Raw genomic sequence first — 57,671 nt, forward strand, 5'->3', positions numbered from 1 at the left:
CTCTACAAGCCGGAGTCACATTCGCGGCATTAGAAGGACAAAATACCACAACACATTTCGGTCTTGTAGGCACCTATGGGCAGCTGTCGTTCACACCAAAGGACATAGCAGATGCCGGTAAGAACACATTGGATAAATGGTCACTAACAGCTTATGGCAGCGTGCAGCATGACAATGGTTTCTATATGGATACACTGTTATCCTATGGAATTCTAAAAGGAGATATCGGCAATGCTATCATTGGCAAAACCGCAAAATTGCAAAATGCCAAAATGTTTAGTATCTCCACCACTGTTGGCAAAGAGTTTGCAACCGGAATGGAGAGTTTAACATTTGAGCCACAAGCACAAATTGCCTATCAACATTTGATGTTTAATACCATTGAAGATGCTGATAATTTTACCGTTGATATGAAAAATCCTTCTCAATGGTTGATCCGTGTTGGTGGACGTTTGACAAAAACTATTTCCACTGAAAGCAACCGTCCNGCTTCATGGTGATGTAAGCTATCAACAAAAGCTTCAGAAAACTGGTATAAGTGGTGCAAGCTTTTCAGGTGGTATACGCTATCAGTTTTAAATCAAGGCTGTAAATAGCCTATTCATTCTATTCAATTTAATAAAAAAGGCAGTATAGTATACTGCCTTTTTTAATCTATGTAAGCTACTATTCTTATCCCCTAAAACTTTTTTCTTTCTCCTCAATAATCTCCTTCCATCCTATTTACACGAGTCGCGCGGCATATTCATTATCGAATTTGTCTATAAAGCTAAGCAAAGTGTATTTTTAGACAATATAAAGAAGACTACATTGGAAAAGATAATGATAAAAGAAACTCTCTCTTCATACTTTTTCTATGTTTATCCTCCTGTTTCTTCAATCCATTAGCTTAACACTACCCTGTAAGGATTCATTTATATGTCCATGTACCGTTTTTAGGCAAACCATTTTGACAATGCTTATCCCTCTAATTCCATACAGTATATTGATTTATAAAGATAATTCTTTGTTTTCCATGTTGAATGAGAGTCCCTAATATCGTAGGATTCTCTCATTTCAAACTTGTTTTATGTTGAATCAATTAAAAATTTTCTTGCACGTTACAAGCAGGGCTGGCGTGTGGAGAAAAGTTATATAAGAAAAGCCTGAGAATTCCTCTCATGAACTGCCTCAAGTGCCAAGGGCTTGTCACAAACATTGGGAGCTAGCAAAATGTGTGACGGGCTTGCTCCTTCGTAAGCATAAAAATGATGGGACTCTATGGCTTTAGCGTTATAGCATTCATGAACACCATCGCGAAATGGGCTGTGCTTCCTTAGAAAAATGGACTTTGGTACCCTTAGCCTCTTTAAAGAAAGCCTGTGAATAGCCCCCTCATCTCTTCTTCTTATAGCAGAAAAAATTTGCTGATCGTTTTGGTGAGTGCATCAAATAATACATCTCAACGCTATAGAGCTTTTTATAGCGATTATCTTTAATAGACAATTTTTAAATATCATACTTCATAGTGCTTTTAGCATAAGCTTAACCAAGCTAGGTTTTATGAAATCCACTTTTCTCGACTTTTTATGATCATGAAAAAAGTTTTTCTGAAGCAAAACTTCAAATCATAGAGAACACCATCGATATAATTCGTTTTGTTATTTACAATAAAAACATAATGATATAGAAACTGTCTGGGTACTTGCGCCATCAGGGGAGTGAAGTAAGCATCAAAGCATACCAAATACTAAAGGCATATCTATGTGTAAGAAATATATTTATAAGAAAAATTTTTTGTTATGTACAATTGCTGGAACTTTGATTTTTTCTCATTTCGGTTCAACTTATGCAAATACATCAGCTCCTGAAACTCCTGGAATTTTGGGGAAGATTGAATTAAATAAGGGAGAAGAAAAGACTTTAAATAATGTTCTTGTCCGCGATAAAGGACCTGGAATATTAGCGCATGATAAAGCAGCTATCACAATTGTAAAATCAACAATACACACGGAAATGTCTGCACTTTCTGTATCAGCAGGTGGACGCATTCATGCTAAAGAAATTAAAGCAAATACAGTGTACAAAGGTTTAGAAACAAAGAATGGTATAATCAACGTTGAAGATTCAACCATAACCGTCCAACGAGGAGGTGCCGGTGGTATCGTTTTTTATGAAACAAAAGATTCTTCACTGAAAAGTGGAGAAAAAGTTGTCAATAAGGTTGTTCTTAGCAATACAAAACTTCTTGTGAAAAACGGTACCGGTATTCTTGGTCCCTACTGCTCAAGAGCCGTTGCTGAAGTTCAACTTAAAGACTCAGAAATTCGATCTGACGTATTATTGAGAAATAAAACGAAACGTAAATATTATGACAACGATACTCTTCCTGTAACTTTAGCATTAACCGCTGATAATTCAACAATAGAGGGACGAGCAAGAACTTTAAAAGTCAATACAACGGTTTTGACTCTGAATAACAAGAGCAAATGGTACTTAAAGACCTCTCAAGAGGAAGTCGATACTGACTTTAATGTGTTTAACTATGAGCTCAGTGATATGAAACAACGAGCCCTTTCTACCGTTTCCGTACTGAATCTTAATAATAGTTCTATCATATTTAAGACATCACAAGGGCGGGAAAAAGATCATTATCATACCTTGTATGTAGGGCGAACAGCTGAGGTTCGTAGACCTGAGGGAAGTACAATCCCCGATATAGAAAGCACTTATAATACAGTTTACAATGCCACAGGCGATGCAAAAATTTATTTTAATATTGAATGGAGTGATGGTCTAGTAAAAGAACAGCAAAAAACTGACCGCCTCCTTATTCATGGTGATGTATCAGGCAGCACAACAGTCCATATCAAGAACCTTGCGAAAGGTGAGATATTAAAAGCTGAAGATTCTGTGTCTTCGAATATGCGTGGTCTTTCACTCATTCAAGTTTCTGGAAATGCAAATGAAGATTCCTTCAAACTTGCACACGGCTACACCACAATGGGGAGGGTGCCCTATAAATATATACTCAAAGCCTATGGTCCAACATCCAGCCATGGGACAGCCGATAGCACACAAAGTCATTTTAGCGGAATATCACAAGAATCAAAAGAAAACACCCTCAAAGACTACACAATCTACACGATATCAGCATCAGGAAAAATGATTGAAGGCGTTTCACCAAAAGAGAAAGAAGCGCAAAATACCGGTTCATCATCCCTTGGACAAGCAAACAACGCACAAAACATTTTGGAAAAAAATCAAAATTTCTGGGATTTTCGCTTGCAAAATGCGACTCTCGATAATGAAGGAAAGATCAGAGCTCTCGTTCCTCAAGTGGCAAGCTATTTGTCCATGCCTAACGCACTATTCTCAGCTGGACTGGCTGATATAAACAATCAAAACACTTTACTCAACTCGATGCAGGAAAACACCTTTGAGACAAAAGATCATAAAAACAAAGGAGTCTTCTTCTCAACTTATGGAAATAAGATGACATTATCCTCTCACCGTACGCCATTACAATATGGCTATGGTGCCGATATTCACTATGCAGCTTTACAGGCAGGCATTACATTAGCAGCTCTAGAAGATCAAAACATGACCGCCAATTTCGGTCTTTTGGGGACATATGGGAAATTAGCTTTCACCCCTAAAGACATGGAAGGTGCTGACAAGAGTACACTCAATAAATGGTCAATTGCTGCATATAGTGGGCTGCGCCATAATAATGGGATATACATCCATGCACTCTTCTCCTATGGAATGCTCAAGGGAGATATCACCACAGCTCTCATAGGAAAGACTGCAGAATTGAAAAATGCTGATACATTCAGTGCATCAGCAACCATTGGACAAAAGTTCGAAACCAGTAGGAAAGGATTGGTCTTTGAACCACAAGCACAACTTGTTTATCAACGCCTCATGCTTGGCACACTCTCAGATGTCGATGGCTTTGATGTGGATATGGGAAATCCTTATCAATACTTAGTGCGTGTTGGTGGACGCTTAACGCAAACGAAGCTTTCTATTGAAAACGGCGGTATTCTTTCTTTCTATGGTAAATTGAATATTGTTAAAGCTTTTTCTAACAATGGTACGATACAGATTGGTGAACCATTCCACCTTGATTCTATAGGAGCTGCCCTTGAAGGTGGATTTGGTGTAAATGCACAATTATCACAAAATATCGCCCTTCATGCTGATGTTAACTATCAATATAAGCTTCAAAAAACTGGTATATCCGGAGCAAGCTTTTCAGGCGGAATACGCTATCAGTTTTAAGAAAACGCAAAAAACAATTTATATTCTATTCATTTTAATAAAAGGCAGTGCAAATGTACTGCCTTTTTACAATCTATCGGAAAGAACCGTTAACAACTATTCTTTCTACCACCTTTCTTGAGCCAATTAATCTCACTCAAACCAAATGTAATAAAATCTGTTATCTCTAAATGAATACTTATCTGTGTAAGAAAATCAATTAAAAGCTTTTTGTAAGCACACAACAACAGCTTCTCCAAAAATTTTGTAAAGTTTCCATAACAACAGCCTTAAGCAACAAACATCCTTGCAAAATATTTTGTTTCTTAACACTTTTAAACGGAATACTGATCAATCTAGCTTTTCTGCAATTCATAGTTTCTAACTGCAATCTCTATTTTAAAAGCTCTTCTAAAATCATTTTTTAAACGATAAAGAACACGACGCAATGTTTCGTTTTGTTGTTTACAATAAAAACATAATGATATAGAAACTGTCTGGGTACTTGCGCCATCAGGGGAATGAAGTAAGCATCAAAGCATACCAAATACTAAAGGCATATCTATGTGTAAGAAATATATTTATAAGAAAAATTTTTTGTTATGTACAATTGCTGGAACTTTGATTTTTTCTCATTTCGGTTCAACTTATGCAAATACATCAGCTCCTACAATGGTTATGGCTCGTGCGGATAAAGCAGGAGAAGAAAAAACCTTTAATAACGTTTTTATCCGCAGCGCATATACAACAGTGGTTGCTGATGACAAAGCCTTTATCACCATTACAAATTCAACAATGCGTTCAGACTCAAATTTATTTACCGCAACAACAGGTGGACGTATTCATGCTAAAAAAACTGTAGGAAAATCAAATTCCCGTGGTTTAGAAATTTCAAACGGCATCATCCATATTGAAGATTCAATCATAAATGTTTCCGGACATCACAAAAGTCGTGGTATCCTTTTTGATTACATCCCAAGTTCCCAAGTAAAAGAGGGCGAAAAAGTTATCAATAAAGCAATTCTTACCAACACAAAACTTCTTGTTGAAAATGGTATTGGTATTCTAGGACCAGATTATGCAAAATCTGTTGCTGCGGTAGAACTTAAAAGTTCAGAAATTCGTTCTGATATATTATTAAAAAATAAAATCCCAGAAAACTCAAAAGATATCGATCCTCGCACTTTTATATTAAGCGCTGACAATTCGATTATAGAAGGACGAGCAAAGACTTTACCTCAAAATACAACGATTTTTACTCTCAACAATAACAGCAAGTGGTCCCTAAAGATTAGTCAATTTGAAGTAGACAAAGAATTTGACAGCTCTAAAGGATACTTGCTCACTGATATTAAACAACGTGCACAGTCTATTGTCTCAGTATTGAACCTTAATAATAGCTCTATTATATTTAATGCGCCGCATAAACTAGCAGACAATCAGTATCAAACCTTGCATGTGGGAAAACAGCCAACAGCTGAAGCTGCGAAAGCAGAGCAAAACAGAAGCTCCGATGCAACAACGGTTTACAATGCATTGGGCAACGCAAGGATTTACTTTAATACCGAATGGAGTAATGGTCTTATAAAAGAACAACAAAAAACTGACCGTGTTCTCGTTCATGGTAATGTCTCAGGCACCACAACGATCTATTTCAACAATCTTTCAAAGCGTGCAGAACCATTCGATGATGATGAAGTTTCAATTCCTTTGAATGCGCGTGGTCTCTCACTTGTTCAGGTGTCTGGAAAAGCAGAGGAAGCCGCCTTCACGCTGGCAAATGGCTACACTACAATGGGTGGATTGCCCTATAAATATGTATTAAATGGCTATGGACCAACATCCAGCCGTGGGAGAGCTGACAAACAGCAAAGTCTCTTGCAAGAAAGTGAAGAGTTTTGGGATTTCCGTCTACAAAATGCGACTCTTGATGATGAAGGAAAAATCAAAGCTCTTGTTCCTCAAATGGCAAGCTATTTGGTTATGCATAATGCAATATTCTCCTCTGGCTTGGCTGATATAAACAATCAAAATACACTGTTAGATAATATGCACTCAACAGTTTTTGGATTAGAAGGTCATAAACAAAAAGGGATATTTTTATCGACTTATGGCAACAAGATGACGTTATCTTCCAGCCGTAGTCCATTGGAATATGGTTATGGTGCTAATGTTCACTATGCTGCTATACAAGCAGGCATGACATTAACAACGTTAGAAAATCAAAATATAACCGCGAATCTTGGTCTTTTAGGCACATATGGAAAGCTCGCTTTTACGCCAAAGGACATGGAAGGTTCTGACAAAAGCATACTGGATAAATGGTCCTTTACGGCATATGGAAATCTCCACCATGACAATGGTCTCTATATTAATGCACTGTTCTCTTACGGCATTTTAAACGGACATATTACAACAGCCCTTATCGGCAACACCACAGAATTAAACAATACGGATACATTAAATATATCAGCTACCGTTGGACAAAAATTAGCAACTGGTGTTGAAGGGCTGTCCTTTGAACCACAAGTACAACTTATTTATCAACATATTGCCTTTGGCACTCTTTCAGATATTGATGGCTTCCAAGTTAATATAAAGCCCCCTCATCAATGGTTGGTCCGTATTGGAGGGCGTTTAACAAAAACAATACTTCCTATTGAAAAAGATCGTTTTCTTTCTTTTTATGGTAAATTGAATGTCATCAAAGCTTTTGGTGAGGAGCGCACTATCGATGTTATGGAATCTTTCCATCTCGATTCTATGGGCTCTTCCCTTGAAGGTGGACTTGGCATTAACGCGCAGCTTTCTAAAAATATCGCACTTCATACTGACGTTAATTACCAACATAAACTTCAAAAAGCTGGGTTCTCTGGAATTAATTTTTCCGGAGGAATGCGTTATCGCTTTTAGAAATCTTAGCTCTCTATTTTGACGCATAAGCAGCGCTGAGATGAAAACAGTGCTGCTTAACTACATTACAAAAAACCGTAATGTGTCAAAAAGTAGTTCATTTTTAGCAAAACAAAGAAAATATCTTAAGGAACATCTCTATGCATAAGAATCTTTTGTTATGTACAGCCGCTTGTGCTTTATTTTTTTCTTCTTTTAATTTCACATCTACCAGCACCGCCTCTGCTCTAAGCCCCCAGGAACGCCATGCCATTGAAGGGATTATGAAATTACCTGAACAATATCTCCATGCCATTGATTTAATAAACACACCAACACAAGCAGAAAAGAATCTTGAGAAGATAGCCTCTGGCGCCATGATGGAGGATAATTCGCACTTCAATCAAGTACTTCAAGAAGCATTAGATGATTCAGGAACTCAAATTAACAGATATTTCTCAGGGATCGGTCGTTATGCAACTCCTGATCATAGAGAGGAAATGCAGAAAGGAAGAGATTCTATATACGCTCGTGCTATGTCAGAGCAATTTAATCGTGATGCGGACCGCATAATGCAAGCCAGAGCAAAACTTGAACAATTACGTCAGAATCGATTAAAAACAAGAGAAAATTTATTACGTGGCTACGACAAAGCAGTTTCCGATGCCGTAAAGGCGGCAGCAATCCTTGAAGCTGATAACCAACAGCGTGTTAATGCTGCACACCAACAATGGGTAAGCCAAGACAATCGTGATTGGCACAAACTGCAAAATACAGCAGAAATATTACATAAGGCGGCACAAGTGGATACTGCCTTACAAGGACAAAACAAGGAACTTTCCAATACTTTACGCAAAGCAGTATTAGAGACTTTGAACGCGGATGGAATAACCAACGTGGAGAGAAAAGAAAAAACATCCCCTCCTCCAACGGACACTTCATCCATAAGAACAGGTCATGGAATTACACAGCCTAAAATAAATGAAAATTCGCAATCTGATATTGATCCCCAAACAAACACCACTTCCTCGGAATCAAAAACGACTCTTAATACATCAGAAAAAGCGCATATGAAATTGCTCCCAAAGGTTGAGAATACCGCTACCGCTGCGACAGAGAGCTCCTCTAAACTTACAGATGATGATAAAGCAACCGCAGCTTCTACTTCTCTTGGTGGAACAGAAAAAAGCACAACTCTTACACCACAAGGAGAAAGTTCTTTAACCATGCCTATTGCGATGTTTGCTGTTGGGTTTAGTGATGTCAACAATCAAAATATCTTGTTAGACAATATGCAAATAACAATGTTTGAACCCAAAGATCATCCAGAGAGAGGCGTTTTCTTATCCTCTTATGGCAATAAAAGCACCTTTTCTTCTAAGGTTCAAGCAAAACAAGATGGTATCCAAGCAGATATTCGCTATGCTGCATTGCAAGCAGGAGCAACACTAATAGCGCTAAAAGATCAAAATATCAGCAGCAACTTTGGTCTTTTCGGAACATATGGGAAATTGTCTTTTACTCCTAAAAACAAGGAGAGCTTTCAAAAAAATATGTTTGATAAATGGTCACTCACCGCATATGGAAATATTCAGCATGACAGTGGCATCTATGCAAGTGCATTTCTCTCTTATGGAATTTTCAAAGAAAATCACGCTACAGCTCTCATCAAACATACCTCAAAAGTGAAGAATAGTAAAACATTAGGAGCCGCTGCAACTGTTGGTCAAAAACTGTCAACCAGTTTGGAAGGTGTAATCCTAGAACCGCAAGCACAACTTGTTTATCAACGTCTCATGCTTGGTTCTTTATCAGAGAAGAGTTCTTTATCAGATGACGATAACTCTAAATCAGATGGCGATAACTCTAAAATAGACATAAGCAAACCTCATCAATGGTTGCTCCGTATTGGTGGACGTTTGACACAAAACAAAGGCCATGCCCTTTCCTTCTACGGAAAACTGAACATGATCAAAACTTTTAGTGAAAACTTTTCGCTTGCTGCTATGGAATCTTTAATTGAAGGTGGTTTTGGTATTCAGGCGCACTTATCACAAAATATAGAGCTTCATAGTGATATCAGCTATCAACATAAATTCAAAAAAGCTGGCATCTCTGCAATAAATATTGCCGCTGGAATGCGCTATCACTTTTAAAAATACTTGTATTCCTATCTTGAAATATAACGCGCTCTCATTATGTTTCGTTTTGTCTCTTACAAAAGAGACATAATGAGGCCAAAGTTTTATTTTTTATGAGAGAGGGGAGGAATATTTTAGGAATACATCCATATGAAAAAAAGCTTCTTACTATACACAGTTTCTGGAGTTCTGTTTTGTTCTTCCACCAGTATGTCTTATGCTATTCATAGTACAAATCCATCAACAACGATAGATTCTTCTTCTCTACAACCTGCTCGTGTCAAGTCACAAATAAATCTATCCGGAGTTTTTGATCCGTATAAAGATCTATATGATGGAATCGGGCAAGTTATGCCATCATATCCATCTTCAACCCCTAATGGCCTCCTTCCCCCTACAGCACCTAGCTCCACAAGAACGAGCGCAAGCCCTATTTCTACAGGAAGTAAACTTACAACGCCTACTTCTACAAGCACTCTAACTCCCAAAACACAACTTGAAGGAAATTCAGCTGGAAATATAATTTCTTCTTCAAAACAAAACTCTGATCTTAGTCAAGGAAGTACACAAACACCAAAGACTAAAGTTACAGAAGGTGTACAATCTAACCCTACAACACAAAACACTCCTATTATACAATCTTCAACAACAGGAATGGAAGCAAAATCTAGAAGACGTTCAGGGACGCCCTCCTCTTCTGCAGACTCTTCCAGCGAAAAAACACTATCAAATTCTGCTGTGTCTTCACAGCCAGAACCTACACAACCTTCACCGAATTTACAACCAGCACTTACAAAGTCTGAACCTACAAGAACGGAACCTACAAAACCAACAACAGAGCAAATACCAACATCTAATGAACCAGAACTCGCACAGCCAATATCTTTAAGAGTAGAAACTGAAAAAACAACATTACTGGTACCACCAAAATCTGCAAAACCAGCGCCAGTGCAATCTTCATCTGCACAAAAAATATCTGAAAAATCAGAGATTGAAAAACCAATATCACCAATAAAACAACCTGAAAAGTCTACACAAATTGAGGATATAAGCGCTGGAGTTGAAGCTAAAAACGGTAAGATCATAACGCTACATAACAAAAAAATTCAAGACAATGGTTTTGCTGTACATGCAGAGGGAAATAATTCAAAAGTTAACATGATAGGGGGAACAGTTGATGCGCGTTTTGTTGCACTAAGTGTATCAGATGGTGGAGAAATTGATGCTACAGGCATTACTGTAACAGCAGAAACAGCTGGTTTGGTAAACATGGAGGGCACAATCAAACTTAAGGATTCAAGCGTCCATGTCACGGGAAATTATGAAGCAGACGGTATTATTTTCCGCAACAATCCGTATAATGCCCCTAGAAAACGATATACACGCAATGCTGAAAGGAACACCAATGCCGTTCAAGAACAAGATGTAGCCAATATTGCTGATAAAGTAACCCTAGAGAATACAAAGCTTTTCGTTGAACATGGTAGCGGTATCAACCTTTATGGAACAGGCGTAAACGGGGAAGTCAACCTTAAAAATTCAGAAGTTCATGCCGATATTTTATTAAAAAATATCAAGAACGAAAGTGCCTCCACAAACACCATTACATTAGTTGCAGACCACTCTTCTTTAGAAGGTCGGGTAAGAACTTCTAAAGATAATAGAACAGTTTTTGATCTAAAAGAGAGGACGAAATGGCTTGTAAAGGCGAATAAAAATGCCACAAATAATGATAATATTTTAAATGACTATAGACAGTTTGGTGTTGATGAAAAATCATACTCTAATCTTTCTGAATTGCATCTTACAAACAGTGCCATTATGTTTGACAAGCCCATTGAGGGACATTATCAAACTCTGTTTATAGGATCTAACCTTTCGCAAGAAGACGAAACAACTCACACAGCAGCAGTTTATAGTACAGCGGGTCTTGCAGAGATTTATGTAAACACTCAATGGGATAAACATTCTCCTATCACAGAACAACAAACTGATCGCATTGTGATTAATGGTGATGTCTCAGGAAGTACTGTTGTTCACATCAATCTCCAAACCGATAGCTCTGCTGTTTGGGCAGAGAAGATGGCTTCTCTTCCTTTAGGGACACATGGGATTTCAATCATTCAAGTTTCCGGACAAGCAAACGAAAATTCCTTCACGTTAGCAGGAAACTATATGACAATAGGGAAACAACCTTATAAATATGTACTCACAGGCTATAAGCCTGGAACATCTCATGAGAGCCAAAATCTTTTTGGCAAGAAGAATAGTGATTTCTGGGATTTCCGCTTACAGAATGCCTACATTGATAAAGACAAAAAAGTTCGAGCCCTTTTACCACAGGTAGCAAACTATTTAACCATATCTAATACTTTATTTTCTGCTGGATTTACTGATGTAAACAATCAAAACACGTTGTTAGACAATATGCAAACAACAGTATTTGGGGCAAAAGACAATAAAAAGAATGGTATCTTTTTCTCTTCCTACGGCGAGAAGGTCACCCTATCTTCCAACCGCGATCCACTGCACTATGGTTATGGTGCTGATGTAAACTATACTGCCTTACAATTAGGGGGCATATTAGCCGCCTTAGAAAGCAAAGACATAAGCGCACATTTTGGTCTTTTAGGAACGTACGGAAAGCTTGCCTTTACGCCAAAAGAGATGCAAGATTCTGAAAAGACAACGCTTGATAAATGGTCACTTACCGCTTATAGCGGCATCCAGCATAGCAACGGTATATATGTCAACGCTCTTCTTTCTTACGGAACCTTAAAAGGAAATATTACCACAGCTCTTGTTGGGAATGCCGCAAAATTGGATGGTACCGAGATGCTTAATATATCTGCAACCATTGGTCAGAAATTAGCAACCGATACAAAAGGGCTTGTCTTTGAACCACAAGCTCAATTCATTTATCAAAATCTCATGTTTGATATTTTCTCAGATACCAATGGCTTAAAAGTAGACATGGGCAATCCACATCAATGGTTGATCCGTTTTGGTGGACGTTTAACAAAAACGATAATGGCTGTTGAAGAAAACAAGGCTGTTTCCTTCTATGGTAAAATGAATGTTATCAGAACTTTTGGCGATGGTAAAACAATAAAAATTGCTGATACCTTTCATGTTGATCCTACCGGCTCTTCAGTTGAGGGAGGCATGGGGGTGAATGCATATCTTTCTCAAAATATCGTACTAAACGCCGATATCAGCTATCGGCAAAAACTGCAAAAAGCCGGTGTATCTGGCACCAATTTGTCTGGCGGAATACGTTATCGTTTCTAAAGCAGAAGTTAATTTTAACTTAAATAAAAAAGGCAGCACAAAGTGCTGCTTTTTTATTTAAATTTATATATTTTTTTTAATTCTCAAAAATCATTATCACATCAAAGAAGATTTTGACTTATAATATTTCTTTTGCATATTGAATAAAAAGCTAAATACCATAACATTCTCTCATCAAAATACCCCATGCATAAAATTTTATGTCTTATATTATCACCACACCTCAAGCGATGATGTTTTTACAGCACAACAGAATAAGCATTCATGCCGATTTAAAAAAAGTCAGCCCCTTCTTCGCTGTGGACGCTCCATTTATTTTAGATGATGTACATTTAATATACCTACTATAAAGACTAGTATCTGGTATAAATTCTTAAAGGCAAGTTTTTCCTCTAAAATCTCAATTCTACAGCAGCTCCATTATAAGACAAGATATTGATTTATAAAGACAATTAATTGTTTTCCATGTTAAATGAGAATCCAGAATATCGTCAGATTCTTTCATTTTAGACCTGTTCCATGTTGAATCAACAAAAACCATATCTCTTACAAGTGACAAGGGGGAAGAGCCATAGGGATAAAAACTATTAAGAAAGGATTAAAAATGCCTCTAATGAACTATCTCAAGTGACAAGGGCTGTAGCAACATTGGGATCAAACAAAGAATATGACAGTGTTGAAAAATATAACAATATCAACTTGCTCTTTTATTAAGCATAAAGATGGTCGCGCCCTATAGATTTTATATTATTTCCATGGGAACTTTCTTATTATACCATTCACAAGCACCGTTGTATCAAAGATGTCGTTGCGCCGCCCCACAAACACCATCACGAAATAGACTTGAGAGTTTAGATATCTCTTTAAAACAAGGCCGTGAATTAGGAATAACAAATCCATTCTATTTTGAGTATTTTGTCGTGCATGAAGGACATGCCCGCAGTAAAAAACACAATAAAAAAGCGTGAAACAATGCGGAATCTTCATTATTTAACAGATAGTGCTTTAGATACTTTTGAAAGACATAAAGCTAAATTAAAGAACGGCGGAACAGAGGGAAGCTGATTTCTACCTCTTTATTCTTTCCCAATGAGATTGCCTCCCCATTTCAAATATTACGCCAACAAAGATATACGCACTATATCCACTCAGATCTGGATGCTCTCTCCAATCTGACATACAAAAACTAAAAACAGCAGAAGGAAATAATAAACCGCTTTAATTTTTATCTCAAGCATATAGATTTAAACAACGAACCGCGTCATATCACCACACTTTAAAGGACAATATTCCATGAAGCTTATAGGCAATATTCATCACATACTCTTCATCATTCATGCTTTTTGCTGACTTGGTGGTTATGGCGGAGTGAACGCACTAGATCCCATCCCGAACTCGGCCGTGAAACACTCCAGCGCTGATAGTACTTTGCCTTAAGGCAAGGAAGAGTAAGTCGCCGCCAGATCTGCTAAATGCAAGCAAAAGACTCAATGTATAAACCTTACATTACCACACCCCAAGGAAGCTGTTTTTAAGGCATCACAGGCTGGTCTAAATATCCTCTTAATCGCCTTCCCTAAACTAAAAAATGAAGCTCCCTATTAACTCAGTCTGCAAACAATGCTCTGTAAATAATCCGCCTTCTCTTAGTCCTCTTCCAGCCAGCTTCCCACAGCATGCGGTTCACATCACGACACCTTAAAAGACATTGTTTTAAGAACAGCATTTTACAGTACATCAGGATAATAATTTAAATATCCAAATGCACTTAAAACAAGTCTACTCACTAAACGCACTATTTATCTAAATCAACTGCCCTACCTAATCATTGTCATTACTTAGAACAGCCCGTATTAATCAGATTTGAATTTATTCCTCTATTTCTTTTGCACGTCCAGATAGCTGTATAGCTCTAGAAAGATCATTAACTGCATTTAAATGTGTTTGAAGTAATTCACTATTACGCTGTAATTTTTCTTGTAAATCAGACAACAAACTTTCAACCTCATGCTCAATATCTTGATTCATATAGCGCTTCACATCACTCATGGATTTATTAAGATCACGCAAACCACGTATTTTACGCAAATTTATTTCTTCGTAATCTGGAACACCACTACTCTCTAGCATATTGCTTTCATAATCAACAACTTGAGCTAATCCTTTAACAGCAGCAACAAATTTTGTCATCGCCCAATCACGATCAATAAGGTTGTTATCAAGAACTTTTGCTTTTGCCGCAAAACTATCATCACCATATTGCACTACAGACATTTTTACTTCCCCTTCAACACTATTGTTCAATCTTACTTTCTAAATGAGGGAGATTAAACAGGTTCTCTTCAATGCTGATACACTCAACCAAGCTCGTGGTGCAAACATTGCTCAAACAACAGCACGACAATCCTTCAAAGCGTATACCACTTCAACTTTCAACGCGTTCTCTCAAATATTTTTCTTGCTTTGCTCCAAAACCATCATTGCGGCTATACTAGTCCATAAAAACGCTATAGACTTAAACCTTCCAGCAATATCGAAACTTCCATATTTGCTCTGTCTATTTCGCCTTGCCGATTTTATCACGAGCTCATCTTCAACAGAAAATAACAATGCTTTCACGAGAACTTCAGCCACAAAAATATCTGCCGACAAAAAAACGCAGCCTATCTTGCAGCATATAAAGACGTAAGCCCATTAAAAATTTCAGCATTTTACTGATAGAAGCACCTTACCCTCCATAACCTTATGGCTCTCTCTGCACTTAAACTTGTATACCTTCCAGCGCCCCATAAGATGGCGCCAGACAAGATCAGTTTGCACCCATTCAAAAGGACACCCCCTCTCCCATGCTCTTTCTGCACACATGCAGTATTTCGCATAAAACACAAAAAGAATGTTCTTTTGAACAGATCAGCCATACAGCAATATAAAAAAAGACAACTTCAAATAGCTAAACAGCCATCAATCTTCCTTTTTTAAATTATCATTCGCTTTTCTTTGCAATAAACGACTATATAAGATTTTTTGAACCTTTTCAAGAGTTTCTTAGCCAATCAGTTCGATACGTCTTCAATCGCATATTCACGCGCTTGTTTTAAAGAAATTTCTCTTAAGTGCACCCAAGCCTATTTCGCACCGCGGCCCATCAATGGTATAATGATAAATCTTCCATGACATGTATAAAATCCATTGAGCACTTTACGCTTAATAAAAGAAGCAAGCCAGCACCATCACATATTTTTCTAACCCCTTATGTTCTGATACCCTTGGCACTTGAGACGGTTCATAAAGCATGGCCTTTCTTGTACAATTTCTCTGCGCATGAGAGCTCCCTGCTTGTAACTGCAAAAGACATTGTTTTGGTTAATTCACCACGAAACAGATTTGGAATGAAAAAATTTCCAGTATTAAGGGATCTAATTCAAGTTGAATAACGATAGATTATCATCTATAAATCAAAATATTATCCAATGCATAATGCTTAACGCTCCCCCCATTGATATTTTCAGAATTTTCACAGCATCTTCTTACAGATTATTTCATTCCATAACACAGTTTGCTCTTAATATCGCGACTTTACATGCGCTACTGGTATAAAAACAGAGAAACAATCATTTTATAATCAAGGTACAATTTTTGTTTACGATCTTTCTCTCGTTTTCAACCTTTTAAATGCAGCTCTTCTCTTTCATAATCATCACATTTCAAATCTATTCCATGTTGAATAAATTAAAATCACTTGCTTGCACATCACAAACAACGCGCTGATGTGTTGATAAAATACGCTGAAAGAAAAAGACTTCTTATGAACCTTAGCAAATGCCAAGAACTATAATAAACATTGGAAGCAAGCGTACGATGATTGTGACTTGCTCTTTCATAAGTATAAAGATGATAGCATTTTATAGATTTTATATTATTCAAAGTTTATATTATTTCACGAGAGCTTTACTGTTATACTATTCACATTTACCGCTATACCATTTACGAATGTCATCGTAAAATGTCTTTCGTGTGCGTTAAGAGATATTTCTTTAAAACAAGTACATAAATATGCAATACAAATATATAACATAAGTATATTTCGTTTGGAGCGTTCTTTACTTTTGTGCAAAACATGCCCCATTAGAGCAGCATTAACCAATCTTTCTATGAGATAAACGATCAGAAAACATTTTTGTCTTCCGCCGCTCACCTTAAAGGACCAAGATCTTAACTCAATCGGCTCTGTACGCAGTTCGAATTTTTGTCAAACGATCTTCTCCTGACTTTCCCCTCATCTGATTCACTTAAACGAAAGGCTCAACAAATAAACCTACGAATATTCATCGTACACTAAAAAATACTTAAACGTTCCAAGAAAACTTATATGTCTTATATTACCGTTATAAATGACAGTGCTTTATAGCATAACAGGATAAAAAAAGTTTCCAGCAACACAAAACTTACAAAATCAATCAATAGTCCTTTTAAAGCTTTCTTTTTTAGGATTCACAATACTCCAACTCCTTAAGCTTTTATAAAAAAAGGAACGATTTTAAGCTTGCCGAATATGTTGTATCAGCATATATTACAGATTGTAACATATTGTTATTCATAAAATCACCTCAAAAAGAACAGAAAGAGGTTTTTATGGCTGATCTCGTAAAAGCCGCTATGCTTTATTCAACCTTGATTATCACCATCAATGCTTTTGTTGTTATTTTAGTTCTCGTAATAGAAATATACTAAGCATACTCTTTTGGCTTTTTATAATCTGTGCAAATGAGCATCTTAATTTCACATAAGAGCAAAGCAAAATTTTAATTCTACAGATAAACCACACACCTAATTTCAAACATCGCTTGCAACTATTTGAGTATAAACTCTGCTTTTTGTATGCATTTTTACCCATCAGTGTCCGTCTTTTCACGCTATCTTGAATCTCAACTTCACTCCCACCTTAAAAAACGAAATTTTCTATCAGATATGATCTGTAAATAATTTGTCTCTTTATTGAGTAAATTTCCCCTTCAGGGCATATCACAATTCTAAAGAATAATATTTCATGAAGCTTATGATAATCTATTGAACACCATCTTTACCCTTATGAGAGAATAAACCAGCAGCATCACACACTTTTCCAGCCCCAAATGTTGCCAACAAAACCTTTAGCACTTGAGATAATTCATAAGAGGCATTTTTACGTCTTTCTTCAACAGTTTTTATCCACACGGCTCTCCCCGCTTGTACCATGCAAGAAGATGGTTTTAATTAATTCAACCGAGAACAGATTTGGAATAAGAGAATCTTACGTTATTCGAGATCCTTATTCAGTATAAAATAATTAAATTATTTTTATAAATCAAAGTGTTATTCAGAAAAACATTCATCACACACTCGAGAACAAAAAACACCTCATACGTAAAGTTTTATATGCGCTCCACCGCTCAATATGATAATATCACGACACAATTAAGATAAAAAAATAACAAGGAAAAACCTTGCAAACTCAGAAAAGAGAGGAGAAAAATGAAAAGATGTGGAGAGCACTCAATTCCTCACACATCCGGCAAAACCGTCCTAGCAAAACGGCCTCACAACTTAACGAATGTTATAATATTCTCAAATCAAAAGAAATTTTTTAAAAATAGTTTGAGAAAAACATTTGAGTATGAAACGATAATAATTCTATTCAGAATGTTTTTCTCTTTATTAAAACAGAGAAAGTAATTTCCAAACAAATGTTTCCTCCTAATTTTTCCGAAATTAGCAGTAACACATAACAACTCATTGGGAGGCAATACTATCTACAATTGAAAGCACTTTTGGGCTGAACAAATGACAGTATAGCATCCGTTTACACAAAGAGTACTGATCGTAAACGACTAATTCTTGAAGCCATAAAAAGACTCTCTAAAAGTTAGAGAGATCCTAAAAAACGTAATAGAATCAAGAACTAAACAATTCCTTATTTATTGAACTGTATGTTTTTAATTAATGCCAAACATAAGTTCCATATATGCTTGTCTGGCATGTTGGCAATTTTTAGATTTCTCCATAGAAGATTGATCCAGCTTTTCACATTTTTTTGCCCACTCTTCGAGTAATGTTTTATCTTTCTTAAATTCCGCTACGCTGTAGTTTTTTTCGCAACCAGCAACGACAAGTCCAGTACAAAGCAGCAATGCTGTAATAATAACTTTATTCATGATTTAATTCCCTTCCTTTTTATCTTCAGTTTTTTTCTCGTCATCATGTACAAAGCTTGAACCAGGCCAATCTCGGGCATGAACTTCACGATACGCTTTATCTGCGTTTTTACAATTTTGAGAATCTAAATCCTCTGATATCATGCATTTCATTGCCCATTGCTCAAGTAATTTGGGATCCTTCTTAAATTCCGCTACGCTATAAGTTTTTTCACAACCAGAAACGACAAATCCAGTACAAACCAGCAATGCTGTAATAATGGCTTTATTCATCAATAAAATTCCCCTTTTTTCAAATTTACAAAGTTTAGGACACAATTTAGGGCCTTAAAAAAAGTTCTACATATGCTTGTCGAAGGTTTTTACAATTTTGAGAGGATTTGAGCGGTGAACCATCGTTCTCACATTTCTTTGCCCATTCCTCGTATAATTTTTCATTTGTTTTAAATTCTTTTACACTATAAGTTTTTTCACAACCAGTAACAGCAAGTCCAGTACAAAGCAGCAATGCTGTAATAATGACTTTATTCATAATTTAATTCCCTTCCTTTTTATCTTCAGTTTTTTCTTGGTCGTCCTTTCCAGAGCCAAAAATTCCCCATTTTTTACGAGTTTCTAATTCAGCTTGTTCTGCGTTTTTACAATTTTTTGAATCAAAACTTCCTGCAATAAAACATTTCTCTAACCACTGATTGAGTAATTTGGGATCTTTCTTAAATTCCGCTACGCTATAAGTTTTTTCGCAACCAGCAACGAAAAGTCCAGTACAAACCAGCAATGCTATAATAATGGCTTTATTCATCAATAAATTCCCCTTTTTCAAATTTACAAAGTTTAGGACACAATTTAGCACCCGATTAAAATTGTACATTCGGTTCATTGTGCATTTTCAAAAAGCTTTTTAATCATTTCTTTTCCTTCAAGAACCTCTTAGTAACGAGAAGCAGCACGATATCTTACCCAAAATTCGTCATGCCTATACCCATTGCAAATTCCCTGCAAACGAAAGAATACAGCTTTTAATCAACTAATTGCGCTCTTATCATTTCTAAACCACCGGAAAAGAAAGAAAGCTTTAAGTCCCCCTGTACTTTTTAAAAGCCAATAGAAATGCTAAAAAAGCGATCTTATACATTCCAATTGAAGAAAAAAGCCTATTGCCTTGCGTACCATTACAACTGGCATTAACTATTTAAGACTATAAAATCATATAAATGTAAGAAATATTTTCTATAATATACTCAATGACTTCTTTTGTTTATTAGGAAAAATTATAGCGCGTCAATATCAGTAAATTTTACTTATTTTTGTCCCCCCTTTATAAACATGAATATAATTTAATAAAACGGATTGCTGCATAACAGAAAAAAATAATCAACGCTACTCTTAATTACATTATTTACGCATGTATTAAGTAAAATAAACAAAAAAATAACCTGATGTTTTAAATCATTATCAAGATAATTTTTATGGAAGAAGAAACTTATCTATTCATCTAGCGGATAAGATCACAAGTAGTATGATGATTATCACATTTATAGGGAAAAGTTTGAAACGGAGAATTTTTCGCAAACTCATAGCTCTTTCATGAGATAATACAGAACCTTATGAAAAACAACTTGAATGAAGCAACCATCGTGAAAAAGGAAGAGCGCTTTTATTATTAACTTCGTATAAAAACAATCAATATCATCTCTAGAAAAAGCATTCAAAGCAACGAAATTATCGTATCCTTTTTTACACTTTTCCGTATTTTTGTGAAAGCAATTCGCGGACCTCATCAGCTATTTTAGTTCCACGACTTGCACAACTGACCTTAATCAACCGATGCAAACTTTCTGGTATATCAATCGTGAGGCGCTTCATACCTCCACTCATGCTCCCTTTGTGGCTTCCTACCCATGCATCCGCTGTTAAAGGGATTGATTTATTCGTTGGTTTTGTGCCGATTTTAATTTTTTTATTCATCGCGCTAACTCCTTGATTTCCGCTGCAACCGCTTCAATCTCTGCTGCTGCTGGTCCTTGCTTATCAACTTCATAAACCGCCTTTCCCTGTGCTGCTGCTTCTGCAAAAATCACACGCTGCGCAACGCTAGAAGAAAGAACATGTACGGGGTATATGCCAAGAGCTTCGTTCACATCACGCCCTATCGCTGTATTGACGATTTTACGATTAATAACAAAAGCCGATTTAAGATTTTCTTTATAAACACGTGCTTCGTCAATCAGCTTTACAATTCCATCCGCTGCCCAAATATCATAGGGACTAGGCAAAACAGGGATAAGCACCAAATCCGAAGCCATAAGAGCACTACGAGCAAGATCCGTCACACGCGGAGGACCATCGATAATAATATGATCATAACCATAACCAATCTGTGTAATCTCTTTGTGAACCGTTGCACGCGGTAAACCAATAACCGAAAACAAAGGTGCATCTTCACGCGCAGCAGCCCAATCCAATGCGCTTCCCTGTGGATCAACATCAATAAGCAATACCCTTGCACCGGTCCGAGCAAAACTGGCCGCAAGATTAACACTCAATGTCGTTTTTCCGACACCCCCCTTTTGATTCAAAAGTCCAATGATCATTTATTACGCCTTTCAGCATTATCGTTTTTACGATTATACAGAAAGTAATAAAAGAAACAAGCATCCAATACGTGCAAAATAACCATTTCTCCCATTTTCAGGATAAATAACAATAGCCCGCAATTTTTTATAATATTCTTTTAACATGAGCAAAACATTATGAAGATGATATTCTTGAAAATAACAAAATAAATTTAAAAGAGGCATGCTCTTCTTCCCCACCCTAAAACAAAGATTTTTAAATCCATGTCGATCTGTAAACAATGCGCTGTAAATGATCCAGCTTCTTATTTTGCGCCGGCCTTTTGGGCTTCTCCCTTCATGCAATCCACTTAATGCAACTCTACAAACAAGCTCCACTCTGAATATACAACAAACTATAAGGAGAATTCATTGTTTTGCACGTTGAATGAGAGAGCCGAAATCAGGAAGATTCTCTCATTTCATGCCTCTTATATTAAATTAATCAAAATCATATCTCTTGTACGTACAAGCAGGGCTGGCGTGTGGGTAAAAACTGTACAAGAAAGGATTTAAAATGCTTCTTATGCAGAATCTCAAGTACCAAGAACTATTACAATATTGGGGGTTGGCAAATATAACAATGGTACCGACTTCCTTCTTCATAAGCGTAAAAAGGGTGCTGATCCATGAATTTTATACTCTTTGACGCTCGACAAAGTAAAATGGGCTTAAGAAAAATAAGGATACCTCTAGCAAGCGTGTAAACAAGCAATACAATGAAATGTCTATGTTTAGTAAACACTATAGATTATCCATAAAGACCAAACATCCGTCTTTCATAAATCGCATAACGAACATGTTGCGGAGTGAGATATTTTGCATCTTACAGCTCATTTTTCCCAAATAGATCTTCTCGACAAAAAGAATATTTTTGTTAAGATGCCACTGAAAAACTTACCTTCATTATGTTCTTTCTATATACCAGACCAGAGGGTATCGTGAAGATCGTGCAATTGGGAATAAACAAAAATGAATTTACAACAAATTGAACCTGATATTTTTATCAGCGCCCAAATTAGCATAGAAAATATCAAAACATTGGCACAAGCTGGTTTTAAAACAATTATCTGTAACCGCCCCGATCACGAAGAGCTCCATCAACCTGACTTTTCTAGCATTAAAACGGTCGCAAATGAATATGGCATAAAAGCCTATCACATTCCCATTTCTCCTCCAACTATAGAAAAGTCAGCTGTTGAAGCCATGCAAACAATTTTAAAAACAGCCTCTCTGCCTCTTCTTGCCTATTGTCATCACGGAGCACGCTCGCTGCATCTTTATCGTTTAGCGCGTCTTTAAACAGAGGATTCGCACACTTCCTCCGCACCTTAAAAGACGAAAATTCTTAAATACACATCGATTTGTAAAAAACAATCTGTCAATAATCTTTGTCTTGCGCCTTTCCCTTGGCTTGCCACTTCATAAAACTCTACAAGCAAGCTTTGCTGCTCAATATACAACAAGCATACACACCCGAAGCCATAAAAATGCGTGAAAATTCATATGATGATCGAAGAAAATTATTTTCACCTCACCTTTTATCACTGCTCCACCTTCTTTTTCTCTTCCTTTACCAATACGAACTCATTCGTACGCCACAGACACCTAAAACGACAGTAAAACCACTAAGAAAACCCCATATTCCGAATAAAAGGCATGCAGAGTATTTTATAAAAAAGCCGTAAGCCATAATCTATGATTAACTACAATATATTGATTTATAACAATTAATTGTTTTGCACGTTGAGTGAGAAATCCTAATACCGTAAGATTCTCTCAAGTCTATTTATAGTGAAGCAATCAAAAGCGTGTTTCTTGCATGTCACAAGCAGGAAGTGTTCGTGTGAAATAAAACGAGTTAAGAAAAAATCCCTCTCATAAACGCTCTCAAATAGCCTAGACTGTACAACACTAAAAGCTTGTCAATATAACGGATGGTGTCGGATTGCTCTTTTATTAGGCATAAAGATGATAGCGCTCAACGAAACTTGCATGATACCATTCATGAGAGCCATCATGAAAATGAATATGAGAAGCGTTGAGAGATATTTCTTTAAAAGAAGTGCATAAATTAGCAAAACAAGGATATTCCAGCATTTTATTTTACCTGTGGGACCTGATATCCTATGCAAAGAACAACAAAAGCCTGAAGCTGTTATTTTCACGATTTAAGAGATATTGCTCTGGACACTTTTGAAAGTGGCAAAGCCGAATTTAAAAAAGACAGTTATCTGGACTGATTTTTCCCTTGATAACTTCATATTTTTCCCCAATAAGGCTGCAGATTGATTTCAGAGAATACGCAAATGGATAATGCAATAGGGCTCTCCTCATCTAGCATACAAAAGCTGTAACAGTAGAGAGAGCATTAAAGCGCCTTAATCTTTATCTCAAACATACTGCTCGCATTGAGGAACACTAAAGAAAAAGTTTTATAAGAAAAACAATACGATACAGTCACGAATAGACCGAACATAGATTGGAAAGATGTTCTAACTTTTATCCAATATTTCTATCAAAAACAACAAAACATTATTGGCTTTGTGTTTTCATATCCTTACAAGACTGTCTTTCCTTTTCATTATAGGCGTTACATTTGTGAAAGACAAAGGAAATATATGGATAGTTTTTAACTTGAAAATCTGAAAGATTGACGTGTTACGACAACAAAATTGTGCCTTTATCCATCAAAAGCATTAGAAATTTTGAAACAATACACCTGCTTTCTCGCAATGATTTCTTTTATCTACAATCAATCGCAGTCTCCTTAATATGCATTCCCCATCACAATATACAAGAGAAACGAAACTTAAAGCATTTTCCAGCAGCTTCATTCTCGTTTACGTGATTGGTCAGCACGAAAACTGCTGCTGACCACTAATCTTCTTCACAAGACTCGACAAACAAAACTTTTTTAAAAATATTCATTACATAATACAAAATATCACATGCGTAAGGTTACACGAACCAACTCTCATCATAAACGATGATACAGCATAAATGACATAATAAGCCAAATTAGAAAGAAGAAACAATAAACTTTTAAAATAAAAAAAAGTCATCAATTAAATTTTATCAAACTATAAGCTTAAGATCGCAAGAAATTTTAAAAACAGCCTTTCTCCCTCTTCACATTATATTATTATCATTGCCTAATACACTTTATACTTATCCATTACTGCATCTTTTGTGATAAGTTTTAACGTATCAGAAAGAAACAAGCAGTAAAGTTTTGAATGACAACAAAAACCATAACGTTAACTTTGAAAAAAATGATGCCAAAATCAGATCTTCAGATATTCGATTCTCCCTCTCAACAACGGAAAAAACATATATTCCACGATGTTTTGGAATATATCTTTGTGATTATAATCACTTTAAGTGCTATTTTTACGGCTCTTCTCTCTTTTTCAGATCAGTTTAGGACATATTTTTAAAAGTAAGCAGCCTATCCAACGTTGATAATGGTTGTACTGTCTTTAAAATTTCTTTTGCTTTTTTTTCATCACGATGCATTTGCGCAATCAAAGGTTCAAGCCCATCAAATTTTTCTTGTCCTCGCAAAAACTGGAAAAAAGAAACGGTACAGCTTTCCCCATAAAGGTCGTCGTTAAAGTCAAACAAATAGGTTTCCAAAAGGGGCGCCCCATCCTTAACAACCGTTGGACGACAACCAAAGCTTGCAACACCATCATACAAAACACCGTTCGCACGACGCAAACGTACCGCATAAACACCATGAGCCAAACGAACTTGGGGAGGCAACATTTGATTAGCGGTAGGAAATCCCAAAAGACGTCCAAGTTTTTCACCTTGAATAATATTGGAGCGTATCCGATAGTGATACCCTAACAAATGGGCTGCTTTGTCCACTTCCCCTTGTGAGAGAAGTTGCCGAATAAAACTCGAGGAAATAATCAAAGATTGTGATTCTTGAGGACGAGCAACGCAAGGAACTTGCACAACCTCAAATCCATATTTCTCTCCCCTTTGGCAAAGAAGATGTACATTTCCACTTTTCTGATGACCAAATTGAAAATTTTCGCCTGTCACCACAACTGAAACATCAAAAACTTCCTTTAAAAACAACTTAATAAATTCGTCCGCTGAAAGAGCGGCAAACTGTGCATCAAAGGGCTGTTCAATCACGCCGTCAAAACCAAGGGTTTTAAAAATTTCAGCTTTTTCAGCTGCCTCTGTCAAACGATAGACAGGAGCTGAATGTTGAAAAAAACTTCTTGGATGGGGTTCAAACGTTAAAACAACAGATGGTTTCTTTTTTATACGCGCGAAATCAAGTGCTTTTTGCAACACCACCTGATGCCCACAATGAACACCATCAAAATTTCCAAGTGCCAACACTGCTCCCCGCCAAGCCGAGGGAAACATATGAATTCCCTGAAGACGCAAAAATTTAGTCATTACTGAAGTGCCCACATGATTGCTTGTGGTTTATAACCATGATGTTCAAGAAAAGAATGCAAAGCTTGCTTATCAACCACACCCTTTTGCGTATAATCATAATGATGAATCCCCCCCATAATATAAAGGGCATCAAGACCAAAGTGAGCCGCCCCCTTAATATCCGTTAAAAGACCATCACCAATAGCTAAAACTTGACTTTTTTCTACTGTTCCCCGTATTTTTTGAAGTTTTTCAAAGGCACATTCATAAATAGGCGCGTGAGGTTTTCCAGCAATGCGCACTTCCCCCCCTAATTGTTGATAAAGACGAGCCAATGCACCAGCGCACCAAAATTCTTTATTTCCATAATGGACAATCACATCTGGGTTCGCACAAATAAAAGGTAAATTCCGTGACCGCATGCGACGAAACATCTCCTCATAAGCAGAGGGTTCTTCGTCAAAATCTTCAAGAAAACCGCTACAGACGACAACAGAAGCCTCCCATTCTTCAACAAATTCACACTCTAACCCTTCAAACAGCACCAAATCACGTTGTGAACCAATGAAAAAAACTTTACGTGGAGCAGTCTGAATGAGATCGCGCGTTACATCCCCTGAAGTGATAATGGCATCATAATAGTCGCTATGAACATTCATGCTTTGTAATTGAGCAGCAACATCTTCCCGTAGCCGAGGAGAATTAGTTAATAAAATGACAGTTTTTCCCATTTGTCGGATTTTATACAACGCCTTCAACGCTGGTTCAAATGCATGTACACCGTTATGCACAACACCCCACACATCACAAAAAACAGCATCATAATGCGCTATAATAGTCTCAATATGGGTAAGTTCATTCATGGAGCACCTATCTCTATTTGTCATTTAAAGCTGTCTTTTACTTCAAAACTACTTACCGAAAGATAATACTTGTGTCATCTGCTTTCTCAAACCATATCCCAACTTTTTATCGTCTATAGAGATCATAAGAAATGATAAAATAACTAAGTTATCATTAAGTTGTGCAAAATTCTAAAATGCTTGATAGCAAAAGCTTATCATTCCCCAATGCTCATTTTTCTCATAAAAATTTTAATTCTAACAACAACGACGTTGATAGAGTTTTTTATCTAAAATACTCAAATTCTTCACTGAGAAAATAAACGTATCCCCCTCTTAAAAACATGCATCATGAGAAAGCCCAATATATTTTCTCATTTCAAATTTGTTTATATTGAATCAATCAAAACCTTTTCGCTTACACATTATAAGCAGAGAGCGTACAGATAAAAACACGTGAAGAAAGAAAAAATAGCTCTTATGCTCCCTTTCAAGGCAAAAACTGTCGTAATATTTTGAACTGGCAGAGAGTATGTACCGTCCGAGCATCTTTTTTTCAGTAAAGATAGCAATATAGCTTTTATCCCATTCATAGAGGCTTTTACGCTACATACTTTACGAAGCACCATTGTAAAATAGGCGCTAACATTGAGAAATATCTTCTAAAACAAACATGTAAATGTACAACAATCAGATCTATAATGTTTTGAGTTTATTTTGCATGAGGGCTCTTTACTCATAAAAGCTTTCCCCTATCATCATGATATCTCAGACGCATCAAAACAAGCCATTTTGGTTATTGGTTAAGAGCAATACCGTAAGCGGTGCCTTTGAGCTTAAAAACCAAGTTTTACCTTCGTAAAATGCATATCTGATGTCATGAGTTGAGTAAGCAAACCTTAAAACTTTGAAAGGCAAACAACCTCCTATTTAAAAAAATCTATCCGTCTCAAGAAAAACTATTTTTATTGCCAATCTCCTAAAATTACTTTATGAATCGAAAAATGTTTTGATCGCATACGCAACGATCAAAAGGGGTCTTGAAAATCCGAAACCCTAGCGTAAAAATAAACCCACTATGTGGGTATCCCGGAATTCCGGGAGATTTTGCTATGTCCAGGTGCTCCAAGCACTAAAAGCAAAATGCTGACTAGGGTTCAGTGTTTTCAAGCTCCCGGAATACCAATGCGAGGGCGCTCGCACCTGAGGGGGAAAATGCAAGCTCAAAATCTTAATGTTGATCTTTTTGTAGGCAAAAAAATTCGCTTTAGGCGAAAAGTGCTAAAAATGTCTCAAAAAACATTAGGGCATCATTTAGGTGTCACTTTCCAACAAATCCAAAAGTATGAAAAAGGCTTAAATCGCGTGAGCGCAGGGCGTTTAAAGGAAATTTCCGATATTTTGAATGTTCCACTTGCCTTTTTTTACACTGATATCATCAAAAAAGACAACACCCCGTACCATTCGCCTCGAGCAAAGAGGAATATTTGCTTTTAAAAAGTTTTAGAGTCCTCACATCTGTCAAGCAGAAAGCGATTTTAAACTTAATTTGTGATCAAAATTAAAACGCTTTAAAAGCATAGCTATAAAGTGCTACACACCCTATTCTTGTCTTTCTCCCCACACCCCAAAAGGATGCCCCCCCTCCTCAAACCGGTTGATAAACGATCCGCCTTTTCAAAAATAGCTCCTTCTCAGCTTCCCATTTCATATGGTTCCTTTCACAAAATTATATAAACAAGCCCTCCCTTGAATATTCATCACACTCTCTTATCAAAACACCCCATGTATAAAGTTTTATGTCTTATATCACCACACCCGCAAACAATAGCGTTTTACAGCACAACAGAATAAGTATTTATCTGTATTTAAAGAGTGTCCCCCTTTTCGCTATGGACGCTCTATTTATTTTAAATGATGTACATTTAAAATACCTGCTATTAAAGACTTAGTATCTGTTATAAAGTCTTAAAGGCATATTTTTCCTCTAAAATCTCAATGCTACAGCAACTCTATCATAAGGCGACACATTGATTTACAAAGACAATTTATTGTTTTACATGTTGAATGAGAATCCAGAATATCGTAAGATTCTTTCATTTCAGACTTGTTCCATGTTGAATCAACCAAAACTATATCTCTTGCAGGTTACAAGTGGGAAGAGGCGTATGGATAAAAACTATTAAGTAAGAATTAAAAATGCCTCAAACGAACCGTCTCAAGTACCAAGGGCTGTAAACAACACCCACGAGCTGGCAAACTATGTGATGGTGCCGGGCCCGGCCTTACTCCGTTATGAAGCGTAACGATGGTGCTCAATGGCTTTACCGTTATACCCTTTACGAACAGCGTCGCAAAATAGGCTTGGATACCTTGAGAAATATTTCTATAAGACAATACTATCCAGTTCTCTCATGATCATAATCCTCAATCTGATAAAGTTGAAACAAACAATAGGATTGCGAATATGATTTGGGGAGCTCATCTGAAAGATAAAAAATGATAAAAAAATTCCGCTATAACAATTGAAGAAGCGAGCATTCGTTGAGCCGTAACTTCTTTATTTTAGAATTTTTATATCACACTTTACTGTTGAGATGCATGACCACGGTCTGTAACATCAAGCTTTGGCGAGAAAAACATTTCAGTATCTGCTTGTAAAACATTTTGACAGTTTTTAGATTCCTTAACAGCTTGTCCTGAAAGAGAACACTTCGTTCCCCATTCTTCTCTTAATTTTGCATCTTTTTTAAAATCTTCTACGCTATAGGTTTTTCACACCCCACAACGAATGCATAATAAAATAATTTTTTTTCATTTTATCCCTCTTTAAATACCTTATCTGTTAATATCATCCCCCCAAATGAGGGTTGAATTTTCACACTGTATGAGAATACAGCCTCACTATCACTTGCTTGCTTTCAAAGTGAATACTCTGAGTAAAATAACGCAAGAAGAGCTCACAATAGCCATCGTATGAGTTTGTCATAAAATACAATGAGAAAGGAAAGAGCCCAAACTGAATACAAATGATGAAATCAGAAGACGCATTAATGCTTTCGTCCAACTGATTTCAAATAGTTACATTGCAATAGGCATCGCCCCTAACCCTATAGAAAGCCTATGAGCATTATAATACTTAAGTCTCACGATCAATGGACTATGCAGCCATAACAAAAAAGTATGAGCTCTTTTTACCTATTTGTATGTTGATTATTGTTCCTCCATCGAGGACTAAATAGAAACGTTTTGTGATATATAGAAAACAATCAGCAATGCAAATCATTTTACGAAGATTTCTTCGTGTAGAGTCTATTTGAAATCCATCCATCATTTGGAAGTCTGAATTTAAAAGCAGATAATTATGAAAGCTTTTCAAGGAATGCAACAGATTGATCACTTTTAAAGACGTAAAAAACGTGATCCAATCCTGAAGACAAAAATTCTGATGAAAAAACTTTTGCTATGAATTCTTTTAAGGCATTGTGAAAGATTTTATCCGTTATATCAAACGTTACACCATTTTGGGGTCTGTTTATTTTTTACTTTTATCAACACCGCTTTAGAAATCCGTTTCTTGAGCGTTTTTTATCGCCTCACTTTCTCCTTCAAACAAAAATACTCAAAAATGCTTTGCCACCAACAATGACATTTTCCCGCTTTTATAAAACACATAAGTAAAAATAGAGAAGCGATTTTGAAAGCAACCCTCCCTTGAAAAGGGAAGTACCATCCATTTACTTCCTAAACGAAAATAATCTCACCGTTTATTCAAATTTGCTCTACGATTTGGTACAATTTTATTGATAAAGTTTTCTCTATAAAAATTTAAGTAAATATGTTCGTTAAAACCAATCATGGACTAGCAAAGGGGTTATAGGATCCATTATCTCGCCGCCATTTTAAAGGTTCAGTGAAATCACTCGACCAAAGACCAATCTTGTTGCCACGTGCTTTTTCTTCCGCATGATGATACTGGGCTGGAATAGGATTTTTCCCCTCTTTTGAGAGTACCAACATACCTTCTTTAAGACCTTCCTCAGCTAAATCAACCCCTTGAACAAAACATTGCGCATAATAAACACCATTGTGCATCAAAGCCTGTTTACAGGATAAATCCTGTCCAAGTGTTTTGGTGACAAGCCAAGCCGTTGTAACCGCACCACAGGGCCATTCTTGATCATTTAATCTTACTTTTTGACGGGGTGCACATGTATCCACACCATAAAGATGAATATCACGGGAGATATGTGAGCGCCAAGATTGTGCAGCAGGCGTCAGTAATTTAAATGTAACCCCACTTGTAACAGAAGCCTTACCATGAAAAACAACAGCATTATTTGCAACATCATTTAATGAAACACTCTTCTGCAAATCGAGAGCTGTTTCATTTTTTTCTAATTGCTGTTTGGTGATAGATTTACCTAACTTTTTTTCTTCTCGATAGAGATCGACAATATCTTGGATATCTTGCATCTCAAATGTTTTAAGAATGCTGAAATCCATTTTATCTTTATATTGGCTTAATCCCCACACTGTGGCCCCCATAATGTAAATAATAACAATCAATTTAAATAGCATCTCTTAACACGCTCGCTCAAAAAATTCGTTTTTTTCCTATCATGTCAGATTATTGATCAGCAATCCCCTTGTTTTTAAAGAAAAAATCCAAATATAAGTGTTGCAGATTAACTACATTTTGTAAAGAATGATATTCTTTCTTTCATTATTTTAATATTGTTATTTTTACCAATATACACAACTTAAAATTGCCATTTTCATGTAACACAATCTCAATTTGAAAAGACTTCTGTCTCTTTACGAAGAAGAGCTTGAGAGTGAACAGATCCACGATCAAGGCTTTTAAAACAAACAAACGAGAAGAATTAAACTGTCATCAAATGACAGCACTTTCCAGTTTGTTAGAGGCAATGGAATGTCGACATATGAACAAATATTATTTGTTAAAGAGAGGTAAAATGACAGATAATAGATTCCAAAACATCATTTTTATCGTGACCATGCTGCTTTTTACGGCAGTTTTTGTATCTGATTTTTCTTATGCTGCTTCTTCTACTACTGGTGGAGGTGGTCTGGGAAATCTTGATGGTGTTTTAGGCAACATTGTCACAATGATGACGGGTCCAACGGCAAAGCTTATTGCTATTATATGTGTTGCTGCTGTGGGGATTGGCTGGATGTATGGCTTTATTGATTTACGCAAAGCAGCTTACTGTGTTCTGGGGATTGCTATTGTTTTTGGTGCCCCTGCTCTTGTCGGTAAATTAGCGGGCACAACATAAATGAACGAAGATACTCTTTTCCTTGCCTGTACGCGCCCAGCCATGTTTGCTGGTGTTACAATGGAAGCGATGGCGCTCAATGTCATGGCAACATCCATTCTTTTCATTTTGACCAGTGATTTTACCATGTTTGGTCTTGGGATTGGGATGCACTTTATTTTGCGAGAAGTGACAAAGTACGATCACAACCAATTTCGCGTATTATTTGCATGGCTCAATACCCGAGGAAAACAAAAAAACCTCAACCGATGGGGAGGAGGTTCAACCTCCCCTTTACGCCTTATCCGCACTTATAAGGAACTAAGCTGAAGGAACGAAACTGGTGAAACAGAAGTCAATAATGAAACGGGAAACTTTGCCTGAAGAATATATTCCCTATATACGCTACATCAACCAACATGTCGTTGCTTTAAATTCACGCTGTTTAATGGTTGTGATGGCTGTTGAGGGTATAAATTTTGACACTGCGGATATTGATCAATTAAATTCTTTACACAACCAATTAAATACCCTTTTAAAAAATATCGCAGATGAGCGGCTTGCTTTATATTCTCACATCATCCGCCGCCGTGAAACGATATACCCAGAGGGTCATTTTCTTTCATCTTTTGCAACAACATTAGATGAAAAATATAAAAAGAAAATGGTTTCGCAAGAACTGTATAGAAATGATCTATTTATTTCACTGCTTTGGAATCCGGCCGCGGATAAAACAGAAAAGCTGGTTTCATTTTTTCAGCGCTTGAGCAAAGCGAAGAAAACACAATCTGAGCCCGATGAGGAAGCTATTCGTAAACTCGAAGAGTTAAGTCAAGATCTTATGCAAGGTTTGGAAGAGTATGAAGTCCGTCTACTATCAATCTATGAACATGAAGGACTTTTATTTGCCGAACAAAGTGAATTTCTCCACCAGCTAGTGGGGGGAAGACGTGAGCGTATTCCTCTCACATTTGGAACTATTGCTTCAACAATTTACTCGGATCGTGTTATTTTTGGGAAAGAAATTATCGAAATTCGCCATGAAAGCAATGAACGCTTTGTGGGCATGTTTGGATGGAAAGAGTATCCTTCTAAAACACGCCCAGGTATGACTGATGGTCTGCTTACGGTGCCATTTGAATTCATCTTAACACAATCCTTTGTTTTTAAAAGTAAGGCAGCCGCCAGTGCGATTATGAGCCGCAAACAAAATCAAATGATCAATGCAGCTGACCGTGCCAGCTCACAAATCGATGCACTGGATGAAGCGCTAGATGATTTAGAATCAAACCGTTTTGTTTTGGGAGAACACCACATTTCTTTAGCTGTTTTTGCTGATCATCCCAAAATATTGTCTGAAAACTTATCAAAAGCACGTTCCCATTTAACCAATGGGGGAGCCGTGATTGCCAGAGAAGATTTAGGATTGGAAGCAGCATGGTGGGCACAGCTTCCTGGAAACTTTAGCTATCGTGCGCGTTCAGGCGCCATTACCAGCAGAAATTTTGCCGCTTTATCGCCCTTCCATTCTTTCCCTGTTGGCAAACTGAACGATAATGTTTGGGGAGCTGCTGTCGCATTGCTAAAAACACAGGCTGGTTCACCTTACTATTTTAATTTTCATTATGGCGATCTTGGAAACACATTTGTTTGTGGTCCATCAGGATCTGGTAAAACAGTGATTGTTAATTTTCTTCTTGCACAATTACAAAAACACAATCCAACTATGGTTTTTTTTGATAAAGATCAAGGAGCAGAGATTTTTGTACGGGCTGGAGGAGGGAAATACAAACCTTTAAAAAATGGGCAGCCCACGGGTATTGCTCCCTTAAAGGGCATGGAATACACCGAAAAAAATAAAATCTTTCTTCGTAATTGGATCTTAAAGCTGGTGACCGCTGAAGGGCAAATCGTAACAGAAGAAGAGCGACAAGATATCGCCAAAGCCATTGATTCCTTGGAAAACTTACCCCCAACCCAGCGCTCTCTTGGTGCCCTTCAACTGTTTTTTGACAACACATCCAAAGAAGGAATTGCCATACGGCTGCAACGCTGGATTAGAGGCAATGATTTAGGATGGGTTTTTGATAATGACCAAGATGATCTCAATTTAAATGCGCAGTTCATTGGCTATGACATGACCGATTTCTTAGATAATGAAGAAATTCGGCGCCCCTTAATGATGTATCTCTTTCACCGCATTCTTGATCTGATTGATGGGCGGCGCATCATTATCGTCGTTGATGAATTCTGGAAAGCTTTAGAAGATGATTCATTTAAAGCTTTTGCGCAAGATCGGCTAAAAACAATTCGTAAACAAAATGGCATGATGCTCTTTGCAACACAAAGCCCTAAAGATGCTTTGAACTCAACAATCGCGCACACAATCATTGAGCAATGCCCCACCCAAATATTTTTTCCAAATCAAAAAGCAAATTACAATGATTATGTCGAAGCTTTCAAACTTACTGAGCGTGAATTTGAACTGATACAGTCAGAGTTAAGCAGAGAATCCCGTCGTTTTCTCATCAAACAAGGACAAAGTTCCGTCGTTGCAGAACTTAACTTACGTGGAATGAATGATGAGATCGCCGTTTTAAGCGGCACAACAAAAAACATTGAACTCATGAATGAAATTATCAACGAATATGGAGCTGCCCCTGACAAATGGCTGCCCATATTTTATCAAAGGAGAAAAAATCAATGAAAAAATATGGCTTAGTTACACTGTTATCTTTTTCTTTTATTTCTCATGCAATAGCGCAAACAACACCCGATGTAGATGAATATTATAAACAAGCACTCGAGAACACACAAAAATTAAATACTGCAAAATCTGAAACAGCTGAAAACATTTATAAAAGCGCAACTGAAACTGCAAATAAAATCAAAGAAATAAATAATCAGCTTGAACAACTTAAATCACAAAAAGACATAAAACCTGAAGAATTGCAAGCTCTTCGGCAAGATCTTCAAGTAAAGCTTTCTCTTCTTCAAGCAGGTCTTCAAGTAAGTTCTTTAAAACTTCAGTCTCTTGATATGATTCAAGCAAGAGATACGAAGACAAAAGATGAATTACGTGAAGAAAAGGAACAAAAAAAGCATAAATATCTTGAGGCACAATTAAAAGAAAAAGAAAAGCAATTAAAAGAAAAACTTGAAAGTACGAGTACAAATGTCAGACTTTAGTTTTTCTCCCTTTGAAAGCGTTTCTGGGTATATTTTAAACCCCCTTGATAATGTGATGGACACAACGGTGAGTGGGCTATCTTCTGCTATTTCAGCGCCCTTAAATCTCGCTGCAATCATTTTTATCTTTCTTTATGGCTATAATGTTATGACAGGTCGCGTTGCGCTTTCCATGCATAGTCTTCTCAATAATGTTGTTAAAATCGTTGTTGTTACAACAATGGCAACAAATGCGGATACATTTAATACTTATGTCAAGGATATTTTCTTCAATGATTTATCCAATGCTATTGGGAATGCGCTTAACAGTAATCCTGCAAGCTCCAATGTTTTTGATTATATTTTGTTAAAGGCAAGTTCACGTTATCAAGAAGTCTTATACAATGCTTGGTTTTTTGAAAAGATCATTGTGGGTCTTCTTGGTTCTATCATGCTTCTCGCGGTTATTCTTTTTTGTATAGGTGGTTTTATTGTGCAAATGTTTGCACAAGTTGCACTCGTCATGATTATAGGTCTTGGTCCTCTATTTATTAGTTTGTATTTGTTCAATGCAACGCGAAAATACTCCGATGCATGGATTACAACTTTGATCAATTTTACCATTTTACAAGTTCTCGTAATCATGCTTGGAACCATTATATGTCAAGTTATCCTACAGGTTCTCAAAGTTTCATATGAATCAATTTATGTTCTTTTTCCCCCTGTCATCGTCATTTCGATTATAGGAGTTATTATCTTCCGTGCGCTTCCTGGTATTGCAACAGCGCTGGCCTCTGGCGGACCATACTTTAACGCTGGTGTCTCTTCAGGAGGACAGATTTTTACAATGCTTTCCAATGGTGCAAGAGCGAGTGGCAATGCAGTAAAAAGTGCCACTTCACAAATCTCAGGAGCTGCCGGTAACGCTGTTAGAAGTGCGGCAGGGGCGGCAGCAAAAGCAGGTAAATCTGGAGGCGGTCGTGGTCGATTTTAAGATAAAGCACCTCTTTAAAAGAATAAGCATTTTTGTTTTTGCCTTGTGTGCGCCCTTTGGCGCACACGCCATGATCCTGTTCCAGATAAGATCTAACATCTTGGGTCTAACAACAAAACCAATCAAAATCTTGCATCACATAAACTTGTAAAAATGTTCAGAACAAAGGCTCTCATGCATTGTATTCCAAGATATTTGTGAGTTCAAAAAATGAAACGAAAAATAACTTTTGTTATGGTCCTAACAATCGCTCTTACTGGTTGTGCCTCTTTGAGTGGCCCTAAAAAACCACCACGCTGTAATGGCAAACATACACGCGCTTTAAATAAAGATAAGTGGAATTGGGACAATAAAAACATTGTCTACCCAGAAAAGAGCGTAAAGCCTGTTACCACTCCCATCATTCTCAATACTTTGGAAAGTGAAAAAGTAACAGCCAATTCAGCTTTATTAAAGCCGGTTATTCATGAAGCACGATCTGATAAAACTGTGGAGGTTATGCGTGAAAAGTGATGCCCTTGAAGAATATATAAAAGAAGCGCGCTCATTTGACATTGATCGCATGCATAGCATGCGCGTGCGGATGAAAATCTCCATGGCTTTAACAGTGCTTTTTGGATTGATGACAATTGCGCTGGCTTTAGCTGTCGCAGCTTTGACACCTTTGAAAACGGTAGAGCCTTTTGTTATCCGCGTTGATAACTCAACAGGCATTATTGATACTATAAGCGCCCTAAAAGAATCCCCTAACGACTATGATGAAGCGATAACGCGTTATTTTGCCAGCCAATATGTTCGCGCTCGTGAAGGTTTTCAAGCATCAGAAGCAGAAAACAATTTTCGCTTAGTCTCTCTTTTATCTTCTCCAAAAGAACAAAACCGTTTTGCAAAATGGTACGCGGGCAATAATCCAGAAAGTCCGCAAAATATTTATCATAACATGATTGCTACGATCACAATCAAATCAATCTCTTTTATAAGTAAAGATCTTATCCAAGTTCGTTACTATAAAACGATCAGAGACTTGAATGAAAAAGAAAATATTTCCCATTGGATTTCAATCTTAAATTTTTCCTACGTGAACGCACACATTTCAACGTCTGATCGTCTTATCAACCCTCTTGGTTTTCAAGTATCGGAATATAGATCTGATCCAGAGGTGATAAAATGATCAGACTTTTACAAACAATCTCTTTAATTTTTACGATCACTGTCAGCTTTCACACAGCTCTCTCACTTGCGGAAACAGCGCCTGTCAGTGCACGTAAAGATAACCGCATCAGATTTGTCAATTATGACCCCTACAACGTCGTACAAATCATTGGCTCCATTCGCTCTTCGGTTCAACTAGAATTTGCCGTTGATGAAGAAGTAACCTATGTAGGAATTGGAAATTCGGTTGCTTGGCAAGTTGCACCGGCTGGACACTTTGTTTTTCTCAAACCACGTGAAGTCCAGCCTGTGACAAATTTACAAATTGTCACAAGCCGCCAAGATGGAACACAACGCTCTTATCAATTCGAGCTACAAGTCCGTGAAGGCGATGTTTCAGCCGGCAATGAGACGTATTTCTTGGTAAAGTTTCGTTATCCAGAAGATGAAGCCTTACGTAAGAAATTAGCCGAAGCAGAAAAAGAAAAACAACGTGAAGAAAACTTTGTCAATGATATTTTAAATATCCATGAAGATTTTGGACCACGCAATTGGGCTTATGAAGCTCAAGGCTCATCTCTTATTGAACCTGCTTCTGTCTATGATAATGGGAAAACAACAACCTTTACCTTTTTAGGCAACATTGAAATCCCTGCCATTTACATTGTATCGCCTGATGGGCAAGAAGCGCTTATTCCCAAATCGATTAAAGGCAACAAGGTTATTGTTCATGCAACAGCTGCACAATTCACGCTACGACGTGGGAATGAAGTATTGTGCATCTTTAACAAAAGGTTCGTACCAAAAGGAATTAATCCTGAAACAGGTACGACATCACCATCTGTACAACGTAAAGTGAACCTAGGAAGCAGCCATGAATAACACCGTGGATGAAAAAAGCATTAATGATCGCGATACAATAAAAAATGCTCAAGGGAAAAGTCAACAGAACAATGTGGGGAAAGCTATTGCTCTTATTATTCTTTTCAGTGTCTGTCTTTATTTAGCCTATTCAACACTTGTTACAGACAAAAAGCAACCAATTGAATCTTCAAAAGAAGGAAAAATTATAAAACAAACAGAGCTTTTTCGTCCTGCAAAGCCTACCCCTCCCCCCTTTGAACAGCCTCAACGAAATAACGCTCTATTACCAAAAGTCGAGCTACCAACACCAAACATCAATCAATTAAATTCTGATGACTCACTGCTGGAGGCAGCACAACGTGCTCCTGTATTAGCTTATGCAAGTACACAACAAGGCAAAATAGATGCACAAACAAATAATGGTGCTTTGCCTCACCAACTTGAAAGTAAACCTGATGAAACAACACAACGTTTTAATCATCTTCTCAAACCCACAGTGCTTGAAGGTATTCGTGCTTCAACCCTTGGTAATCGAAACTACATCATCGCGATGGGAACTTCTATTCCTTGTATTTTAGAAACAGCCATCAACAGTGATCAACAAGGTTTTGCCAGTTGTATCATCTCCAGAGATATCTTATCAGACAATGGTCGTGTTGTGCTTCTTGATAAAGGCACCCAAATTGTTGGTGAATATCGCGCCGGATTGAAAAAAGGCCAAACACGTCTCTTTGTACTATGGAATAGAGCCAAAACCCCCAATGGTATCATTATATCCTTAGCTTCACCGGCAACGGATGCTTTAGGGCGTTCTGGTATGGATGGAGATATTGATAACCATTGGCTTGAGAGGATTGGGTCTGCGCTTCTTGTCTCACTAATAAAAGATGCAACACACTATGCCAATAAACGTTTATCAAAAAAACAGGAAAAAGAAGAAACTGAAACAATCTCTTCAGGACAAAACATCGCAAACATTCTCGTAGAAAATTACGCTAATATTCCTCCAACATTATCCAAAAACCAAGGGGAAATGGTGAATATCTTTGTTGCCCGCGATTTAGATTTTTCCAGCGTTTATAAATTGAAAGTCATCGAAAACAAAAAACAGATTATCAATCGAGCTGTTTCAAGAAACTTTTACAAAAATTCGGCGGTAACTTTAGAATGAACTCAAACTTACATACCATGAGCGATGAAACCGTTGCGATTGTTCTCACAAAACTTGAACCCATCAGTGCTTTTTTGAAAGATGAGAGACTCTTTGAAATTGTTATCAATCGTCCCTATCAAGTCATGACTGAAGGATTTGATGGATGGAAAACAATAGAAGCACCGGGGCTCTCTTTTAATGAGCTTATGGGGATTGCGAAAGTTGTAGCATCCTATTCCAAGCAAAACATATCGGATAAAAACCCAATATTATCTGCAACGCTACCAGGCAATGAGCGTATTCAAATTGTCATTCCACCCGCTGTCGAAAAAGACACGATTAGTATGACAATTCGCAAACCGTCATCGCAGAGTTTTTCTCTCGAAGAGCTCGCCAAGAAAGGCCTCTTCTCGCTCTGTGAACAGGTCTCTTTCACACCCTTGAATGACTATCATTCTCGTTTTAACGAACTCAAAATCATCGAGCATAAATTAGCCAGTGCCTACTGTAATAAAGACTTTGTCTCTTTTTTAAATCAAGCTGTAGAATGCCAGAAAAATATTTTAATTGCGGGAAAAACCGGTTCGGGTAAAACAACATTATCAAAAGCATTAATCGCCAAAATCCCTCAAGAAGAGCGTATTATCACCATTGAAGACACACAAGAATTGGTGATACCACACCCTAACCATGTCTCAATGTTCTATTCAAAAGATGGACAAGGCTTAGCCTCCGTTGGCCCCAAAGAGTTACTTGAATCATCTTTACGGATGCGTCCTGATCGTATTCTTTTGCAAGAACTTCGAGATGGTACAGCCTTTTATTATATCCGCAATGTCAATTCAGGCCATCCAGGTTCCATTACGACGGTTCACGCATCAACAGCACTTGCAGCCTTTGAGCAGATGACCCTTTTGGTCAAAGAAAGTGAAGGCGGTGGTGATTTAGAGCGTGATGATATTCGAGGCCTGTTGATTTCAATGATTGATATCATCATCCAATGCAAACGGATTGAAGGAAAATTTAAGGTCACAGAAATTTATTACGATCCCTTCAAACAACGAAACATCTTTGGAGGTGACTAAAAGAAGATCACACCGGCTGCCAAAGGCTCTTTTAAAGCAACGATTGCAAATAAGAGAAAAAATGCATGAAAACCAACGAAACAGAAAATAGAGAAAATCTTTTATCGATGACAGAAGAAGAATTAAAAAAACGCCGTGAAGCCGTTGAAGCAGCCATCAGCACCCATGCGATAGAGGGAATAGCGCTTCATCCTACAACACTCAAAATTTTAGAAGAATACGCAAAGGGGAATATTTCACTCGAGGAATTTAACACTCTTATGGACAACGTAAAATTATAAGGAAGCTACAATGCCAAAAGCAAAAGCAAAGACAAAAAATATACAGACAGTTTCTCCCCATCATTATGTCTACCCAAACACCACAACACTCAAAAATAAATATGGAATAAAAGACTTAAAATCCTTTCTGGAGAAATGCTCACATGATACAGCAGAAGCAATGGTTAATCTGCGTGAAGCCCCCTTACCAGAAAAGTTGGATAGCTCCTATCTATGCTCTATTCATCACCACTTATTTAAAAATACCTTTGAATGGGCTGGATATCTGCGCCATCTCCCCTTTACATTTGAAGATGACACCATAGCCGCTATGCCCGAAATGAAAAGAACAGGATGGGAAAATCCTTTTGCACTCGGTGATGAAATCCAAGACGGTTTACAAAAATTAGATCAAACGCTTGCCGAAAAAGATAATTTGCAAGGCTTAACGCGTGAGAAATTTAACTCTGAAGCAATAAGCTTATTTAACTTCCTTCACCAACTCCATCCTTTTAGAGGAGGAAATGGACGCACACAACAGGTCTTTTTTGAAAAGCTTGCTCAAGCAGCAGGGCATCAGCTTGACTTTTCACTTGTTACAAAAGAACGCATGATGCTCGCCAGTGTTGCTGTAGCAGAAAATGGTGATCTAGAACCAATGCAACATCTGTTTGAAGATATCTCTAATCCCAATAAAATACTTCTTTTAAAGGAATTCATGAGCAACATGAAAGAACTTGGGCGCAATGTTAATGATCGTCCTGTTATGGTTGCAAAAGAAGGTGAAACTTACACGGGCACCTATAGGGGTGCTGGTTATGATAGCTTTGCTTTCAATGTAAAAGGCGCTTACATCATCGGCAATAAAGAACAACTCACACCAGAACAACTCAAAACATTAAAACCCGGTGATAGATTTACCTTTACCGTTCCCAAAACAAAAGAGCTTGAAAGCATTCTCATTCCAGAAGAGAGATTAGCCCCTTTGACAAAAAATGAAACGGCCCAAATGGTTGCAGAAGATTCTTGTGTCCACGCAAGCCTAAAACAGGTCCAGCTATTGTCAAAAATTGTTTATGGTAGTACAAAAACATTAGACAAACAGATGATAGAAATCATCAAAAATCCAAACTTAGGCCAACCGCTCGCCAACCAGATTGAAAGAGCACCGCACTCTATTTCTCATCTTGCCGGTTTCAGTTTATGTGGACTACAAAATCAGGCACGTGCAAACGCTAAAAATCATCTTGAGATGCTCTGTACTGCCGTTGCAAATTTCACGCATGCTGTAAAATATGCTGAAAAGGAAATTACGCAAGAACATGCAACAGAACAAAGTCGCCTTGCAAAAACAATAGAAATGCCAAGTCAAAGCTTGCAAGACCTCTTCGCCTTGCCAAAAGAATTACAACAAGAAGCTTTAGCAAAAAATCCTTTATGTCAAAAAGAGCTCAGCAACTTTGTAAAAAAGATCAACACCCGTCTCTCACCAAATGAACATAAAGCAGTCCAAAATAATGAGTATGAAACACTAGCTCAAAGCATTGGTGTATCAGAAAGTAAAGCTAGGCAAATTACAGAAATTATTAAGCAAACCAAAGAAGTACACCAGCAAGCACAAGTATGCACAATGCACCGTTCCAAAGCATTCGCTATGGCCTGCTAAGAATAGACAAAACCTTCCTCCTTAATGAGAAAGGCTCATAAGCGAAAACTGTTTGGCGTTATCTGCACCTTTGCAAAAAGAGATGAGAGTTCATATCACACACCTAGAAAAGAGCATTTCGCAACATATTCTGACAGAATTGAAAGTAAAATACAATGAAATATACCAAAACACAAATGGTACTCATTTTAACACCGATCGCTTTAGGTGCTTTAACGATATTCCTTGTCCCTCATTTTTTATTGTTTATAACAAATGGACTAAAAAGCGATCAAATTTATTGGACACTTCGTTCTGAGCCTTTATTAGTCTTAGCACTAACGGCTGCTGTTTCATTGTTGTATAGTCTCTCGCAAAAACTGCACCTGCGTAAAATGATCACTTTTGTCTCCGTTGTCTTTTTGGGAACAACCGCTCTTTACTATATTGGTGGTGAAATAAAACGTTTAAGTCCCTATGTTGGCCAACAAGGAATAACATGGGGCTATGCTCTTCAATTCATGGACCCCATGGTTGTTTTTGGCATCATCATTGGTGTTTTTTTTTCCATCATTCAATTCGTAACAACCCTTCCCCCTAAAAGTAAGGTCAAGCGTGCAAAAAAAGGTATTTTTGGTGAGGCCGCTTGGATGAATTTAAGAGAGGCAGCAAAAATCTTTCCTGCCAATGGGCAAATTGTTGTGGGTGAAAGATACCGTGTCGATCAAGATAATGTGTGCAACATTCCCTTTGCACCTGGCAATAAAACAACATGGGGAAAGGGTGGAACAGCCCCTTTGCTAACCTTTAATCTTGATTTTGGTTCAACTCATATGATCTTTTTTGCTGGTTCTGGTGGCTATAAAACAACAAGTACAGTAGTTCCTACGTGTTTAACCTATCCAGGGTCTATTATTTGTCTTGATCCTTCAACAGAAGTTGCCCCAATGGTCAAATTTGCGCGTCAAAAAATGGGAAATAGAAATGTCATTGTTCTCGATCCTAACTCATTGTTAACAAAAAACTTTAATGTCATCGATTGGCTTTTAGACGACAGCGTACCACGCACACAACGCGAAGCGAATATTGTAAGCTTTTCAAAGTTGCTTCTTACAGATAAAAAATCAGACAATTCTTCAGCGGAATATTTCTCAACACAAGCCCATAATCTATTAACAGCTCTTCTTGCTCATGTTGTATTTTCTGATGAATATGAAGACAGCGAGCGCAATTTAAAAACATTGCGTGGCATTCTCTCTCAATCAGAAACAGCTGTTGTTAATCAATTACGCATGATTCAAGAAACAACACCTTCTCCTTTTATTCGTGAAATGGTTGGTATTTTTACAGAAATGGCAGAGCAAACCTTTTCAGGGGTTTATACCACCGCCTCAAAAGACACCCAATGGCTTTCTTTATCCAATTATGCAGATCTTGTCTGCGGAGATGATTTTTTTTCCTCAGATATTACCAATGGCAATACAGATGTTTTTCTCAATCTCCCCGCAAGCATTTTAAACAGTTATCCTGCTATTGGACGTGTGATTATTGGCGCCTTTCTCAATGCCATGGTTACAGCAGACGGTAACTATAAAAAGCGTGTTTTATTTGTCTTAGATGAAGTTGATCTTTTAGGCTATATGAATATTTTAGAAGAAGCCCGCGACCGTGGACGTAAATACGGTACATCCTTGATGCTCTTCTATCAATCCTCTGGTCAGTTGGTCAACCACTTTGGAGAAGCAGGAGCACGTTCATGGTTTGAAAGTTGTTCCTTTGTCAGCTATGCTGCCATTAAAGATCTCCAAACTGCCAAAGACATTTCAGAACGCTGTGGTCAAATGACCGTTGAAGTAACCGGAACGAACAAATCAAGAGGCTTATCTTTAGGAAAGAGTTCATACAACGTCAACTACCAACAAAGAGCCCTGATTTTACCCCATGAGGTTATTCAAGAAATGCGTCAAGATGAACAAATTATTCTGATGCAAGGACAACCCCCTTTGCGATGTGGACGCGCCATCTATTTCAGAAGAAAAGAAATGTTAGCCGCAGCTGCAAAAAACCGCTTTGCTCCACAAAAGAAAAACTAAAAAACACCCTCTAATGGAGGCCATGCATCAAAACAAAAACATCAAAGGATAAAAGCAGAGATTCTATCTCATAAAAGCCTATAAAGAAGGAATTCCCGCTTGATACAACAAGAAAAATATGGGGAAAAGTCTTTAAATGATGGTATTATGCCTGTGCTTACCAATGCCAATTTTCTTTATAAAGCACTCTCCTCATCTCCAAATAATAAATACCAATCATATCTATGCCTTGAGAATCCTATCAGGAAACTTTTGAAGGCACCGCTTTTATAGGAAAATTTTTCTACAAAAAAATTAAAAGACAATATGCATGAAAACAACCCAAATGAACCATTCTCTCTCAGTAAAAGAAAAAAGTGCCAAGATAAAGATTGATACACTCAAAAACACCTACGAATTTGAGGGATTTTTTCCTCACCCAAGTCTCAACATCTCAAAACAATATGCGTGGGGGATTTTCAAACAAAAAGTTTAACACACTCTCATAGACAATGTAACATTATAAGGAATGTAACAATGCCCAAAGCAAAAGAAAAAACAAAAGGAATTCCCTCACCCCATAATTATATCTATCTTGGTACCCAAATTCTCAAAAATAGATATGGAGAAACAGATTTAAAACGCTTTCTGGAAAAATGCTCACATGATAGGCAAAAAGCCATGATCAATCTGCGTGCAGAACCCCTGCCAGAATATTTTAATTCAACTTATCTATGCCATATCCACCAACAATTGTTTAAAAATACCTTTGTATGGGCTGGACATCTGCGCCATATCCCCTTCGCATTTACAGACGATAGCATTGCCGCCATGCCAGAAATGAAAAGAATGGAATGGGGCAATAATTTTGCAACCGGTGAAGAAATCCCTGAACTCTTACAAAAATTAGATCAAACGCTTGCCGAAAAAGACAATTTGCAAGGCTTAACACGCGAAGAATTTGTCAAGGAAGCAACGAGTCTATTTTATTCTCTTCACAAAATCCACCCATTCATAGATGGCAATGAGCACACAGAACAAGTCTTTTTTGAAAATCTTGCCAAAGCTGCAGGACATCAGCTTGACTTTTCGCTTGTCACACAAAAACGTATGATGGCTGCCTGTAGCGAAGCAATGCAATATAGCAATACACAACTGTTGAAAGATCTTTTTGAGGATATCTCCAATCCCCCCAAAATACGTCTTTTAAAAGAATTTATGGACCACATAAACAATACGGGACGCAACGTGGATGATCGCCTTGTTATAGCAACAAAGGCAGGAGAAACCTATATAGGAACTTATAAAGGTTGTTATTCAGAGGGTTTTATACTCGATGTGCAAGGAACTTACATCATTGGTAGCAAAGATGATCTCACACCAGAACGATTAAAAACACTAAAACCTGGTGATATCATTACCTTTACCACCCCCAACAGCAAAGAGCTTGAAAACACGCTTATTCCAAAAGAAACATTAGCGCCTCTCACAAAAAGTGAATGTGCCAAAACAGTTGCGCTAGATAGTTACGTTCTCAAAGCTCAAAAGCAAGTCCGAGCTTACGCAAAAACTGTTTATGGTGACGCAAACGTATTAAACGAACAGATAGAAGAGATTATTAAAAATCCAGAATTAGGCAGACAGTTTGCTAATCAGATTAAACAGGCACCGCACTCTGTTTCTCCTCTTGCAGGTTTTAGTATATGCGGTCTACAAAATCCGGCACGTGTACACGCTCGAAATTATCTTGATGTGCTCTCTCTTGCAATTGAGAATTATGTGTATACTGTAGAAGCTACCTATAATATAGTCACTCGAGACCATAAAATTAAACAAGAACGCCTTGGAAAAGCGGTAGAGAATCCCAGTCAAAACTTGCAAATTATTTTTGCTTTATCACCGGAAAAACAAAGAGAAATCTTGTCTCAATCTCCTCAATTACACCAAGAGCTCCGTACTTTTATAAACAGTTTAGAACACCGTCTCTCATCAAACGAATGTAGTGCGATCACAAACAAAGATTATGAAACACTTGCACAAAGTATTGGTATATCAGAACAGAAAGCACGAGAAATTACCGACATTGTTCAAAAAGCAAGGAACACTCATAGCCAATTCTACACACGCACACAAAATCGTTCAAATACACTTGCTATGGCCAACTAAAAAATATGAAACTTTGTTTTTTTGATTTAAACACCTATGTGAAAGAGATATTTTAATATTCTTATCATACATGCAAAAAACAGACTACTTAAGCGCCCTACCACCAATTTTGCACATAGCATATACACCATATCCAAAGCAATTGGACAGGATAATTGTTAATTCCTTTTAAACGTCATGATTACTACCGCCGAAAGCTACAAAAGCCTATTTTATTTGTCTTAGATGGAGTCGATTTTCGTGGTTATATGAATATTTTAAAAAGAGCACTCATTTTACCCCACGAAGTTATTCGAGAAATGCGTCAAGATGAACAAATTATTCTGATGCAAGGCTCCCCTTCGCGATGTGGTTGCGCCATCTATTTCAGAAGGAAAGAAATGTTAGCCGCAGCTGCAAAAAACCGCTTTGCTCCACAAAAGAAAAACTAACTTCTTATTATGAGATCTTGACTATGAAAAGACCAACCACAAAAACAACATACATTTCTATTTTTTAAAAACCCGTTAACAAAAAGTTTTTGACCGCTTCTTCACACATAAGGAAAACATGATAAAAAATCCGTGTTTTTTCCTTTTTGTATTTTGTGTATCGTTTTACCAGTACCCATCGTCTTTACAAGAAAGTCCACCCCCCCCTCAAATCACCTATAATCAAACCAACATTTCCACTTGAGAACGTCCTGCAAATACATTCCTCCAAAGCTTTTTGTTTATAATTTATCCCCTACAAACAAGCAAAAACATTTCACAACGCTAATCACCAATATCAAGACTTAAGAAAAAAAACGGTTGATCTTTGAGACAACAACTCTCAAAACACCTACACTCAAGAACATCGATTTTTCCCAAAAAATATTTAAGATATACATCAAAATGAATAAATCATTCTTATACAAGCTTTTCCCCCTTTACGATATCATAAAGTGTTCTATTTTAATGATAAAGCGCTGAAAAAGGCTTTTCTCCCCAACCAAAGAAAGGGTTTCCTCTCTTATGGATCTTAAAGCAGCGCAATATAATAAGAGCAACAATACAAAAATAAAAAACATTTTGTTGCAAAAATACACAAAAGAGATGTTCGTATGGCAAGATATTCATATGGAACAATAAGAAAAACATAATGGAGAAAAATTTTTGATGACTGCTTTTGCCCATAGATTCACCAATCTGAGAGCTGTGTATGAAAAGTACCAGCACCATCCGCTAACCAAGAGCGATTACACCCGCTATATCCACGCTCCTCATCAAAGCGCTCTTGCAAACAACTTTGTTAAAGGAAAAAAACAATTTTAAGCAACATTTTTCTTTTTGACCTCTTCCTTACACCTCAAAGAACGAAGATTTTACCCAGAGTCAATTTATAGAAAATCCATTTTCTGACTACTTATGGGATTCATATCAGCGTCCTAAATACCAGCATTTTACAGTACAAGATAATAAACAAAGGAAACATCAGAAAAGCTTTTCAAAAGCATCACAAAACGATTGATACATCCCATACACTGGAGGGAAAAGTGCTCCCTCTCATAACAACCAAAATCTCAAAAGAATACGCGAAGGGGAATTTTTCACATGCAGCGTTTAAGACGCTCATCAACCACCACCTTACCTACTTAGGAGAGATTACATGTTAGAGCAAAATTATCTATATAAAGGAACCAAAACACTCAAAAATAAATATGGCATCAAAGACCCTAAAAAACTGTATCAACGCAGTACCCATGACGTCACTAAAGCAGCCGTCAATTTTCGCCATGAACCACCCCCACGAAAATTTGATGCTTCCTATCTAAAACTAATCCACTGGAGCCTCTTCTACAAAACTTTTGAATGGGCGGGCCACACCCGCGATACATCCTTTACATTTGAAGACGGCACCACTGCCCATATGCCGGCGATGCGTCCCAAAGGTTATGAAGTTCCTTTTGCTATCGGTCCACAGATTAAAAAAGAACTCACACAACTCGAAAAAACACTTAATGAAAAGAACAATTTAAAAGGTTTATCGCGCCAAGAATTTGCTGAAAGTGCCGCTGATGTTTTTATGGTGCTAGAGCACGCACATCCTTTTAGAAAAGGCAATGGGCGCGTAAATCGAATGTTTATGGAAAAACTTGGACAAGCCGCAGGACATACCATTGACTTTTCTTTCATCACAAAAGGACGCATGACAACAGCTTGTATTGAAGCCATGCAATATGGCAATTCCCAACCGATGAAAGATCTTTTTGAAGATATCACCCATCCACAAAAATCCCTTGTTTTAAAAGAATTCATCTCCCAAATGAGAAACGCTGGACTGGATGAAATTAACGATCGTGTTGTTGTTGCAGCAAAGGAAGATGTAACCTATGAAGGCGTCTTTAGAGGTTTTTCAGCAGAAGGTTTTGTCATGGAAGTAGAAGGGGCTTTCGTCGTCGGACACAAAGATGATCTCACCCCAGAACTCGTCAAAACATTACAAAACGGTGCCCGCCTCTGCTTTCAAAAAACCAACGTTCAAAGCTTAAAAGAAACACTGATCCCAAAAGAAACTTTAGCCCCTCTTACCCATGAAGAGTTATTTGAAAGGATTTCAAATGACGCTTATGTTGAAGGGAGCCGAAAAGAAATCGAAAATTTATCAAAGACTGTTTATGGTAAAACCCACGCCTTAAAGACAACATTAGATATCATAACGGCAGCTCCAAACTTAGGAAACCAGTTTGCCGATGAAACTTTACAAAACCCTCAATCAATTTCTCAATTTTCTGGGAGTAAAATACTTGGCATGAAAAGTTCAAATCGCAGACAAGCCGAACAGGCTGTTCCACAACTCAGCCAAGCCCTTAAAAATTATGGCGCAATAACACAACAAACAAAAGATGCAATTCTAGAGCAACACCAAAGAGAACAAAATCGCCTGAACCACACTGTCGAAAAACCTGGAAAAAATTTACAAAACCTTTTTGCCTTACCAGAAGAACAACAAAGGGAAGCTTTATTCCATTCTCGTTCACTGCGACAAGAACTCCATACCTTTTCACGACAACTACACAATCGTCTATCCTCAGAAGATCGTAAAGCCATACAAGAAAAAGATTATACCAGACTAGCTTGCCTCCTTGGGACATCGGAAAGCAAAGCAAAAGAAATTGCGAATACTGTAAAGAACACCCAAGAAGCACAATGCCAAGCTCGCAGCTTGAAAGTTAGTCGTTCCTCATCGCTGGCTCTTACCGGCTAAAAACGCGTGAACTTTTGCCTTCCAACAAAACTCTTTATACCAATCATTTTATCTCCATTACGCCCACCAATTGTTTTAAAATGTTACAAAAGATAGTCCTAAAAATGAATCCTGTAATCTACTATAACTTATTGATAATATTTCATAAAAAAACTGTATAAAAGACATAAATGTCCATTACATATCAATATGAATAGCGCGAAGTCTTTGGAGACCATTCAGTTTGATATTCTTCTTTTGTCCTAAAAAATATCAAAAAAGTGGGGAATGCGCCAAAGAGGTTTTCTAAAAATATTGAAAGGAAACAGCCATGAAAAAAAGTCACCCAACTCCTTCTACCAATGTAGAGGAACTAAGACGACAATTTGAACAACAAAATCTAGGAGCTTCTAATATAGGAGACCTCTACGCAAAGGTTAACAAACCACCCAAAGAACAGCGCAACTCACAACAATATACACTTCAACAACCACCAGAAACGATCTATGCTCCCCAAAAGCCGCTTGAACAACAAAATCTAGGAGCTTTTAATGTAGAAGACCTCTACGCAAAGGTTAACAAACCACCCAAAGAACAGCGCAACTCACAACAATATACACTTCAACAACCACCAGAAACGATCTATGCTCCCCAAAAGCCGCTTGAACAACAAAATCTAGGAGCTTCTAATGTAGAAGACCTCTACGCAAGGGTTAATAAGCCACCCAAAGAACAGCGCACCTCACCTCAATATACACTTCAACAACCATCAGAAACGGCCTATGCTCCCCAAAAGCCACTAGGAAATCCCTATGACAGACTTGGTGAAAGACCAAGTGATGGGCGACGCACCGACAAACTCGTAACCCCCTATTCAATAACGGATCTGGCGGCGCAAGGTTGGCAAACACCCTACGACACAGTTGGTGGAGGTGCGCAGGGTGGACGACATCCCCATGAACCAGAACATCTCTATGCAGAGCTTGACTTTAGTGAACGTGGTGAGCACTCTCCCCAAAGACCTCTCGAATCTGTCTATACAACGGTTGGCATGGGAGCTGACGGCGGGCAAGAATCCCAACAACTAGAAAATCCCATCTATCAAGGCGTTGGCGGAAGTAGAATCTCCCCTCCAAGAACCCCAAAAGATGTAGTTACAACAAAGCTTTTAAAAAACGTAGACTTTCAATATGGTGTAAGAGAAACTCAAGAATGGTGCAGAGTTGTTTATGGTAACGAACATGCTTTGAATCAACAACTGGCTAAGATTCTTGACGACCCTCAAAATGCAGAGCAAATCTTATGGAGCCTTGCAGAAAATCCTGAGAGTGTAGCTAAACTTGCAGGTCACAAAATACTTGGTGTAAAGTCTCCAAGCCGCAGAGAAGCTGAAGAGAGTTTTTCTCCCCTTTGCTCAGCTCTTGAGAGACATATACATAAGACACAAAAGCTCCATAAACAGTTTACACGGGAGCATGAAAGAGAAAGAGGTCAAAGACACGAAAATCCAGAAAGAGACCCAGAACACAGACATCACCACCATCATCACGCAAGAGGACGAGAACACAATAGTCCAGAGCACAGCCCACAACAACAAAGACATGGAGAAAAAGGAATGGCTTTTGCCATGTAAGTGGACATAAACGTAAAAACAGATAGTTTTTGTTTTTCATGTAATTTTTTTCAGTGAGTTTCTTGGCGCAAATCGTTTCATCGGGATTGCGCCAAGAGTTGTTTTAAAATATTACAAAAAATAGTTCTAAAAAAGAATCCTATAATTTATCATAACTTATTGATAAAATTTCATAAAAAAACTGTATAAAAGACACAAAGGTCCGTTACACTATTCCCGAATAGCGCGAAATCTTTGGAGGTCATTCGGTTGGATATCTTCCTTATATAAAAGTTATCAAAACTAAAAGTGGGGAATGCACCAAAGAGGTTTTCTAAAAATATTGAAAGGAAATATGTATGAAAAAACATCATTCACATCCTTCTGCAAATCCAGAAGCCCTCTATGCAACAGTTAATAAACCAAACAGAGGAAACCAGCGCGGACCAACCCCAGAAGAAGACGTTCTATACGCATCCGTTAGCAGTATTTCTCCTTCCAAAGGGAGACATCCTGATCGGGGAAGAGAAAGTCCTGAAACCGACTATGCAACGGTTGCTCCCCCAAAACGTGAAAAGGAAGTTCTATACGCATCAGTGAGCAGCGTTTCTCCTCTTTCAAGAGGGAGACATCCTGATCGGGGAAGAGAAAGTTCTGAAACCGACTATACAACGGTTGCTCCGCACCAAAGAGGAAGATCTCCATCTTCCCTCACAACGGAGCAAATAACTGTCATACTTTTAAAAGATCCACATGTTAAAGCATATGGAGAAGAGGTCATACATTGGGGTGCAACTGTCTATGGAAAGGACAATATTTTTCAGAAACACTTGCAAGACATACTTACAGATCCCCGTAAAGGAAAAGACCTTTCAAATCAACTTGCTGAAAATCCTGAGTCTATACATAAGCTTGCGGGCCACCAAACACTTGGCATAAAAAGCCAAGCACGAAGAGCAGCTGAAGATGGTTTTAGATTGCTCGTTGGTGCCGTTGATGGTTATACGAAAGCTGTAGAAAACGCAAAAGAACAGCTATTGCAAACCCCTCTAGCGGAACAAAGACGCCATCATCACCATCATCATCATCGTCATCACGAAAGAGGACAAGAACAAAATAGTCCAGAACACAGTCCACAACGACAAAGACACGGAGAAAAAGGAATGGCTTATGCCATGTAAAGGGGCGTAAACATAAAAACAGATAGTTTTTGTTTTTCATTTAATCTTTTTTTCAGTGAGCTTCTTGGCGCAAATCGTTTCATCGCGATTACGCCAAGAATTGTTTTAGAATGTTACAAAAAATAGTCCTAAAAATGACGCCTGTAATTCACGATAAATATTGATAACTTATTGATAATATTTCACAAAAAAACTGTATAAAAGACACAAATGTCCATTAAGCTGATTGCAAATAGCGCAGATCTTTGGAAGCTCATTCAGCTCGATATTTCTTTTGTCTCAAAGCGATCCAAGCATAAAAGGCAAGAATGCACCAAAGAGGTTTTCTAAAACAATTTTTGAAAGGAAACATGCATGAAAAAAAAACACCCTCATCCTTTTCCATCCTCTTCAATACAAGAACTTATAAAGCTCTATGAACAAGCGGCGGCAGAGGTCTCAGGCGCTGCAGCCCCCCTTCCTAAAGAAACGCCTTCAAAAAGCAAAAGACTGTCATCCATACCGGAAGAAGATGAGGAAAGACAATCTCTTTTAAGCGAAGAAACTGTATATGCATCAACAAATCGAACAGCTTCGTTAACAAGAGGCGGCTCTACCAAAAGACCGCAAGAAGCTGAAACGACACACGCAACAATTCCTTCACAAGCAGCATTACAAAGGGCAACAAGAGTTCTCTCAGAGGAAGAGATCATTCTATTGCTTCCACACCATTCATTGGTTCGAACCTATCAAGAAGAAATCCAACATTTATCCGCAAGTGCCTATGGTAACCCAAACATTTTGCAAGAAAAAATGCAGGAAATTCAAAGAAGTCCCGCTGCAGGAGAGGAGCTCTCATGGCGCATGGCAGCATATCCTGAAAGTTTTGCTAAACTTTCCGGCACCAGCGCGCTGGGCTTCAAAAGTCGAGTACGTAGACACGCGGAAGAGAGTTATTCCGCCCTATGTGTCACCGTTGATTGTTATACAGAAGCTGTAAAACAGGCAAGAGAGAGCCTCTTACAATCTCCAGAGCAAGAACTCAAAAACTATGAACGCTTCATGGGGAAGGAAGCCGTCGCTAAACTTCTGCAAAAACCAGATCAACGCGAAAAAGAAACGCTTTCAGAGACAGAAATTTCTACCAAAATTCACCAACATTCAAAAGTCAGAAGACACCATGCCCAAATCAAATATTGGTGCACTGTTGTTTTTGGTAACGCAAACATTTTGCAATCACAAACAGAAGAGCTTTTCCAAAACCCTGAAACAATAGAACAGCTGGCACAGCAACTTGCCGGAAATCCTCAGTCTTTTAACAAATACACTGGTCGTAACTTTTGTGGCTTTAAAAATAAAGCACGCAGACATGCTGAAGCGGGTCTTTCTCACCTCATTGACGCCGCTGACAATTATGCAACAGCTGTAACACAAGTAAGAGAGAGCCTTTCAAAAACTCAGCAGGCAAAACAAGAACACAATGAAGCATCTTCTGACAGAGCGCAAAACTTGCATCAACAACAAAGCGTCTCACAGTCTGCTCAACGCCCTGAGCCTTCAACAGTAACGCATGAAGGAGCAACAATCTCTACTCAACAAAGAGAAACAGATATTCGTCCTCGCAAAACTGCCGCCCCAAAAGCGATGGCTTTTGCCAGTTAAACAGACATAAGTTTTCACGTTGAATCTAACGTCTTGGCGTAACACAGGAAAGAGGTGTTTGCGCCAAGAAAGAGAGAAAATTGAAACAAAATTTATTTTTCCGTCCCTTAACCCAAACACTGAGAAAACAATCTTTAGAGAATGATTATGATCTGAGCCAAGAGAGTCAAATCGTGCGAAACCATTCAGTTTCATATCCTCTCTCATAAAAGCAAATGAAAAAGCATAAAACAGAATAAAAACCAACGTACGTTTTTAAATAGTATTTAAAAACAATATTGGAAGAGTTTGAAAGGAACATGCATGAAAAAAAGAAATCCCTCCCCTTTTATCACCGAAATGATGGAAAAATTTCAACAACAGGCTGAACAATCCCCCACCAGAACCCCTCCTTCCCAAGTTTCTCAAAGTTTGCCAAAAGCAACTGTAGAAAAACGCCCAGAAAATTTATCCCCCCACCCAAAGGTTGCGCCACCGCCACCCCCCCGCATGAGAGCAAACACTCAAACCAGCACAATGCTTCCTAACGCCAAAAACCAAGAGACACCTCCCCCACAAAAAAAAGCAGTTCCGCCAAAACCTCCGCGTGTAAAAGAGAGACAACAACATAAACCGACAGTTCAAGAGTCCCCCTTCCTACAGACAAAAGTGGCTCCACCCCCTCCTCCACGCATGAGAGAAAAAACACAAACCGGCACAACAATCTCCAACTCAAAAATCCAAGAAAACTCCTCTCCGCACACAAAAACAGCTCCACAAAGACCTCCACGTGCAAAAGAGAGGCAACAACATAGACCAACAGTTCAAGAGTCCCCCTCCACGCGCATAAAAATGGCCCCACAAAGACCACCGCGTGCAAAAGATAGAGAACAAAACAAACCAACTGCTCAAGAATCCCCTTCTCTACAGACAAAAGTGGCTCCGCCCCTTCCCCCACGCATGAGAGAAAGAGTACAAAATGGCACAAAAATCCAAAATCCTGAAACACACGAACCAAGTGTTAGACCCAAAACACTATCACATATGAAAGTCAGGCAGCAAAGCAGTTCATCATCACAAGACAGTGGAACATATGCCGTACCGCCTTCAAGAAAACCGCACCGTATGGAAAACAGAAAACAAAGCGATACTGTCGTCCCAAAAACTTCCTCTCCACACACAGCAATTGAACAACCAAAACCGTCTCACGAACAAAAACCATCTATTAATACAATGGAAAGAGAGCTATTGCTCGTAGCATATCAAGAAGAAATACGATTTTTGAGCGAAAAGGTTTATGGCGACCGACTTATTTTAAATGAAAGAATAGAAGCAATCAAAGAAAACCCCGATATGGGAGAACAGCTCTTATGGGATGTTACAGAACGGCCTAAGTCTATTTCTAAGCTTGCTGGTAGAAAAGTTCTTGGCATAAAAAACCATGCGCGCAGAAAAGCTGAAGAAACTCTTCCCACCCTATGTGCTGCCATTAACGGTTATGTGTATACTTCAAAATATACAAAAAGTGAAAATATTTTACAAGGTTCTCACACGGAACAACAACATCAGCGACAAACACAAGAGGAAGAGCTAACAAATCAACATTTACAAAATCCGCTCAATTCAGAAAAGAAAATAAAGCCTCTCTCAAATGAGGAAATTGCCCGCAGAGTTCAAAAAGATCCATCGGTTCAATATGGTCAAAGAGAGATCCAATATTGGTGCCAAATTGTTTATAAGGATCCATTTATTTTGCAATATAGAATAGAAGATATGCAAAAAATTCCGGAGATGGGAGAAGAGCTTGTATTTCAAATTGAAAAGGATTCTGCATCTGTTGCTCCACTTGCTGGTAAGCAAGTCCTTGGCATAAAAAATGGAGCACGCAAAGCCGCTGAAGAACATCTTCCTACTCTTTGTACCGTCATTAAGGAGTATGCTGAAACTGTAAAACAGTTAAAAGAAACCATTGTGCAAAACCATCAGGCAGAACAACAAAAACGTTATCAACCGCCTACCGATTTCGATAAAAAATTACAAAAGCAGCAAAGCTTATCGCAGCCCCTGAAGCTGCCTGAACGCTCAACAGCAAAGCGGCATCTAGAAGTTGCAGCAACTTCTAGACAAGAAGACCAACAGCAGGTTCGAACGCGCAGAGCCGAAACATCAAAAGCAATGGCTTTATCGTGATAAATCTCCTAATTGTTGGCTTTTTATCCAAAACTTTGGTGCAATTATCTTGCCAAGATTGCATCAAAGACGGTGTGTGAAATACAGAAAACTTTGAATAAGACACCCCATTATTTTACAGAATTCATTGATAAAATTTCACGATAATACTTCAAAATTATAAACTTTAACTTTGTTCCATGCGAATAAGGTCAATTTTTTCAATCATTCAAATAGGCATTCTTCTTTGAAGAAAACGCTATGAAAATAACATAAGGCAAAAAATGTAAACAAAGAAGATTTCAAAAAATAATGTTACCATTTGAAAGGAAATATGCATGAAAGAAAACACAGAACATTGTGCCTCCTTTACACAGGAAGAATTGCAAGAACAACACTCTGTAATTAATGCAGCCATTTCAAAGCAAATCAATGAAGAAGCGCAAAATTTTTTCTACCCCAATAGCAAAGTGCTTAAAAATAAATACCGCATCAAAGATAAAGAAATATTAAAAGAATGCTGTTCTAATGATGTAAAAAAAGAAATGATAAAACTGCACCAAGAACCTCTACCAGAGCAGTTTAATGCCTCTTATCTAAAATACCTTCATCAACGCCTCTTTTCCCGTACATTTGAATGGGCCGGACAAACACGCCTAGAGCCTTTTACATTTGAAGATGGCTCTGTTGCTTCTATGCCCATTTTGAAAAGAAAAGAATTTACAAAACCTTTTGCGATTGGCAGAAAAATACAGGAGGGACTAGAAAAGTTAGATAAAACGCTTGCTGAAAAGAATAATTTACAAGGCCTAACGCGCGAAGAATTCGTTGAACAAGCAGCTGGTATAATGATAGATTTGCACCACTTGCATCCTTTCAGAGAGGGCAATAGGCGCACAAAGAGACTGTTTGTTGAAAAACTCTCTCAAGCAGCAGGACATGAGCTAGACTTTTCTCTTGTGAGCAAAAAACGTAAAGACTTTGTCCGCGCCGCTGCCATGGAACATGGTAACCCAGAGCCTATGAAGCATCTGCTTGAGGATATCTCAAATCCAGAAAAATTGCTCCTCTTACGAGAATTCACCAACTCTATGAGAGAGCTTGGATTGGATGAAAAAAATTATTATCTCGCTGTCGTTGCAAAAGAAGGAGAAACCTATCATGGTACCTATAGAGGCAGTGGACCCAATGGCTTCATGCTTGATGCCAACGGCATTTTCATCTTGGGAAATAAAAAAGATCTCACCCCAGAGCAAATACAGACATTAAAAATCGGTGACGCCCTCTCCTTTACAGCACCAAAAATTCAAAACCCAGAAAAAACCCAGCAAAAAACATTGCTTCCAGAAGAAAAAGAAGAAAAAAGAGCCACTCTTAAAAACGATGAAATAACTGAAAAGAGCAAAGACAACGCATC

Annotated in this window: 38 protein-coding genes, 1 rRNA gene and 4 pseudogenes (1 of these 43 running past the window's edge); 29 read left to right on the plus strand and 14 right to left on the minus strand. The window is 37.8% G+C overall.

Annotated features, from left to right (window positions below; translation table 11 throughout):
• From ACFILT_RS09755 to rrf, 6 genes and pseudogenes are all read left to right on the plus strand, one after another.
• Positions 1 to 579, plus strand: a pseudogene (locus tag ACFILT_RS09755) (autotransporter domain-containing protein); the annotation flags it as partial.
• Positions 580 to 1,743: 1,164 nt separating this feature from the next.
• Positions 1,744 to 4,266 (plus strand): autotransporter outer membrane beta-barrel domain-containing protein, encoded by a 2,523-nt coding sequence (locus ACFILT_RS09760; protein WP_375678453.1) that lies wholly within the window; start codon positions 1,744 to 1,746, stop codon positions 4,264 to 4,266.
• A 543-nt stretch (positions 4,267 to 4,809) separates the two neighbouring features.
• The gene (locus tag ACFILT_RS09765) at positions 4,810 to 7,158 is read left to right on the plus strand and encodes an autotransporter outer membrane beta-barrel domain-containing protein (protein WP_375678454.1); all 2,349 of its coding nucleotides are present in this window, start codon (positions 4,810 to 4,812) and stop codon (positions 7,156 to 7,158) included.
• A 140-nt stretch (positions 7,159 to 7,298) separates the two neighbouring features.
• A complete protein-coding gene (locus tag ACFILT_RS09770) occupies positions 7,299 to 9,293 on the plus strand; it encodes an autotransporter outer membrane beta-barrel domain-containing protein (RefSeq protein WP_375680011.1) in 1,995 nt (664 codons plus the stop codon).
• Positions 9,294 to 9,428: 135 nt separating this feature from the next.
• Entirely contained in the window at positions 9,429 to 12,569 is a 3,141-nt protein-coding gene (locus ACFILT_RS09775) for an autotransporter outer membrane beta-barrel domain-containing protein (protein ID WP_375678456.1), read from the plus strand.
• Positions 12,570 to 13,919: 1,350 nt separating this feature from the next.
• Positions 13,920 to 14,034: ribosomal RNA gene (gene rrf / locus ACFILT_RS09780) — 5S ribosomal RNA — on the plus strand.
• Positions 14,035 to 14,438: 404 nt separating this feature from the next.
• On the opposite strand, the gene ACFILT_RS09785 is transcribed toward rrf, so the two are convergent.
• The 10 genes from ACFILT_RS09785 to ACFILT_RS09830 form a co-directional block, all read right to left on the minus strand.
• Positions 14,439 to 14,843: a flagellar protein FlgN gene (locus ACFILT_RS09785; RefSeq protein ID WP_273790974.1), complete on the minus strand. Its 405-nt coding sequence runs from the start codon at positions 14,841 to 14,843 to the stop codon at positions 14,439 to 14,441.
• Positions 14,844 to 15,014: 171 nt separating this feature from the next.
• Positions 15,015 to 15,221, minus strand: coding sequence for a hypothetical protein (locus ACFILT_RS09790; protein ID WP_375678458.1), 207 nt, complete (start codon positions 15,219 to 15,221; stop codon positions 15,015 to 15,017).
• Between the two features lie 2,412 nt (positions 15,222 to 17,633).
• On the minus strand, positions 17,634 to 17,783 hold the full coding sequence (locus ACFILT_RS09795) for a hypothetical protein (RefSeq protein ID WP_375678459.1): 150 nt from the start codon (positions 17,781 to 17,783) through the stop codon (positions 17,634 to 17,636).
• A 758-nt stretch (positions 17,784 to 18,541) separates the two neighbouring features.
• Positions 18,542 to 18,760 carry an EexN family lipoprotein gene (locus ACFILT_RS09800; RefSeq protein ID WP_375613558.1) on the minus strand — a complete coding sequence of 73 codons (219 nt, stop codon included), beginning with the start codon at positions 18,758 to 18,760 and terminating at the stop codon, positions 18,542 to 18,544.
• Between the two features lie 3 nt (positions 18,761 to 18,763).
• Complete coding sequence (locus ACFILT_RS09805) at positions 18,764 to 19,033, minus strand: EexN family lipoprotein (RefSeq protein WP_375678460.1); 270 nt, start codon at positions 19,031 to 19,033, stop codon at positions 18,764 to 18,766.
• Positions 19,034 to 19,079: 46 nt separating this feature from the next.
• Complete coding sequence (locus ACFILT_RS09810; RefSeq protein WP_375678461.1) at positions 19,080 to 19,292, minus strand: EexN family lipoprotein; 213 nt, start codon at positions 19,290 to 19,292, stop codon at positions 19,080 to 19,082.
• 3 nt (positions 19,293 to 19,295) lie between these two features.
• A complete protein-coding gene (locus ACFILT_RS09815; protein ID WP_375678462.1) occupies positions 19,296 to 19,562 on the minus strand; it encodes an EexN family lipoprotein in 267 nt (88 codons plus the stop codon).
• Between the two features lie 935 nt (positions 19,563 to 20,497).
• On the minus strand, positions 20,498 to 20,728 hold the full coding sequence (locus ACFILT_RS09820; protein ID WP_273790969.1) for a plasmid partition protein ParG: 231 nt from the start codon (positions 20,726 to 20,728) through the stop codon (positions 20,498 to 20,500).
• Complete coding sequence (parA, locus tag ACFILT_RS09825; RefSeq protein WP_375678463.1) at positions 20,725 to 21,354, minus strand: ParA family partition ATPase; 630 nt, start codon at positions 21,352 to 21,354, stop codon at positions 20,725 to 20,727. The genes ACFILT_RS09820 and parA overlap by 4 nt, the downstream gene beginning before the upstream one ends.
• Positions 21,355 to 21,387: 33 nt before the next feature.
• Entirely contained in the window at positions 21,388 to 21,561 is a 174-nt protein-coding gene (locus ACFILT_RS09830; protein WP_375678464.1) for a hypothetical protein, read from the minus strand.
• A gap of 786 nt (positions 21,562 to 22,347) precedes the next feature.
• Here ACFILT_RS09830 and ACFILT_RS09835 point away from each other — a divergent pair.
• On the plus strand, positions 22,348 to 22,677 hold the full coding sequence (locus ACFILT_RS09835) for a TIGR01244 family sulfur transferase (RefSeq protein WP_375632881.1): 330 nt from the start codon (positions 22,348 to 22,350) through the stop codon (positions 22,675 to 22,677).
• Between the two features lie 2,121 nt (positions 22,678 to 24,798).
• Here the strand turns inward: ACFILT_RS09835 and ACFILT_RS09840 are convergent.
• Positions 24,799 to 25,800, minus strand: a complete 1,002-nt coding sequence (locus ACFILT_RS09840) for a bifunctional riboflavin kinase/FAD synthetase (protein WP_375678466.1) — start codon at positions 25,798 to 25,800, stop codon at positions 24,799 to 24,801.
• Positions 25,800 to 26,645: a TIGR01459 family HAD-type hydrolase gene (locus ACFILT_RS09845; protein ID WP_375612197.1), complete on the minus strand. Its 846-nt coding sequence runs from the start codon at positions 26,643 to 26,645 to the stop codon at positions 25,800 to 25,802. Before ACFILT_RS09845 ends, ACFILT_RS09840 begins: the two co-directional genes overlap by 1 nt.
• Before the next feature lie 1,194 nt (positions 26,646 to 27,839).
• Between ACFILT_RS09845 and ACFILT_RS09850 the strand changes: the two are divergent.
• Positions 27,840 to 28,189, plus strand: a pseudogene (locus ACFILT_RS09850) (helix-turn-helix domain-containing protein).
• A gap of 1,021 nt (positions 28,190 to 29,210) precedes the next feature.
• Here the strand turns inward: ACFILT_RS09850 and ACFILT_RS09855 are convergent.
• Positions 29,211 to 29,339, minus strand: a pseudogene (locus ACFILT_RS09855) (hypothetical protein); the annotation flags it as partial.
• Between the two features lie 1,140 nt (positions 29,340 to 30,479).
• Entirely contained in the window at positions 30,480 to 31,205 is a 726-nt protein-coding gene (locus tag ACFILT_RS09860) for a hypothetical protein (protein ID WP_375678467.1), read from the minus strand.
• 398 nt (positions 31,206 to 31,603) lie between these two features.
• On the opposite strand from ACFILT_RS09860, the gene ACFILT_RS09865 reads away from it, so the two are divergent.
• From ACFILT_RS09865 to ACFILT_RS09965, 21 genes and pseudogenes are all read left to right on the plus strand, one after another.
• Positions 31,604 to 31,927: a TrbC/VirB2 family protein gene (locus tag ACFILT_RS09865; protein WP_375613587.1), complete on the plus strand. Its 324-nt coding sequence runs from the start codon at positions 31,604 to 31,606 to the stop codon at positions 31,925 to 31,927.
• Positions 31,928 to 32,236, plus strand: coding sequence for a type IV secretion system protein VirB3 (locus ACFILT_RS09870; protein ID WP_212112790.1), 309 nt, complete (start codon positions 31,928 to 31,930; stop codon positions 32,234 to 32,236).
• 31 nt (positions 32,237 to 32,267) lie between these two features.
• Positions 32,268 to 34,613 carry a VirB4 family type IV secretion/conjugal transfer ATPase gene (locus tag ACFILT_RS09875; protein ID WP_375678489.1) on the plus strand — a complete coding sequence of 782 codons (2,346 nt, stop codon included), beginning with the start codon at positions 32,268 to 32,270 and terminating at the stop codon, positions 34,611 to 34,613.
• A complete protein-coding gene (locus ACFILT_RS09880; RefSeq protein ID WP_375680012.1) occupies positions 34,610 to 35,095 on the plus strand; it encodes a type IV secretion system protein VirB5 in 486 nt (161 codons plus the stop codon). Before ACFILT_RS09875 ends, ACFILT_RS09880 begins: the two co-directional genes overlap by 4 nt.
• Entirely contained in the window at positions 35,082 to 36,068 is a 987-nt protein-coding gene (locus ACFILT_RS09885; RefSeq protein ID WP_375680013.1) for a type IV secretion system protein, read from the plus strand. Before ACFILT_RS09880 ends, ACFILT_RS09885 begins: the two co-directional genes overlap by 14 nt.
• A gap of 210 nt (positions 36,069 to 36,278) precedes the next feature.
• Positions 36,279 to 36,581, plus strand: a complete 303-nt coding sequence (locus ACFILT_RS09890; RefSeq protein WP_375610598.1) for a type IV secretion system protein VirB7 — start codon at positions 36,279 to 36,281, stop codon at positions 36,579 to 36,581.
• Entirely contained in the window at positions 36,535 to 37,239 is a 705-nt protein-coding gene (locus ACFILT_RS09895) for a virB8 family protein (protein ID WP_375621533.1), read from the plus strand. Before ACFILT_RS09890 ends, ACFILT_RS09895 begins: the two co-directional genes overlap by 47 nt.
• On the plus strand, positions 37,236 to 38,102 hold the full coding sequence (virB9, locus tag ACFILT_RS09900; RefSeq protein ID WP_375612192.1) for a P-type conjugative transfer protein VirB9: 867 nt from the start codon (positions 37,236 to 37,238) through the stop codon (positions 38,100 to 38,102). Before ACFILT_RS09895 ends, virB9 begins: the two co-directional genes overlap by 4 nt.
• The gene (gene virB10, locus ACFILT_RS09905) at positions 38,095 to 39,255 is read left to right on the plus strand and encodes a type IV secretion system protein VirB10 (RefSeq protein WP_375680014.1); all 1,161 of its coding nucleotides are present in this window, start codon (positions 38,095 to 38,097) and stop codon (positions 39,253 to 39,255) included. The genes virB9 and virB10 overlap by 8 nt, the downstream gene beginning before the upstream one ends.
• Positions 39,252 to 40,322 (plus strand): P-type DNA transfer ATPase VirB11, encoded by a 1,071-nt coding sequence (virB11, locus tag ACFILT_RS09910; RefSeq protein ID WP_375678472.1) that lies wholly within the window; start codon positions 39,252 to 39,254, stop codon positions 40,320 to 40,322. Before virB10 ends, virB11 begins: the two co-directional genes overlap by 4 nt.
• A 65-nt stretch (positions 40,323 to 40,387) precedes the next feature.
• A complete protein-coding gene (locus ACFILT_RS09915) occupies positions 40,388 to 40,603 on the plus strand; it encodes an antitoxin VbhA family protein (RefSeq protein WP_375610603.1) in 216 nt (71 codons plus the stop codon).
• Between the two features lie 10 nt (positions 40,604 to 40,613).
• On the plus strand, positions 40,614 to 42,248 hold the full coding sequence (locus ACFILT_RS09920) for a BID domain-containing T4SS effector (RefSeq protein WP_375678473.1): 1,635 nt from the start codon (positions 40,614 to 40,616) through the stop codon (positions 42,246 to 42,248).
• 155 nt (positions 42,249 to 42,403) lie between these two features.
• Positions 42,404 to 44,320 (plus strand): Ti-type conjugative transfer system protein TraG, encoded by a 1,917-nt coding sequence (gene traG / locus ACFILT_RS09925; RefSeq protein ID WP_375678474.1) that lies wholly within the window; start codon positions 42,404 to 42,406, stop codon positions 44,318 to 44,320.
• A gap of 516 nt (positions 44,321 to 44,836) precedes the next feature.
• A complete protein-coding gene (locus ACFILT_RS09930) occupies positions 44,837 to 46,465 on the plus strand; it encodes a BID domain-containing T4SS effector (RefSeq protein ID WP_375680015.1) in 1,629 nt (542 codons plus the stop codon).
• 248 nt (positions 46,466 to 46,713) lie between these two features.
• Positions 46,714 to 46,896 (plus strand): annotated as a pseudogene (locus ACFILT_RS09935) (type IV secretory system conjugative DNA transfer family protein); the annotation flags it as partial.
• Positions 46,897 to 48,094: 1,198 nt separating this feature from the next.
• The gene (locus ACFILT_RS09940) at positions 48,095 to 49,693 is read left to right on the plus strand and encodes a BID domain-containing T4SS effector (protein ID WP_375678477.1); all 1,599 of its coding nucleotides are present in this window, start codon (positions 48,095 to 48,097) and stop codon (positions 49,691 to 49,693) included.
• Positions 49,694 to 50,003: 310 nt separating this feature from the next.
• Entirely contained in the window at positions 50,004 to 51,305 is a 1,302-nt protein-coding gene (locus ACFILT_RS09945; protein WP_375680016.1) for a BID domain-containing T4SS effector, read from the plus strand.
• A gap of 338 nt (positions 51,306 to 51,643) precedes the next feature.
• Positions 51,644 to 52,465: a BID domain-containing T4SS effector gene (locus ACFILT_RS09950; protein WP_375680017.1), complete on the plus strand. Its 822-nt coding sequence runs from the start codon at positions 51,644 to 51,646 to the stop codon at positions 52,463 to 52,465.
• A gap of 354 nt (positions 52,466 to 52,819) precedes the next feature.
• The gene (locus ACFILT_RS09955; RefSeq protein ID WP_375680018.1) at positions 52,820 to 54,106 is read left to right on the plus strand and encodes a BID domain-containing T4SS effector; all 1,287 of its coding nucleotides are present in this window, start codon (positions 52,820 to 52,822) and stop codon (positions 54,104 to 54,106) included.
• 303 nt (positions 54,107 to 54,409) lie between these two features.
• A complete protein-coding gene (locus tag ACFILT_RS09960) occupies positions 54,410 to 56,275 on the plus strand; it encodes a BID domain-containing T4SS effector (RefSeq protein ID WP_375678481.1) in 1,866 nt (621 codons plus the stop codon).
• Between the two features lie 317 nt (positions 56,276 to 56,592).
• Positions 56,593 to 57,671, plus strand: the beginning of a protein-coding gene (locus tag ACFILT_RS09965; RefSeq protein ID WP_375680019.1) for a BID domain-containing T4SS effector. It continues 2,161 nt past the right edge of the window; 1,079 of the gene's 3,240 nt are visible here — the first part of the coding sequence; it begins with the start codon at positions 56,593 to 56,595; its stop codon lies beyond the right edge, outside the window.

This window comes from Bartonella sp. AP7XZML (assembly GCF_042195745.1).
Taxonomy (GTDB): domain Bacteria; phylum Pseudomonadota; class Alphaproteobacteria; order Rhizobiales; family Rhizobiaceae; genus Bartonella.

What these genes read in the sequence shown, in the direction of transcription:
- ACFILT_RS09835 (WP_375632881.1), top strand. Translation starts at nt 22,348, where the DNA reads ATGAATTTACAACAAATTGAACCTGATATTTTTATCAGCGCCCAAATT.
- ACFILT_RS09840 (WP_375678466.1), bottom strand. Translation starts at nt 25,800, where the DNA reads ATGACTAAATTTTTGCGTCTTCAGGGAATTCATATGTTTCCCTCGGCT.
- ACFILT_RS09815 (WP_375678462.1), bottom strand. Translation starts at nt 19,562, where the DNA reads ATGAATAAAGCCATTATTATAGCATTGCTGGTTTGTACTGGACTTTTC.
- ACFILT_RS09820 (WP_273790969.1), bottom strand. Translation starts at nt 20,728, where the DNA reads ATGAATAAAAAAATTAAAATCGGCACAAAACCAACGAATAAATCAATC.
- ACFILT_RS09785 (WP_273790974.1), bottom strand. Translation starts at nt 14,843, where the DNA reads ATGTCTGTAGTGCAATATGGTGATGATAGTTTTGCGGCAAAAGCAAAA.
- ACFILT_RS09775 (WP_375678456.1), top strand. Translation starts at nt 9,429, where the DNA reads ATGAAAAAAAGCTTCTTACTATACACAGTTTCTGGAGTTCTGTTTTGT.
- ACFILT_RS09765 (WP_375678454.1), top strand. Translation starts at nt 4,810, where the DNA reads ATGTGTAAGAAATATATTTATAAGAAAAATTTTTTGTTATGTACAATT.
- virB9 (WP_375612192.1), top strand. Translation starts at nt 37,236, where the DNA reads ATGATCAGACTTTTACAAACAATCTCTTTAATTTTTACGATCACTGTC.
- ACFILT_RS09950 (WP_375680017.1), top strand. Translation starts at nt 51,644, where the DNA reads ATGAAAAAACATCATTCACATCCTTCTGCAAATCCAGAAGCCCTCTAT.
- virB10 (WP_375680014.1), top strand. Translation starts at nt 38,095, where the DNA reads ATGAATAACACCGTGGATGAAAAAAGCATTAATGATCGCGATACAATA.
- ACFILT_RS09960 (WP_375678481.1), top strand. Translation starts at nt 54,410, where the DNA reads ATGAAAAAAAGAAATCCCTCCCCTTTTATCACCGAAATGATGGAAAAA.
- virB11 (WP_375678472.1), top strand. Translation starts at nt 39,252, where the DNA reads ATGAACTCAAACTTACATACCATGAGCGATGAAACCGTTGCGATTGTT.
- ACFILT_RS09930 (WP_375680015.1), top strand. Translation starts at nt 44,837, where the DNA reads ATGCCCAAAGCAAAAGAAAAAACAAAAGGAATTCCCTCACCCCATAAT.
- ACFILT_RS09770 (WP_375680011.1), top strand. Translation starts at nt 7,299, where the DNA reads ATGCATAAGAATCTTTTGTTATGTACAGCCGCTTGTGCTTTATTTTTT.
- ACFILT_RS09810 (WP_375678461.1), bottom strand. Translation starts at nt 19,292, where the DNA reads ATGAATAAAGTCATTATTACAGCATTGCTGCTTTGTACTGGACTTGCT.
- traG (WP_375678474.1), top strand. Translation starts at nt 42,404, where the DNA reads ATGAAATATACCAAAACACAAATGGTACTCATTTTAACACCGATCGCT.
- ACFILT_RS09940 (WP_375678477.1), top strand. Translation starts at nt 48,095, where the DNA reads ATGTTAGAGCAAAATTATCTATATAAAGGAACCAAAACACTCAAAAAT.
- ACFILT_RS09865 (WP_375613587.1), top strand. Translation starts at nt 31,604, where the DNA reads ATGACAGATAATAGATTCCAAAACATCATTTTTATCGTGACCATGCTG.
- ACFILT_RS09880 (WP_375680012.1), top strand. Translation starts at nt 34,610, where the DNA reads ATGAAAAAATATGGCTTAGTTACACTGTTATCTTTTTCTTTTATTTCT.
- ACFILT_RS09845 (WP_375612197.1), bottom strand. Translation starts at nt 26,645, where the DNA reads ATGAATGAACTTACCCATATTGAGACTATTATAGCGCATTATGATGCT.
- ACFILT_RS09955 (WP_375680018.1), top strand. Translation starts at nt 52,820, where the DNA reads ATGAAAAAAAAACACCCTCATCCTTTTCCATCCTCTTCAATACAAGAA.
- ACFILT_RS09760 (WP_375678453.1), top strand. Translation starts at nt 1,744, where the DNA reads ATGTGTAAGAAATATATTTATAAGAAAAATTTTTTGTTATGTACAATT.
- ACFILT_RS09805 (WP_375678460.1), bottom strand. Translation starts at nt 19,033, where the DNA reads ATGAATAAAGCCATTATTACAGCATTGCTGGTTTGTACTGGATTTGTC.
- parA (WP_375678463.1), bottom strand. Translation starts at nt 21,354, where the DNA reads ATGATCATTGGACTTTTGAATCAAAAGGGGGGTGTCGGAAAAACGACA.
- ACFILT_RS09895 (WP_375621533.1), top strand. Translation starts at nt 36,535, where the DNA reads ATGAAGCACGATCTGATAAAACTGTGGAGGTTATGCGTGAAAAGTGAT.
- ACFILT_RS09885 (WP_375680013.1), top strand. Translation starts at nt 35,082, where the DNA reads ATGTCAGACTTTAGTTTTTCTCCCTTTGAAAGCGTTTCTGGGTATATT.
- ACFILT_RS09830 (WP_375678464.1), bottom strand. Translation starts at nt 21,561, where the DNA reads ATGCCTCTTTTAAATTTATTTTGTTATTTTCAAGAATATCATCTTCAT.
- ACFILT_RS09915 (WP_375610603.1), top strand. Translation starts at nt 40,388, where the DNA reads ATGAAAACCAACGAAACAGAAAATAGAGAAAATCTTTTATCGATGACA.
- ACFILT_RS09920 (WP_375678473.1), top strand. Translation starts at nt 40,614, where the DNA reads ATGCCAAAAGCAAAAGCAAAGACAAAAAATATACAGACAGTTTCTCCC.
- ACFILT_RS09875 (WP_375678489.1), top strand. Translation starts at nt 32,268, where the DNA reads ATGAAACGGGAAACTTTGCCTGAAGAATATATTCCCTATATACGCTAC.
- ACFILT_RS09945 (WP_375680016.1), top strand. Translation starts at nt 50,004, where the DNA reads ATGAAAAAAAGTCACCCAACTCCTTCTACCAATGTAGAGGAACTAAGA.
- ACFILT_RS09800 (WP_375613558.1), bottom strand. Translation starts at nt 18,760, where the DNA reads ATGAATAAAGTTATTATTACAGCATTGCTGCTTTGTACTGGACTTGTC.
- ACFILT_RS09870 (WP_212112790.1), top strand. Translation starts at nt 31,928, where the DNA reads ATGAACGAAGATACTCTTTTCCTTGCCTGTACGCGCCCAGCCATGTTT.
- ACFILT_RS09890 (WP_375610598.1), top strand. Translation starts at nt 36,279, where the DNA reads ATGAAACGAAAAATAACTTTTGTTATGGTCCTAACAATCGCTCTTACT.
- ACFILT_RS09860 (WP_375678467.1), bottom strand. Translation starts at nt 31,205, where the DNA reads ATGCTATTTAAATTGATTGTTATTATTTACATTATGGGGGCCACAGTG.